This window comes from Nocardia lasii (assembly GCF_042658545.1).
In the GTDB taxonomy this organism is placed as follows: Bacteria; Actinomycetota; Actinomycetes; order Mycobacteriales; family Mycobacteriaceae; genus Nocardia; species Nocardia lasii.
In genome coordinates, this window is the sequence record NZ_JBHSQN010000010.1 from 136,125 (window position 1) to 183,360 (window position 47,236).

Consider the following 47,236-nt stretch of genomic DNA (forward strand, 5'->3'; position numbering starts at 1 on the left):
CGCCGTGCAGGCCAGTGCCGCGATCGACATCGTCCTGCGCCATTGTGTTGTTCCCCAACCCCACACCGTTCTCGGCTGTTCCATATCCCAATGATTTACTCCATCGGTGTGACAACCGCACCCCGGAGGGGGCTTTCACGCCGCCCTCACTTCTCGGGGGTTGCGTCATCCTCGGACGTGACGTCGTCCTCGGCGAGGATCCGATACAGCGCCCGCCGGGTCTCGGCGAGCACCTCGGCCGCCTTCGCCGCCTGCTGCGGGGTACCGACCTGGGCGACCTGGCCGACCGCGCCCATCACCTGACCGACCAGTCCGCGCAGGTCCAGCGCCTGCGCGCCGACATCCTGGCGCACCTCGGCCCACGGATCGCCGAGCTCGTCGCGCTGGGTCTCGACGTAGGCCTTGCCCTCGCCGGTCAGCTGCGCGGTCTTGCGTCCGGCCACCTTCTCGATGAGCACCAGCCCCTCGTCCTCGAGCTGGGCGAGCGCCGGGTAGATCGACCCCGGGCTGGGACGCCAGATGTCGTCGCTGCGATCGCGGATCTGCTGGATCAGCTCGTAGCCGTGCATCGGCCGCTCCGCGAGCAACAGCAGCACCGCCGCCCGCACGTCGCCGCGCCGACCACGGCCACCGCGGCCACGCCCCCGCCCGAATCCCGGTCCGAACCCTGGCCCGAAACCGGGACCGAATCCCGGTCCGAACTCCGGCCCGTGCCCGTGTCGACCACCGTGCCGGAACTGCGGACGCCCCGGCGCGAACTCCTGCGGACCGGGCCCGCGCCCGCGCCGAAAGTGCCCGAATTCTCTCTGTTCTCGGTTATGCATAACAGCCTCCTACGGCTCTCGCGTTGTTGCTTACGTTATCGACGATATATCGGCAATGTATCTAGCGCAAGGTTTGGTGCGATGTTCCCTGAACCACACACCCCCGACCCCGAGGGAGTGGCGGCCACGCAGTGGCGGTCGCGGCCGGGTCGCCGGTCAGCGCTCGAAGCGCATGCGCCGCAGGCGCGAGTCTCGAGCGCTGACCGGTGGCCCCCTCGGGGCCGCGACTCGAGCGCGCCGGCGCTCCACAAACACAGCCTGCCCAACCTCCTGGGCCTACCGAACCTGGGTCACCAGGACCATCCCCACTCACCCCGAACCACTGCCGCTCAGGCCCACTGATCCTGAGTCACCACAGCAGTGTCATATTGGTGCAACCGACCACCCGAACCCCCGAAAACCACCCGCATCAACGCTTCTCCGCACGTTTATGCCACCCAGGAAACCCGGGCCCCCGACAAATCAGCCGATGTCGACCGGGTCGATCTGCACCCGCAACGGCGCATCCGACCGGTGCGAACTCCGAACCCCCTGCGCGGCCCCCAGCGCCCGAGCAAGCGGGGCTCCCTGCGACCGCGGCACCCGCAACAGCATCCGCTCGACCTCGGCCGGAGAATCCCCGCCGGAGAACGGTTTACGCGCGGTGGGCGGCAACGGAACAGGACCCAGGATCTCGGTGTCTTCGGGAAGTGTTGCCGCGTCGAGCAATTCGGCGATCGACGCGGTGGTCCCGTCTACCGCGGCCAGGCGAACCGCAGGCGGGAACCCCACCTCGGCCCGCGCTGCCAACTCGGCCGCAGCGTGGTTGACCGGATCCCACCGCACCAGCGCCTGCACCGTGGGCAACCCGGGCTCGGCCATCACGATCACCTGCCCGCGCGGGCGAACGAGCGCGGCGGCCCCCATCCACCTGCGCAGGGTGTCCTCGCCGGCCCGCAGATCGGCCCGTCCGAGCAGGGCCCACCCGTCGAGCAGCAGCGCGACACCGTAGCCACCGGGCACCAGCGGTTCGGCTCCGACGGTGGCGACGACGACCTGGGCGCCGGGTTCGACGGTGTCGAGCATGTCCCCGCCGCCCGAGGTCCGCACCGGGACGCCGGCGAACGCGCGGCCCAACTCCTCGGCGGTGCGGGTGGCGCCGACGACCGTCGCTCGCAGGGTCCGCGCTCCGCATGCCTGACAGCGGAACGCGGCCTCGGTGATGCCGCACCACTTGCACTGCGGGCTGGCGGCTTCGCCGTGGGTGGCGTGCGGTAATGCCAAGGGGCCGTTGCAGTGTCGGCAGCGCGCGGGGTGGCGGCACTTCGCGCAGGCCAGCGAGGGGACGTACCCGCGGCGGGGCACCTGGACGAGCACCGCCGCGTTCTCCTTGAGCGCCGAACGGGCGGCCGCGAACGCCACGCCCGGCATGCGCACCGACCGGGCCAGCGCGTCGCGTTCCAGGGCGTAGTCGCTGTCGCCGGGGGCGCTGATCCGCGGTGTCACCGCACGCAACACGTGACGTTCCGCGAGCAGGTCACGCGCCCACCCGGATTCGACGACGGCCTGGATCTCGGCGGTCCGGGCGAAGCCGGCGGCCACGAACGCGGCGCCGGTCTCGTGCGCGCGCAGCATCGCCACTTCGCGCGCGTGCGGGTACGGGGAACGCGGTTCGGCGTAGGTGTCGTCGCCGTCGTCCCAGATCGCGATGAGTCCGAGGTCCTGCACCGGCGCGAATACCGCCGCCCGCGTCCCCACCACGATCCGCGCCTGCCCCCGCAGCACCGCCAACCACCGCCGATACCGCGCCGCGGGCCCCAACCCCGCCGACAACCCGACCGCCGAATCCCCCACCAGCGCGACACAGGCGGCCAGTAGCCGATCCAGATCCCGCTGATCCGGCACCATCAGCACCGCACTACGCCCCCCGGCCACCACCGTCGCCGCCAACTCCGCCCACCGCGCGGCCCAATCCTCCCCCGGCAACGCCTGCCACGCCGCCCGCGCCCCCTTCCCCTTCGCGAGCGCACCGACGAACGCCGCCCCGTGCACGTACCGCCCCCACCCCGAAACATCCACCTCCCCCGAGTAACCCCCCGCCGCGACCACGCCGGAACCGGACGAAACTCCGTCGCCACCAACACTGCCCGTCGGCTGACGCACCGCATCCGCTGAACGGCCTACCACCACCGACCCACCCGGACCTCGCGAAACTTCGTCGCCACCAACACTGCCAGTCGGCTGACGCACCGCATCCGCTGAGCGGCCAACCTCCTCCGACTCACCCGGACCTCGCGAAGCATCGTCGCCACCAACACGCGCGGTCGGCCGACGCACAGCGTCCGCCGAGCGGCCCACCTCCACTGATGCACCCGGACCCGACAAAACATCGTCGCCTGAGTGGCCCCTTGCCACCGGCGCATCAGGGTCCGGTAAACCATCGTCGGAGGCAGCAGAGATACTCGGCTGGCTCACCTCGCGCGCGAGGGGCTCGCCCTCCGATCGACCGGAGAGGCGCGAAACATCTTCGGCCCCAACGCCTTCGTCGGCGAGGCGGTGGTCGAGGCTCGCAGACTCGGGGACGTCACCCGTCGGGGTCTCGGTAGCGGCACCGCGCGCATCGACAGCGAGGGGACCACCCCCACGCTTCACCGCCTTGGTCGCGGCGGAATTCTTGGCGACACCGCCGGTTTCCGTTCGGGCGTGGCGGGGTGGGATGGCCAGGCGGAGGACGTCGGCTCTGGTTCCGGCGTAGCGGGCGGCGACGGCGGTGATCAGGTGCAGGATGTCGGGGGTGAGGACGCGTTCGGGAGAGACCACGCGGTCCAGCGGCATCAGTTTGCCGTTGTGGTCGCTGTGTGGGAGGCGTTCGAGCAGATACCCGTCGACGAGGCGACCGGCGAAGCGCACCCGCACCCGCACCCCGGGTTGGGCGATCTCGTCGAACTCGGCGGGGACGAGGTAGTCGAAATCGCGGTCGAGGTGGGCAGGCGAGAGCAGCGGGAGCACCCGTGCGATCGGGTGTCCCGCTGCTGTCGTGTGGTCGTCCGCGCTCACGCGGCGCGAGCGTTTTACAGGCCGACGGCCGCGCGCAGCTTGTCGGCGCGGTCCGTGTGCTCCCAGGGCAGGTCGACATCGGTGCGGCCGAAGTGGCCGTAGGCGGCGGTCGGCGCGTAGATCGGGCGCAGCAGGTCCAGATCGCGGATGATCGCGCCGGGACGCAGGTCGAAGACCTCGGAGATGGCGGTGGAGATGCGCGCCGGGTCGACCTTCTCGGTGCCGAAGGTCTCGACGAACAGACCCACGGGGGCGGCCTTGCCGATGGCGTAGGCGACCTGCACCTCGACCCGATCCGCCAGCCCGGCGGCCACGACGTTCTTGGCGACCCAGCGCATGGCGTAGGCGGCCGAGCGGTCGACCTTGGACGGATCCTTGCCCGAGAACGCGCCGCCACCGTGGCGGGCCATGCCGCCGTAGGTGTCGACGATGATCTTGCGGCCGGTCAGACCGGCGTCGCCCATCGGACCACCGAGCACGAACTTGCCGGTCGGGTTGACCAGCAGGCGGATGTCGGAGGTGTCGAGGCTGGGCAGGTTCAGATCACCCAGGACCGCGTCGACGACCTTCTCGCGGATATCCGGCGCCAGGAGGTTGTCCAGGTCGATATCGGCGGCGTGCTGGGTGGAGATGACCACGGTGTCGAGGCGGACCGGACGGTCGCCGTCGTACTCGATGGTGACCTGGGTCTTGCCGTCGGGACGCAGGTAGGGCAGCACGCCCGACTTGCGGACCTCGGTGAGCTTGCGCGAGAGGCGATGCGCGAGCGCGATCGGCAACGGCATCAGCTCGGGGGTGTCGGTGGTGGCGTAGCCGAACATCAGGCCCTGGTCACCGGCGCCCTGGCGCTCGATCGCGTCGTCGGAACCGCCGACGCGCGCCTCGTGCGAGGTGTCGACACCCTGGGCGATATCGGGCGACTGAGCACCGATCGCGATGTTGACACCGCAGGAATTACCGTCGAATCCCTTTGCGGAGGAGTCGTATCCGATCTCGAGGACCTTCTCGCGCACGATGCGCGGGATGTCGGCGTAGGCGGAGGTGGTGACCTCGCCCGCGACATGGACCTGCCCGGTGGTGACCATGGTCTCCACCGCGACGCGGCTGCCCGGATCCTCCGAGAGCAAGGCGTCGAGGATGGAATCGCTGATCGCGTCACAGATCTTGTCCGGATGCCCCTCGGTCACGGACTCACTGGTGAATAGCCGACTACCTGTCGTACGCACAGTTATTCCCTCTCCCTCAACGGGTTACTCGTTCTCATCAAGACTATTCCAAACCACCGACATGGTGGCCAGTAAGCGACAAGCCGCGTCGCGAACACCCACCTCGGCGGTACACTGCGCGACCGTTGTTGCCGCACAACAGTTTTCACATGGCGCGTCGTCAGCGCAACAGTGGGACCAGCGCGTCGAGGACGCGACTGGCCAGCAGCGCCTTGGAACCGTGGTCGAGCGCCGCCTCGGTGCCGTCGGCGCCGAGCAGCCACCCGTCGTTGGTGTCGACCTCGAACGCCTTGCCCTCACCGACCGCGTTGACCACGAGCAGATCGCAGCCCTTGCGGGCCAGTTTCGCGCGCGCGTGGGTGAGCACATCGCCGTTGTCGTCACCGGTCTCGGCGGCGAACCCGACGATCGCGGTACCGGCGAGCCGTCCCTCGGTGCGGGCGTCGACCAGACCGGCGAGGATGTCGTCGTTCTTGGTCAGCGGGATCACGTCGGGTTCGTCGGCGCCCTTCTTGATCTTCGCGGCGGCCACGTGGGTGGGCCGGAAGTCGGCGACGGCGGCGGCCATGATCACGGCATCGGCGCCGAGCGCGTGCTTGTCGACGGCGGTCTTGAGCTGGTCGGCGGTGGTGATGTGGACCAGTTCGACCGCGGCGGGCGGCGCGAGCTCGATGGTGTTGCCCGCGATCAGCGTGACCTGGGCACCGCGCTGGGCGGCGACCCTGGCCAGGGCGTAGCCCTGCTTACCGGAGCTGCGGTTGCCGAGGAAGCGCACCGGGTCGAGGGGTTCCCTCGTGCCACCGGCGGTGATCACCACGCGGCGACCGGTCAGGTCGCGGGGCAGCGCGTCGGCACGTTCGAGCAGCAGCGAGGCCAGACCGAAGATCTCCTCCGGTTCGGGCAGTCGGCCGGGACCGGTGTCGGTGCCGGTGAGCCGGCCCGCCGCGGGTTCCATGACGTTGGCGCCGTGCGCGCGCAAGGTCGCGACATTGGCCACCGTCGCCGGATGCTCCCACATCTCGGTATGCATCGCGGGCGCGAACAGTACCGGACATCGGGCCGTCAGCAAGGTGGCGGTGAGCAGATCGTCGGCGCGCCCCTGCGCGGCGCGCGCCATCAGATCCGCGGTGGCGGGGGCGATGACGACGAGGTCGGCCTCCTGGCCGATCCGCACATGCGGCACCTCGGGCACGTCGGCGAACACCGTGGTGTGCACCGGCTGCCCGGACAGTGCCTCGAAGGTCGCCTTGCCGATGAACTGCAGAGCCGATTCGGTGGGGATGACCCGCACCTGGTGTCCGGTCTCGGTGAAACGGCGAACGAGGGCACACGCCTTGTACGCGGCGATGCCCCCGCCGACCCCGACGACGATCCGCATGGTCTTTACGCCTCCGGACTAGAGATTGTCACTCGCCCTCGGTGTGTTCGAGCAGGTCGGAGTGGATTTCGCGCATGGCGACCGACAGCGGCTTCTCCTGCAGACCCGGCTCCACGAGCGGGCCGACGTACTCGAGGATGCCGTCGCCGAGCTGGTTGTAGTAATCGTTGATCTGACGGGCGCGCTTGGCCGCGTAGATCACCAGGGCGTACTTGGACGAGGTGCGCTCGAGCAGCTCGTCGATCGGCGGGTTGGTGAGGCCGATCGGGGTGTCGTACGCGGGTACTGCGGTGATGTCCGTACTCACTAGGGGTGACTCCTGCGGGTTAGTGGGTCAAGAACTCGAATTTGTGCTAACGAACAACGATACCAACTGCTCACACGCGGTCGTTACCTCGCTGTTCACGATGACCGTGTCGAACTCGTCACGGGCCGCCAATTCGACCCGGGCGGTCTCGAGCCTGCGCTCGATCACCTCGGGGGTCTCGGTACCGCGCGAGCGCAGTCGCGAGACCAGTTCTTCCCAGCTCGGCGGCGCGAGAAACACCAGAAGTGCCTCCGGCATCGCGTGGCGGACCGACCGGGCTCCGGCCAGGTCGACTTCGATCAGTACCGACAGTCCGCTCGCCAGTGCGTCCCGCACCGGGGCGGCGGGGGTGCCCGATCGCTGCAACCCCCCGTGGATGTCTGCCCATTCGAGCAGTTCGTCCGCCTCGATCATGGCGTCGAACTCGGCTCGGGAAACGAAGCGGTAGTCGCGGCCGTCGACTTCACCGGGACGGGGGTCCCTGGTCGTGGCCGACACACTGAAAACCAATTCGGGCAGGCGTTCCCGCACGCACCGCACGACCGTGGACTTGCCCACGGCCGAGGGGCCGACCAGTACTACCAGTCGGCCCTTCCGCGTGTGTGTATCCACCAGTTCTTAGGACGCGTCGAAGTCGAAGCGGGTGAGCAGCGCGGCGCGCTGCCGGGCACCGAGTCCACGAAGACGGCGCGTAGGCGCGATCTCGAGCTCGGTCATGATCTCGGCCGCCTTGACCTTGCCAACCTTCGGCAGAGCCTCGAGCAGCGCGGAAACCTTCATCTTGCCGAGAATCTCATCGGACTCGGCGTCGGTGAGAACCTGCTTCAGGTTCGTGCCACCGCGCTTCAGGCGCTCCTTGAGCTCTGCCCGAGCGCGGCGAGCGGCAGCCGCCTTCTCCAGAGCAGCGGCGCGCTGCTCATCAGTCAGCTGGGGAAGGGCCACGGGTTCCTCCGTCTCATCGTTCATTGCCAGATCTACCGCCGGTTACCCGGACGGTCTGTGCGACCGTACCCACGGGGCGCGCCGATTGCGAACCCGACCCCCAGGTCAGGGCCGGATTACGGATGCCGTATGGCGCGCGCGGGCTCGATGCGGTGACGGTCGATTCCGGTGCCTCGATCGTACCGTCGAATTCATAAAATGCACCCCCACCTGCGGTTTTACCGAAATGGGCGATGATAGCCACCCGATAGCGCGACCGGTGTGGACGGCCCTGGTTAACACCGCGCTTCGCGACCAGGGTGTTTCCCGAAAATGCCCGCGTGTCGCGTGATTTCGGACCGCGTGTCGCGGCAGGTAGCCGTCGAACACGGACGTGACGAGGTCGATGATCATCGCCGGTGGGCGGTTCGTCACGTGAGGCGAAGCGCACAGCGGTGCGCCGTGGCGCGGACACGACAAGGCCGGGGCTGTGGTGTCCAGCCCCGGCCTTGTCATGGGTCCGGTATTCAGCGCTGCAGGAAGGCGAATTCCTCCTGCAGCTGCGCGGTGCGACCGATCAGCGCGGTCGTGGACGGTCCGACGGCGAGGACCTCGCGCGAGACGCTGGGCAGCACGGCCGCCAGGCTCGCCGCGGGGACCAGGGCGCGAATGGAGTCCACTCCCCCGCCCTGCGCGCCCACACCGGGCATCAGGATGGGTCCGTTGAGCCCCGAGAGGTCCGGCGCCTCGGTGAGGGTGGCGCCGACGACCACGCCGACCGAGCCGAGGCCAGGACCGGCGTTGCGGGCGGCGGCCTCGTCGACCATCGTCTGCGCGATCGTGCGACCGTCGGGGGCGGTGATCCGTTGCAGTTGCGCCCCTTCGGGATTGGAGGTCGCCGCGAGGACGAACACCCCGCGACCGTTGGTCCGCGCCAGCTCCAGCGCCGGGTCCAGTGACCCGAAACCGAGGTAGGGCGAGACCGTGACCGCGTCGGCGCCGAGGGGTCCGGCGCCGAGCCAGGCGTTGGCGTAGGCGTCCATGGTGGAGCCGATGTCGCCGCGTTTGGCGTCGGCCAGCACCAGGGTGCCCGAGGCCCGCAGCACCGAGATGGTGCGTTCCAGGACCGCGAGACCGCCCGAGCCGTAGGTCTCGAAGAACGCGACCTGCGGCTTGACCACGGCGACGCGCCCGTCGAAGGCCTCCACGCAGATCTCGGCGAAGGCCTCCAGCCCGTCGACGTCCTCGGTGAGCCCCCACGCCCGCAACAGGGCGGGGTGGGGGTCGATGCCGACGCAGACGGGTCCGAACTGCCGCATGGCGTGCTGCAAGCGGTGGCCGAAGGTCATCTCAGCCACGCAGCTTCGAGTGCAGTTCCTGCAGCGAGCGCACCCCGATGCCGCCGTTGATGCTCGCCTCGATGCCCTGGACCGCCGCGGCGGCGCCCTGCACGGTGGTGATGCACGGGATGTTGGCGCCCACGGCGGCGGTGCGGATCTCGTAGCCGTCCACGCGGGGGCCCGAGTTGCCGTAGGGGGTGTTGAACACGATGTCGATCTCGCCGTCGCGGATCTGTTCCACGATCGAGGCCTCCGGCATGCCGGTAGCCGGATCGGTGGTCTCCGGGTCAGAGTGCTTGCGCACCTGTTCGCACGGAATGCCGTTGCGGCGCAGGGTTTCCGCGGTGCCGTCGGTGGCGAGGATGCGGAAGCCGAGGTCGTGCAGGCGCTTGATCGGGAAGACCATGGCGCGCTTGTCGCGGTTGGCGACCGAGACGAACACGGTGCCCTCGGTCGGCAGCGAGCCGTAGGCGGCGGCCTGGCTCTTGGCGAAGGCGGTGCCGAAGTCGGCGTCGATGCCCATGACCTCGCCGGTGGACTTCATCTCCGGGGAGAGCAGCGAGTCGATGCCGGAGCCGTCGGCGCGACGGAACCGGTGGAAGGGCAGCACGGCTTCCTTGACCGCGACCGGCGCGTCCAGGGGCACGTGGCCGCCGTCGCCCTCGGGCGGCAGCATGCCTTCCTTGCGCAGGTCGGCGATGGTGGCGCCGAGCATGACGCGCGCGCACGCCTTGGCCAGCGGCACCGCGGTGGCCTTGGAGACGAACGGAACCGTCCGGCTGGCCCGTGGATTGGCTTCCAGGACGTAGAGCACGTCGTCCTTGAGGGCGTACTGCACATTGAGCAGGCCCTTGACGCCGATGCCCTTGGCCAGCGCGATGGTCGAGCGGCGCACGGCCTCGATGTCGCTGCGGCCCAGGGTGATCGGGGGCAGCGCGCAGGCGGAGTCACCGGAGTGGATGCCGGCTTCCTCGATGTGTTCCATCACGCCGCCGAGGTAGACCTCCTCGCCGTCGCACAGGGCGTCGACGTCGATCTCGATGGCGTCTTCGAGGAACCGGTCGACCAGCACCGGGTGATCGGGGCTGAGCTCGGTCGCGCGGGAGATGTAGCCCTCGAGCGAGGTCTCGTCGTAGACGATCTCCATGCCGCGCCCGCCCAGCACGTAGGACGGACGGACCAGCACGGGGTAGCCGATCTCGTTGGCGATCTTCTTGGCCTGGGCCACATTCGTGGCGGTGCCGTACTTGGGGGCGGGCAGGCCTGCGGCGATCAGCACGTCACCGAACTCGCCGCGGTCCTCGGCCAGGTCGATCGCGGCCGCGGAGGTGCCGACCACGGGCACGCCCGCGTCGGTGAGCCGCTGCGCCAGGCCCAGCGGGGTCTGGCCGCCGAGCTGCACGATCACCCCGGCGACGGTGCCCGACTCGGCTTCGGCGTTGTACACCTCGAGGACGTCCTCGAAGGTGAGCGGCTCGAAGTAGAGGCGATCGGCGGTGTCGTAGTCAGTGGAGACGGTCTCGGGGTTGCAGTTGACCATGACGGTCTCGTAGCCCGCGGCCGACAGAGTCTGGGCCGCGTGCACACACGAGTAGTCGAACTCGATGCCCTGACCGATGCGGTTGGGGCCCGAGCCCAGGATGATGACCTTGTCGCGCTCACGCTGCGGCGCGACCTCGGACTCCGCGCCGGGATCGAGCTCGTAGGTGCTGTAGTGGTACGGGGTCTTGGCCTCGAACTCCGCGGCGCAGGTGTCGACGGTCTTGTAGACCGGGCGCACCTGGAGACGGTGCCGCAGCGAGCGCACGCCCGCCTCACCGGCCAGCTCGGGCCGCAGGGCGGCGAGCTGACGGTCCGACAGGCCGTAGTGCTTGGCGCGACGCAGCAGGTCCTCGTCGAGCACGGGCGCGTCGAGGACTTCCTGGCGCAGCTCGACCAGGCCGAGCACCTCGGCGACGAACCACGGGTCCACACCGGAGGCCAGCGCGACCTCCTCGACGCTGGCGCCGTAGCGCAGCGCGCGCTCGACCTGGTAGATGCGGCCTTCGGTCGGCACGCGCAGGTCGGCCAGGATGGCCTCGATCGCCTCGCGCACCGACGCCGGATCGCTCGGGTCCTTCGGGGCCCACTGGCCGTCGTCGAGGGTCCAGAAGCTGGCGGCCTTGGTCTCGAGCGAGCGCAGCACCTTGCCGAGGGCCTCGGAGAAGTTGCGGCCCATCGACATGGCCTCGCCCACCGACTTCATGGTGGTGGTCAGGGTGGCGTCGGCGCCGGGGAACTTCTCGAACGCGAACCGGGGCGCCTTGACGACGACGTAGTCCAGGGTCGGCTCGAAGCTCGCGGGAGTTTCGCCGGTGATGTCGTTGACGATCTCGTCGAGGGTGTAGCCGATGGCCAGCTTGGCGGCGATCTTGGCGATCGGGAAGCCGGTGGCCTTCGACGCCAGCGCCGAGGACCGCGACACACGCGGGTTCATCTCGATGACGATCAGACGACCGTCCTTCGGATCCACCGCGAACTGGATGTTGCAGCCGCCGGTGTCGACGCCGACCTCGCGCAGGATCGCGATGCCGAGATCGCGCATCTTCTGGTACTCGCGGTCGGTGAGGGTCATCGCGGGGGCGACGGTCACCGAGTCGCCGGTGTGCACGCCCATCGGGTCGACGTTCTCGATCGAGCAGACGATGACCACATTGTCGTTGCGGTCGCGCATGAGCTCGAGTTCGAACTCCTTCCACCCGAGGATGGACTCCTCGATCAGGACGTTGGCCGTCGGCGAGGCGGCCAGACCGCCACCGGCGATGCGGTTGAGGTCTTCCTCGTTGTAGGCCATGCCCGAACCGAGGCCACCCATGGTGAACGACGGGCGGACCACGACCGGGTAGCCGAGCTCGGCGACCGTCGCGCGGACCTCGTCCATGGTGTAACAGACAGCGCTGCGGGCACTCTCGCCGCCGACCTTGGCGACGATGTCCTTGAACTTCTGCCGGTCCTCACCGCGCTGGATGGCGTCGAAGTCGGCGCCGATCAGCTCGACGTTGTACTTGGCCAGCACCCCGTTCTCGTGCAGGGCGACCGCGGTGTTGAGCGCGGTCTGCCCGCCGAGGGTGGCCAGGATCGCGTCGGGGCGCTCCTTCTCGATGACCTTCTCGACGAACTCCGGGGTGATCGGCTCGACGTAGGTGGCGTCGGCGAACTCCGGGTCGGTCATGATGGTCGCGGGGTTGGAGTTGACCAGCGAAACCCGCAGGCCCTCCGAGCGCAGCACCCGACAGGCCTGGGTACCGGAGTAGTCGAATTCGCACGCCTGGCCGATCACGATCGGGCCAGAGCCGATCACCAGAATGTGCTTCAGATCCTCGCGGCGAGGCATCAGGCTCCTTCCATGAGACCGGCGAAACGGTCGAACAGGTATGCGGCGTCGTGCGGGCCTGCGGCGGCCTCGGGGTGGTACTGCACCGAGAAGGCGCGGCCGTCGAGCAGCCGGACCCCTTCCACGGTGCCGTCGTTGGCGCAGATGTGGGAGACCTCGGCCTTGCCGAACGGGGTGTCGAACACCTCGCCGCGCTCGCCCTCGAGGGCGAAGCCGTGGTTCTGGGCGGTGATCGACACGCGACCGGTGCCCTCTTCGATCACCGGGATGTTGATGCCGCGGTGGCCGAACTTCATCTTGTAGGTGTCGCGGCCCAGCGCCCGGCCCAGGATCTGGTTGCCGAAGCAGATGCCGAACAGCGGGATCCCGCGTTCCAGGACACCCTGGGTGAGCGCGATCGCGCCGGTCTGGGTGGCCGGGTCGCCGGGGCCGTTCGACAGGAACACGCCGTTGGGGTTCAGGGCGAGGATGTCGTCGATCGAGGTGTTCGACGGCACCACGTGCGTGCGCACGCCGCGCTCGGCGAACATGCGCGGGGTGTTGGTCTTGATGCCCAGATCGACCGCGACGACGGTGAAGTTGTGCGCACCGACCGGTTCGATCGTGTACATCGCGTCGGTGCTGACCTCCTCGGCCAGGTCGGCGCCCAGCATCGAGGACTGGCCGTTGACGCGGGCGAGCAGTTCCTCGTCGGTGGCCAGCGCGGCCCCGGAGAAGATGCCCGCCTTCATCGACCCGCGGCTGCGCAGGTGGCGGACCACCGCGCGGGTGTCGATCCCGGCGATGCCGACGACACTCTGCTTGTCGAGCTCGTCCTGCAGCGTGGTGGTCGCGCGCCAGTTGGAGCTGACCCGCGAGGGGTCGCGCACGGCGTACCCGGCGACCCAGATCTTGGCGGACTCGTCGTCCTCGTCGTTCCAGCCGGTGTTGCCGATCTGAGGGGCGGTGGCCACCACGATCTGGCGGGCGTAGCTGGGGTCGGTCAGGGTTTCCTGGTACCCGGTCATCGCCGTGCAGAACACGGCCTCACCGAGCGTCTGTCCCTCGGCGCCGAAGGCGGTCCCGCGGAATACGCGGCCGTCCTCGAGCACCAAGGCTGCCTTCACTGAGCTCATTCGTCATCTCCCGTCGTCACCCTGGTCGCATCCGCAGTCCATGCCGGGTACACCGTCTTGTCGTCGCCCCGGAAACCGGTATCGATCTCGGTTCCGGTCGGCAGTGTCCAGCGAATTACCAGCACACCATCTTGTGTCATCACTTTGCCCGCGTGTCCGCGCTCGGTGCGCACGGCCGACACGGATTCCTGCGGAATCCAGATCACCGTGGCGCCGTCGCGTTCGAGCAGAATTCCGCGTTCGAACCGCGTCAGTTCGGCGGTCGCCCGGAATCCCAGGTCACCGACCGCGATCCGGTCCTGCCAGCTGGGCGCGATCGTGCTGCCCAGGTAGACCCCGGTGGTCGGTTCCAGTAGTTGCGCGCCCAGTTCGGCCGGCACCGTCGGCAGTTCGCCGATGCGGTCGCGCTGCCGCGTGGCCTTCTTCTGCCAAGCCCGGTACATCAACCACAGGCACAGAATGAAAAATGCCAGCAGCCCGAGTACCCACAGCGTTCTTTCCACTTCCTGGCCTCCCTAGATCCCGACCGCCTTGCCCTCGCGGGCAGTTACCCGGCCGCGCAGCACGGTGGCTGACACCTGCGCCGGGAACGTCATGTCCTCGAACGGTGTGTTGTTCGAGATACTCGCCAGTTCGGCGCCGTGCACCGTCCACTCGGCGTCGGGGTCGATCAGCGTGAGGTTGGCCGGTTCACCGACCGCGATCGGACGGCCGTGGTCATCGAGGCCGACGATCGCGGCCGGCTTCTCGCTCATCACCCGCGCCACACCGCGCCAGTCGAGCAGGCCCGGCCGCACCATGGTCTGCACGATGATCGACAGCGCGGTCTCGAGCCCGAGCATGCCGGGGCGGGCGGCCGCGAACTCGCAGCACTTGTCCTGCTCGGCGTGCGGGGCGTGGTCGGTGGCGACACAGTCGATGACGCCCTCGGCCAGGGCCTGGCGCAGGGCGGCCACGTCGGCGGATTCGCGCAGCGGCGGGTTCACCTTGTTGACCGCGTCGTAGGTTTCCAGGCGCGAGTCGTCGAGCAGCAGGTGGTGCGGGGTGACCTCGGCGGTGATCGAGATGCCCTGGGACTTGGCCCATTTCACCAGCTCGACGGTGCCGGCGGTGGAGGCGTGGCAGATGTGCACGCGGGCGCCGGCGTCGCGGGCGAGCAGGGCGTCGCGGGCGACGATCGACTCCTCGGCGGCACGCGGCCACCCCTGCAGGCCCAGGCGCGCGGCGTTGGGGCCCTCGTGCGCGATGGCGCCCTTGGTCAGGCGCGGCTCCTCCGCGTGCTGGGCGATGAGCACGCCGAGCGAGTTCGCGTATTCGAGGGCGCGGCGCATGATCAGCGGGTCGTCGACGCAGTGGCCGTCGTCGGAGAACATCCTGACCTGGCCGATTCCGGCGGCCATGGTGCCCATCTCGGCGAGTTGCTTGCCCTGCAGGCCGACGGTGACCGCGCCGACCGGGAACACGTCGACGAGGCCGACCTCCTGGCCGCGCCGCCACACGTGGTCGGTGATGACGACCGAGTCGGCGACCGGGCTGGTGTTGGCCATCGCGAACACCGCGGTGTAACCGCCCAGTGCGGCGGCGGCGGAACCGGTTTCGATGGTCTCGGTGTCCTCGCGGCCGGGTTCGCGCAGGTGCGTATGCAGGTCGACGAAGCCGGGCAGCAGGATCTGGCCGTTGCCCTCGATCACCTGGGCGTCATCGGACACCGTGAGGCCCGAACCGATCTCGGCGATGATCGTGTCGCGCACCAGGACGTCGACGGGTTCGCCTTCGCCGTAGGGCTTGACGTTCTTGATCAGCAGCTCACTCATACCGTTTCCTCCTGACCGACGAGCAGCCGGAACAGCACGGCCATCCGCATGTGCACACCGTTCGACACCTGCTGCAGCACCGCCGATTTCGGCGAATCGGCGACCGCGGAGGCGATTTCCATGCCGCGCAGCATCGGACCGGGGTGCAGCACCACGGCGTCGTCGTCGAGCAGTCCGAGCCTGCGCTCGGACAGTCCGTAGTTGATCGAATACTCGCGGGCCGACGGGAAGAACCCGCCGTTCATCCGCTCGGCCTGCACGCGCAGCATCATGACCGCGTCGGCCCCGGGCAGCTCGGCATCGAGGGAGGTCGAGACCCGGCACGGCCACGCCTCCACCCCGATCGGCAGCAGCGTGCGCGGCGCCACCAGGACCACTTCGGCGCCGAGGGTGCTGAGCAGGGAGACATTGGAGCGGGCGACCCGGCTGTGCAGGATGTCGCCGACCAGCACGATCCGCTTGCCCTCGATGTCACCGAGACGCTGACGCAGCGTGAGCGCGTCGAGCAGGGCCTGGGTGGGGTGCTGGTGGGTGCCGTCCCCGGCGTTGATGATCGACGGGGCGACGCGGCTCTCCTCGCGCGCCCACTGCTCCATCCAGCGCGCGATCTGGTGTGCCGCGCCCGAGGCCGGGTGCCGCACGATCAGCGCGTCGGCACCGGCCGCGTGCAGGGTCAGCGCGGTGTCACGCAGCGATTCACCTTTGGAGACAGACGAACTCGACGCGCTCACGTTGATCACGTCGGCGCTCATCCACTTGCCCGCGACCTCGAAGGACACGCGTGTGCGGGTGGAGTTCTCGTAGAACACCGTCATCACGGTGCGACCGCGCAGGGTCGGCAGCTTCTTCACCTCGCGGCCCAGCAGGGCCTGTTCGAAGCGTTCGGCTTCGTCGAGGAGTTCGGTGGCGGTCCCGCGATCAAGATCAGCGACCGTCAGCAGATGCTTCACTCTTGACCTTCCTGATGCAGGTAGACACCGTCACGACCGTCGTGCTCGCTCATGAGCACGGAGATGTCCTCGGCACGCGAAGTCGGCACGTTCTTGCCCACGTAGTCGGCGCGGATCGGCAGTTCGCGGTGGCCGCGGTCGATCAGGACCGCGAGCTGCACGGCGCGGGGGCGACCCAGATCGCGCAGACCGTCGAGCGCGGAGCGGACCGTGCGACCGGAGAACAGCACGTCGTCGACCAGCACGACCAGGGAGTTCTCGATCCCGCCGTCGGGCACCGAGGTGCGCTCGAGCGGGCGGTGCGGACGCGACCGCAGGTCGTCGCGGTACAGGGTGATGTCGAGGGAGCCGAGCGCGGGACGCACGCCGGAGAATTCCTCGATCTTGTCCGCCAGCCGGTTCGCCAGGGTGGTGCCGCGCGTCGGGATACCCATGAGAACCACCCGGGGCGCGTCGGCGTCGCCGGAATCCAGGGCGGTCTTCTCGATGATCTGGTGCGCGATCCGCGCGACGGTGCGTTGCACATCCGACGGCGACAACAGCTCGCGACCGGCCGCCACCCACTCCGGGGTGTGCCGTTGCGATGTTTCACTCGCGCCGGTTCTGGCCGCCCGTTCGGGCACAGCCATGCCGACCTCCTTCCCCGCCTCACCGGACGGTCCGTTAAAGGATGTCTCACTCGCCCGACAGCTTATCAGCGCCGCCGGAGGCGTTTGACCAGGCAGGTCACCCCTCGCACGCGACCACGGGGTATGCGGTGGGGGTCGCGGGTGCGTCATCGATCACACGGGAGCCGAAAGTGCTGTGAGCGCGCAGGTTTCGCTTCGATGCGACGAGTTTTCGGTGGGTGATGGTGTTCACGTGTGAGGTGGGCTGTGCCACGACGCGGTGTCCGGGTCGATTCCCTCGGCGCGAGCGAGCGCGTCGATGATGTCGCGCAACCAGGCGGCCAGGCCGGGTTCGATCCCGTTGTAGTAGGCGGCGTAGCCGGGATCCTCGACGTAGCGCCTGGCCAGGCAGACGTGCATCGCGTGGGTGCAGTCGAAGTAGACCGCCAGGGACGCGCGGTGTCGCTCGGCGAGGGCGTTGGCCCGCTCGCTGCCCGCGCGCACGCCCATGCGACAGGCCGCGGCCAGGTCGACGTGCAGGGATTCGGTGTCGGCGGTGATCCGGCGCCACTGTTCGGGGGATCGCGCGGCCGCGCGCTCGGCGGATTCGGCCCACTGCGCGGTGTCGCCCCAGGTGGCGCGGGCCTGGTCGACCCACGATGGTTGCCAGTGTTCACCGAAGATCGCGACCTGCTCGTCGGCTGGGAGCAGGGTTCCCGAGTCCCTGGCCTCGATCAGGCGGTCCACGGCGTCGGCCATCTGTCCGAGGCGCCGAATCCTGGCGTGCAGTTCGTCGCGTTGGGCGCGCAGCGTGGTGAGCGCCTCGGCGGCGGGCGCGGCCAACAGCGCGGGGATCTCGTCGAGCGGCACGCCCAGTTCCCGGTAGACGAGGACGCGCCGGGCACGGGCGAGGTCCGGGGCGGTGTAGCGGCGGTAGCCGGCAGGGCTGCGTTCGGACGGGCGCACGAGACCGATGGCGTCCCAGTGGTGCAGGGCGCGGGTGGTGACGCCGAGCAGTGTCGCGGCGGCGCCCACCGTGAGGGGTTCGGTCACGGCGTCCAGTCTGCCGCGCGCCCGGCTCGTCGTCACCGAGGTGCCTCGATGCCGATCGCGCGCAGGTAGGCGGCTTCGGGGCTGTCGGGGTCGTAGGGACGGGCGGCGGTCATCACGACCTGCGCGTTCTCCGGGGTGCGCACGCGCAGCTCGACCGAATTCCACGGCATCGGGGTGGGTCCGGTGGTGCATCCGGGTGCGGCCTGTTCGCAGGCGGCGGCGATCGTGTCGAGTTCGCCGAGGACACAGGAGAAGCTGACGCTGAGCGCGGGCGCGTCGACGGGTCGGTCACCCGGGACCAGCAGCACGTCCTGAAAAGCCCAGCGGCGCAGGTGAATCAGGTGATCCGGCACGGAGAACAGCTCGAAGAAGCCGAGTCCGCGGATCCAGAAATCCAGCGAGGCCGCCAGGTCCGGGGTCGGGACGGTGACGAACATCGGCATGCCGTAGAGGCCGTGGAAAGGCTCTGGCGCCACGGCGTCGGGGCCGGGGATCGGGACGGGGCTGATGTCGAAGGCGGGGTAGGTCATGGGGCCATCGTCGACCCTGACGCGACGTGAGGGTCAAGTGATCGCGGGGGCACTCGGGTGGGCAGGGCGCTCACGGTCAGGGCGAGCATGACCAGGGCGATGCCGGTGAGTTCGAGTGTTGTCGGGCGTTGGGCCAGGGCGATCGCGCCGACGACCGTGGCGGTGGCGGGCAGCAGGGCGAGCAGCAAGGCGAACCGCGCGCGGCCGACGGCGGTCAGGACGACCTGGTCCAGGGCATACGGCACCGCACTGGACAGCACGCCGACGCCGAGACCGAGCAGCCAGGTGCGTGGGTCGGCGAAGACGCCCGCGTCGATGGTGAGCTGCGGGATGAGCACGAACGGGGCCAGGACGACGGCCGCGGCGGCCATGCCGACGGCGAGCGAGTCCTGTCCGTCGCCGGTGTCGGCGACCCGCTTGCCGACCATGATGTAGGCCGCCCACAGCACCGCCGAGGCCAGCGCGAAGGCGACACCGACCGGCTCGACATCGAGCTGCACCCCGGCCAGCAGCACCACGCCGAGGGCGACCAACGCGACCGCGAGCAGGTCGCGCGCCCGCCGCGAGCCGAGCGTCGCCACCGCGACCGGCCCGAGGAACTCGATGGCGACCGCCGTGCCGAGCGGAATGCGCGCGATCGCCTCGTAGAACACGATGTTCATCCCCACCGTGACGACCCCGAATCCCGCCGCCATCGCCACGCCCTGCCGCGTCCACCGGGTCCGCCACGGCCGCCGCCAGGCCACCAGCGCGACCCCCGCCGCGGCCGCCCGCAACCAGGCGACCGTGGCGGGCTCGGTGGTGTCGAACAGGAACACCCCCAGCGCCGCACCCACATACTGCGAGGTCGCGGCCACGATGAACACCATCGGCACCGACCACCCCGGCAGCGAGCCCTTTGTCGGCTGCTCAGCGACCACAATCGAATTCATCCCAGGATTAATCCACAGGGGTGAGAAGTTTTCAACGCGAACATGTTCGCGGCCGAATGCTCGTGGCGCGGTGGGTGATTCGGTTTTCGTTTCGTCACGTGGCAGCACAGGGGTCGACTGTCTTCCGTCCGACCGCGTGCCCGCGTCCGATCAAGGCGATAGCTTTGCTCGTGCTGACGGTGACGATGAACGATCGAGCGACGAGATTACTGAATGTGCGGGACGGCTTCGGCGGCCTCGATCCCGAAGAGGGTTTGGCACCCGCCCTCCGGTCGCGGTTCGAGAACGGAATCGAATGCCGCGGCGAGGTGGTGTCCTGGACCCCGCTCTCCGAAACCGCCGACAACGCACCAGGACGTCTCCACGACCTCACCGGATGGGAATGCTTCCACACCAGCTTCCACCTCGAAGATTTCGTGCCCGTGGACAAGACGTACGCCGACGGACCGATCATCGGCCTCGACGGCCAGCGAACCCTCCTCCGCCAAGGAATCGCCCTGGCCAGAGAGCTCGGCCACATGGCCACCGCCCTGAGCACCCCGATCCCGCTGCGCTGCATCATCGCGACCAACGAAACCAACGGCACCTTCCGGTTTCATCGAATCCGCCCCGACGAGAGCTGGCTCAATGACGACCTCGACCGCTACGAAGCCGACCACCTCGTCGTCATCGATCTGCTTTCCGCCTCCTAGTGAACGAATCCGAGCGATTCCCACTTCGCAGCGACGGCAAGGATCTGCGATCTTCCCCGGTCCGGTCGATATGGCCGAGCGCCGCTGAACCCCTTCTGCGCCAACGGCAACCACTACAGTCGGTGATGTGGATCAACTTCGGGAAGTACCGACTCCGCCGACGGTCTTTCGGGCTTCGTGGGTTCGTTGGGTGGAGATGGTGGTGTTGGGGCTGGTTGGACTCGGGGTCGGGTGGTTGTTTCTCGTGACCGGCGCCGGCGAACCCGCGCTGACGTTCCCTGTGTTCGGCGCTCTCGTTTCGGGAACCCTTGCGCTGCTTCTGGGGCTGCACCACTTCGTCCGCCCCGCACCCGATGTGGCGGTCGATGATCATGGAGTGACGCTGGGCCCGTTCGGTCGAATCCCGTGGGGCGGGATATCGCGCATTCATCTGCGGACCGGGCGGCATCTTTCCATCGAGTTGGTCGAGCCGAAACCGACACTCACCGACAAGCGCTGGCCCCGGTGGATCTACGGCCCGGTCGGCAGACTTTTCGTCGGGTATCCGCTCACCATCTCGGAGCGTTGGCTACGTCCGATATCAGTGGACGACGTCGCCGCTGAACTCCAACGGCGAAACCCCGACCTGGTGATCACCCGATCAGAACAGCGAGGAATCCGTCGGCGGTAAGGTCGGCCCGCTATCGAACATACATTCGAACATGGGCTAGAATGCCTGCATGTCGATTCCCCTGCAAGGTTCACTGTTCGACGGTGAGGCGATTGCCCTGGGGTCTGTCGGGGCGGTTCGGCGTACGGTGCTCGACGCGACTGCCTGGGTGGATGTGTTGCCGGGGTGGTTGCGGGGGGCGAGTGAGGTGTTCGATCGGTTGGCCGAGCGGGTGCCGTGGCATGCGGAGCGGCGGCCGATGTATGACCGGGTGGTGGATGTGCCTCGGTTGGTGTCGTTCTTCGGGGAGAACGATCCGTTGCCGGATCGGATTCTGGTCGAGGCGCGGGAGGTGTTGAGTTCGCATTACGCGGCCGAGTTGGGTGAGCCTTTTCGGACGGCCGGGCTGTGTTTCTACCGGGACGGGCGTGACAGTGTCGCGTGGCATGGGGACACGATCGGGCGGGGGGCCACGCACGACACGATGGTCGCGATCATTTCGGTGGGTGCGCCGAGGTCGCTGCTGTTGCGGCCGCGCGGTGGGGGTGCGAGTGTGCGGTTCACGGCGGGACACGGGGATCTGGTGGTGATGGGTGGGGCGTGTCAGCGGACCTGGGAGCACGCGGTGCCGAAGACCGCCCGACCGGTCGGTCCGCGTATCAGCGTCCAGTTCCGGCCGCGCGGGGTGCGTTGATCGCGATTGCCGCCGATGCACATGGCCTGGCCGATCAGGGGCGAGCGCAGCAGCGGGGTGGTCCGGTCGAGTTCAGTGAACGGGGGGCGCCGTGACTGCGAAATCGCCTTCGATCGTGCTCGCGGGAAAGGTTCCCGAACCGGGGAAACTTGTCGACTTCACCGAAATAAGTTCTGTTGCTTGATATTTCGCGGATACTCGTAAGGACGGAGTAACGCGGACCACGCGGGGGCGGTCGAGATGGCATCCAGCAATGATCACGAATTCTCGCGGCTGAGAGCGGAAGAGGCGCTGGTCGACAGCGTCGGTGAGCTGCCGGGGCGGGTGCGGGGTGTCTATACCGCCCTGTTGCTGGCCGGTCGGCAGCGGTGGCGGCTGTTGGTGCGTGGGCGAAGTGACGCGTTGCTCATCGGGCCCGGTGGGGTGTTCGCGCTGAACGTGGTCGAGGAACTGCCGAGTGCGGAGCGGATTCGGCGGCTGCGCGCGCGGGCCGAGCAGCTGTTCACGGGCGTGGTCATCGGGCCGAATCGCAACGAATTCATCGCGCAGACCGTCGAAGTGGTGTTCGTGCTGCCGCCGGGCGTTCGCGCGCAAGGTGACGGGCGGTTCGTGGTCGTCACCGATGCCACGGTTCGGGCGCTGCTGAGCCGACGGTCGGTGATGCCCGCGCGATTGGCCGGGGAACTCGCCGCACACACGGCCCGCCGCCATCCCGACTTCCGCGCGATTTCCCAGATCGAACCGCCGCCCGCACCGGCCGAGACGGACGGCCTACTCGAGGTGGAGTCGCTGCACACCGATCACCTCACCGCGGCCCTGGCCAAGCCGTTTCCGACCTGGTTGGCGTTCCTCGATCCCGCCCAACTCGCCCTGGTGACCCGCCATTACAACGGTCCGGCGCGGATCATGGGTCCTGCGGGTTCGGGCAAGACGGTGCTGGCGCTGCATCGGATGGCGAATCGGGCCCGGCACAGCACGGGGCGGTTGTTGTTCACGACGTTGGTGAAGAACCTGCCGCCGTGTCAGGAGTCGGCGTTCGCGCGATTGCTGCCGGATGCGGTGGGGCGGGCGGAGTTCACGAATTTGCACTCGTGGGCGCAGGGGTTTCTCGCCGAACGGGGAATCCAGCGCAAGATGGAACTCACACGCACGGACACCGCGTTCAATCGGGCGTGGGCGAGAGTCGGGCGTCCGAGTCGACTGGCAGAGATCGGCGAACGCCCCTACTGGCGTGAGGAAATCGATCGGGTCATCAAGGGTCGAGGACTGCCCGCGACCGCGGCGGGCTTCGCCGAGTACGCGGAGGTGGACCGACGCGGCCGACGAGTCGCGTTGCGCACCAGCCAACGCCGCTACGTCTGGGATCTCTACGAGGCGTACGAGGCGATCCGGACCGAACGAGAGTGCTTCGACGGCAACGATGTCATCACCGCCGCACTCGACGAACTGCGCGCACGCCCGCTGGACAAGCCCTACGCGATGGTCGTCGTCGACGAAATGCAGGACATGACCGTGCAGAGCGTGCGCCTGGTCCACGCGATGACCGGCGACGAACCCAATTCCCTGCTGTTCGTCGGCGATCGCCAGCAGCAGATCTACGCCGGTGGTTGGCGGTTCGTCGACGCCGAGATCACCATCGTGGGCCGCAGCGAGAAACTCACCAAGAACTACCGCAATCGGCACGCGATCCTGAAACTCGCGGCCACCCTGCCCGGCGCCCAGCCGGTGGACGACCCCGACACGCGTGACCGCCAGACCCTCGATGTCGCCGACGCCGCACTGCCGGGCGGCATCGCCGAACAGTGGACCTGCACGCGAGCGGAACTGCCCGACCACATCCGTCGCCAACTCGATCGCCTTGTCGCCGAGGGCATCTCACTGTCGGATACGGCGATCATCACGATCACCAACGCGGAAGCCGACGCCGTGCTGCGCCGACTGCGCCGCTGGGGCATCGCCGCCCAGGAACTCGTCGACTACCGCTGCGCCGACACCGACAGCGGCGTCAAAGTGGGCACCGTCTACCGGGCCAAGGGCCTGGACTTCCGGGCCGTGATCCACCCGTTCGTCGAACCCCCACCGCCGCGCACCGATGCCGAGCGAGAACGGCTGGATCTGATCCTGCGCCAGCAGTATGTCGCCGTCACCAGGGCCAGGGATTTCGTGTGGGTCGGGGTGGTGCGGGACTGAGGGCGCGCGGTGGCGTGGCGGATTGTCGGTGGCTGGTCGTAGGATTCCGGGCATGGGGAGTTCATCGGTTTCGCCTGTGCGGGCGTCGAATGCGTTGACGGGGCGGTGGTGCGCGTCGTTCGGGGATTCGGACGCGGTGGTGTCGGGGGCGGGGTTGTGGCCGTTGCTGGCCGTGTTGGCCGGTGCCGCGTCGGGGCAGGCGCGAGCCGAACTCGCTGAGGCGATCGGGATTCCGGCCGAAGACGCGCACGCGGCGGGGCTGGAGCTCTTGGCGGCGTTGGATGCCTCGAAGGAAGTGTCGACAGCGCTCGGGGTGTGGGTGCGGGCAGATCTGACGCTGCGCGCGGAGTGGGTGCGCAGTATGCCCGCGGGCACGGTGGGAGTACTGGCGGCAACGGCCGAGCTCGACGCGTGGGCCCGCGCGCGGACCGGCGGGTTGATCGAGAAGTTCCCGGTATCGGTCAGACCGGAGACCCTGTTGGTGCTCGCGACCGCGCTGACGGCCCGCACCCGGTGGGCCGAGGAGTTCAGGCCGGTGCGCTACGCACCGGAAACCGGTCCGTGGCAGGGACATCAGGGGCCGGGACTGCTCCGGTCGAGCTACCCCGACGGCAGTGTGTCGGTGCTCGACGGCGCGGTGACGCGGGTGATCGTGCGGGGCACCGGCGAACTCGACGTGCACCTGCTGATCGGCGCGAATCCACGCGACGCGGTGGCGACCGGGTTGGCGGCACTGGACGGAACCGTCGAGGTGGCTACCGAACTCCCGATCGGCACCACCGCGCCGTGCCTGTCGGTGAGCCGAGAGGAAACCTACGGCGGTGGTGATTCCGTGGTGCTCGAACTTCCGCCGTTCGAGCTCGAGAACCGACACGACCTCGTCGAACGGGCAGCCCTGTTCGGACTGACCACCGCGATGGACCGGCCCGGATCCCACTTCGACGGGTTCGCCGAAGATCCGCTCGCGCTCGGTGCCGCCGCCCAGAACGTCATGGCGCGCTTCGACGCCGCCGGATTCGAGGCCGCCGCCGTGACGGCCGTGGCGATGCGCGCGGGCGGCGTTCCGCAGCTGACCTGGTCGACGATCACCGCGGTGACAATCGACCGACCGTTCGGATTCCTCGCCGTCGACCGGCGCAGCGGCCTGGTGCTGGTCGCGGGTCAGGTCACGAAGCCGCCGCTGACCTGGGACCCGGAACCCGAGAACCCGTGGTCAGAGGCGATTCTGGAGCCGCCGTGGTGAGACCGGAAATCACTATTGCCGAAGCTGTTGCTCAGCAACAGGATTCAGTTTCGATACGGCTCACCGAGGCCGTATCCTGGTAGTCGTCCGCAGTCTGGTGCACAGGGGGTCGTGGTGATCGTCGTCGTCGCGGACGAGAGCGAACTCGAAGGCGCGGAGCAGATCGTCGGCGCCGCCCTGCGTGACCAGGCTTTTCAGGCCGGTGGGGTGGTCGCGTTCCGGTGCCATGTGCCCGAGAGTCGCGGTGGGTCGGTCGAGGTCGACGCACTGGTGTGCACGCCGCAGAGCGTGACCATCGTGGAGGTCAAGGGATTCACCGCGCGCCAGGAGGGCACGCTCGCCACCCCGCCGAACGGGCCGTGGACCATCGACGGCGAACCGGCCGCGCTCTACCACGCCGTGCGGGTGCCGAATCCGTTCGTGCAGGTGCGCAGGCAGGTGTTCGCCGCGAAGAGCCTGCTGCAACAGACCGGGATCTTCGGCTGGGTGAACGCGGTGATCGCCCTGGTCCCCCAGCCCGGCGCGGAGATCACCATCGAGGAGACCCGGATCGCCGACGGGTACCGAGCGGTGCTGGTCGATCGCGACGACGCCTCGCCCCTGCACGACTATTTCCAGGCCGAGAGCGGGCGGACGGTCCGACTCAGTGTCGACGACGTGACGCGGGTGTTCGGCGCGCTGAATCTGGGCCACCTGCTGCCGAGTGCCGATGAGCTGATGGCGCAGGGTTTTCCGGCCACCTTGGATCCGGCCGCCACCACCCGACCCGCCGCACCCACCGCCGTCGAACTCGGTTCGGGCGCCGCCGAGTCGTCGGACCCCGCTGCCGGGCAAGCGGATTCGTCGCGTGCCGCCCAGGCCGCCACACCCGCCTTCCTGGCGGCGATCGATCGACTCGCCCCGCGCACTCCCCCGACGGAGCGGATGGCGACACCGAGCACTTCCACGGAAACAGTGGAAACACCCGCTGCGAGTGGAGAATTCATGGGGACACGATCCGACGATTCGGGAATCGATGGTGCTACCGAGCCTATCGACACTGCGGAAGTCGACCCGGCTATACCGGAACCTGATGCGGTTGAAGAGGATTCAGTAGGCGACATCGCGGCCGAAGGTCAGGCCGGCATTGCCGACGAAAGTGATGCGGCGAACATCGCCGGTGCCGAAGCTGATTCAGCTGGGACCGACGAGAAGGGTTCGGGGACGGCCGAGAGTGCTGAACCCGAGCGACCCGTCGAGTCATCGACGCTCGTGTCCGCTTCGCTGGCGCTCGCGGAGGGCGACACCGACCTGGTGGCGCGGTCCGCCGATACCGATGTGCTGTCAGATGACGACCGGGCCGAGCTCTCGGGCACAGAACCGACAGACACCGAACCCCTCGATGTTCGGACAGCCGAAGCGACGCCGAGCGAGGCCGATTCGCACAGTGCCGACGCAGATGGCGATGGCGATGGCGATGGCGATGGCGATGGCGATGGCGAGCATGCCGAAAGCACTGTCTCGCTGAGCAAATCACCTTCCGGGGCCGAACCGAACCCGAGAGAACCGGGAGACGTTCCCGCTCCGGACCCCGCCGGTGCGGAATACGGGCGCGACCCACGCACCGACCAGGGCACATCGACCGACGCGGACCACACCGCCGACCCACGCACCTCATCCGGCCAACGCATCCCAGCGGCAACCGCCACCGTGCTCGGCGCGGCGGCAGGGATCGGCGCGGCGGCGGCCTTCGGCTCCTCGAGGTCGGCTGACGCCACCGGTGCCGAACCCGATGCGGCACCAGTCGGCTCCGCGGGCACGGCCGCCGACACCAGGGCCGCGACCAGTTCGGCGCCACTCGGCGCCGCGAGGTCGGCCGACGACATCACCGCGTCACCTGATGCGGCGAACACCACGACGGAATCCGGTGCGGCGCCCCCCGGCACCGCGAGGGCCGAGGCCACCGGCGCGTGGCACGGCTCGCCCGCGCCCAGCGGCACCGCCACTCTCGCGCCCCCGCACAGCCCACCCGAACCCGAAGTCCCCCAGCAGGATCCGGCGCACTGGAGCGACTGGGTCGAGGGTGATCGCACCCTGCGCCGGACGACGCTGACCGAGCGGCTGCGGGGGTTGCGTGGCGGGGACGGGCCGTCGCTGCGCGAGCGGTGGCACAACCGTCCCGTGGCGGAGCGCAGCGGGCCGCGTCGGAGTCTGCGGATCGGGCCGGGGGTGGCGTTGGTGCTGTTCATCGCCCTGTTCGGGTTCGGGTTCTTCGCGATCACCGCCGTGCAGGCCAGTCGGTTCGAGATGTCGGACTACGACCGGATGTGCGGTGCGGACAAGAAGCCGTTCCCCAACGCCGCGGCCTACGAGCGCCACGGTGCGAGCCCGATCTACCTGTCCGGCCATCTCACCTCGATGGTCCGCCCGGACGACCCGACCGCGTGGAACCCGACCGACACCTCCTCGGTGCAGCTCATCGCCTGCATGAAGCAGCTGGAACTGCGCGAACTCGTCGAGACGTGCCAGTACGATCCCGTCCCCGGGGCCGCGATCGGACGCACCGTCAACCTGTTCCGGGCGACCTACGAGATCGCGGTCTACGAACTGCGCACCGGGCGCGAAGTCGCCAAGGCCACCATGCTCGGCGAACGCTATTCCGACGACCCGTCCAATACCGACCCCGTGCGCTGCCGCGCCGCCGCCGACGCCGACGACTACCTCGGTCGACGCCTCGGCCAGCCCTCGGCCGACCAACTCACCGGATTCCTGTCCCCGCTGGTCCACACCCCGCGCTGAATCCCTTGACCTCGAGCGCACTCGAGGTAGCAGGATCGCTGGCGTGCCCCGCGCACACCCGACACCGCGCCCACCCAGCGACGGTCGAGCCCCCGCCGGTTTCCTCGTACACCCACCGGCCGGGGGCCGTCGGGACATCGACGACAACAGCCGCGCATCCGAATCGGATACGCGGCTGTCGGACAACGGGATTCAGGCCGAGACGGCGATTTCCCATTCGTAGATCGTCAATTCCGAGGAACCGGTGGTGTGCACCGGGTCGGAGTGCGCGAGAGCGGTGGCGGCGGACAGGCTTTCGGCCAGGATGACGTAGGCGCCACCGGTGCCGTCGGTGAACCGGCCGCTCTCCTGCAACTGGCCCTTGGCGAGCAGTTCGCGCAGGAAGTCGCGGTGCGGTTCGATCACCGAGGCGTCGAAGCGCGGCGTGCGCATCACCATCACCAGGTACTTATTCGCCACTGTCGGCCTCGGGACGCACGGCCCTGGTCGCGGCCGCGGCGGCCCGGACCTGGGGCGCCACCTGCACGACCTGGCCGAGCACACCGTTCACGAACGACGGCGAGTCGTCGGTGGACAGCTCCTTGGCCAGCTCGACGGCCTCGTCGACCGCGACGACCGGGGGCACGTCGGTGGCGTGGAACAGCTCCCACACCGCGATCCGCAGGATGGCCCGGTCCACGGCCGGCAGCCGCTGCAGAGTCCAGTCCTGCAGGTAGCCCTCGATGGTGCCGTCGACCCGGTCGAGGTCGTCGGCGACACCTTCGACCAGGGTGTTGGTGTAGGCGTGCACGGGGGCCACGCTCTGATCGCGAGTCGCCAGATCGGCGCGATCGGCGAGCAGCACGGAGACGTCGACATCACGCGCCTCCGCCTCGAACAGCAGGTCCACGGCCCGACGACGGGCCTTGTGGCGCGCGCCGAGCTTCTTGAACGAGCCCTTCTTGTCTGCCGAGGAGTCCGTCACGATCAGCCGTTGACGCGGCCGAGGTAGCTGCCGTCGCGCGAGTCGATCTTGAGCTTGTCGCCGGTGTTGATGAACAGCGGGACAGCGACCTCGGCGCCGGTTTCCAGGGTGGCGGGCTTGGTGCCGCCGGTGGAGCGATCGCCCTGCAGACCGATGTCGGTGTGCTGCACGACCAGCTCGATGGTGACGGGGAGCTCCACGAACAGCGGCGCGTCCTCGTGCACGGCGACCTGCACGCCCATGTTCTCCAGCAGGAAGCGCGCACCGTCACCGATGGTGGCCTCCGGGATGGAGATCTGGTCGTAGGTGTCACCGTCCATGAAGATGTAGTCGGTGCCGTCGTGGTACAGGTAGGTCATGTCGCGACGGTCGACGGTCGCGGTCTCGACCTTGACGCCGGCGTTGAAGGTCTTGTCGACGACCTTGCCGGACACGACGTTCTTCAGCTTGGTCCGCACGAAGGCGGGGCCCTTACCCGGCTTCACGTGCTGGAATTCGACGATCTGCTGAAGCTGACCGTCGATCTTCAGCACAAGGCCGTTCTTGAAGTCGCTGGTGTCCGCCACTGTCTTCGGATCTCCTCGTTCGGTGTACTACGTACTGGGGTCTACTGCGTTTTCTCGCTCGCCGATCACTCGACGACGATCAAGTCCTTGCTGGTGCGGGTGAGCAGTTCCGGGCCCGCTTCGCGCACCACGAGCGTGTCCTCGATCCGGACCCCGCCGCGGCCGGGAAGGTATACACCAGGTTCGACGGTCACCGCCACACCAGCGAGAAGTGTACCGGTACTCGTTTTCGCCACTCCGGGTGCTTCATGGATCTGCAGGCCGACGCCGTGGCCGAGACCGTGCACGAACTGCGGTCCGTACCCGGCGTCTTCGATGATCGAGCGGGCCGCGGCATCGACTGCACTGGTCTCGATCCCGGGCGCGAGCGCCTCGGTGCCCGCGCGTTGCGAGCGCGCGACCAGCTCGTAGATCTCGCGCTGCCACTCGGCGGGCGCGCCGAGCACCAGGGTACGGGTCATATCGGAGTGGTAGCCGTTGACGACGGCGCCGAAGTCGAACTTCACGAAGTCGCCCGCGGCCAGGATCGCGCCGGTGGGGCGGTGATGCGGGATCGCGGAATGGGCGCCCGCGGCCACGATCGTCTCGAAGGAGATCGCCTCGGCGCCGTGTTCGAACATCGCCCACTCGAGCTCGCGGGCCACCTGGCGTTCGGTGCGACCGGGACGCAACCCGCCGCGCTCGAGCAGGGTGGCCAGCGCGGCGTCGGCGGCGTCGCAGGCCGCGGCGAGCTGGGCGACCTCGTAGTCGTCCTTGACCATGCGCAACTGTTCGACCAGGCCGGAGGTGGGGACCAGTTGCAGGCCGGTGCGCAGTTCCTGCAGGTGCGCGTGCTGCTCGACGGTGACCACGTGGCTCTCGAAACCGACGCGGCCCAGTTGCCATTCGCCGGCCAGTTCGAGGATGCGGCGCGCGGTGGCCCGGCTGATCTCGGCCTGCAGGTCGGGAACCTGTTCGGCGACCTGGGCCGAATAGCGGCCGTCGGTGCCGATGACGGTGCGGTCCTCGGCGCCGCGCATATCCCACGAGTGCACCAGCACAACGGCATTGGACCCGGTGAAGCCGGTGAGGTAGCGGATGTTGACCAGGTCGGTCACCAGCAGCGCGTCGACACCGTTTTCCACCAGCAGGCTCCGCAGGGCACCGCGGCGGGCCGCGTAATCGGGAGCCGTGTAGTCAGCGCACATGTGTCAACGCTACCGCCCGCACCGCGACACGTCGGCACGAGTCACCGCGATTTCGGCGGCCGTGGCCGACTGGATACGGAGTTGTTCACATGCGACGAAGTTATCCACATTCTTCGATACGGGCCGTTTTCGCGGGGGCGGGCGCAGCACGATCGATCCATGACCACTGCCGCGTTCTGTTGCCTCGTCGCCTGGTGCTTGCTCCTGGGCGTGATCGATGTCCATGCCCGTCGGCTGCCCAATGCCCTGACCGGGATCGGTGCCGTCGCGGTGTTCGCCTTCGCCGTCTCGATCGGGGAATTGGAGGCCGCGCTGATCGGCGCGGCCCTGCTCACGATGCCCTATCTGGTCACCCATCTCATCTCGCCCGCCGCGCTCGGCGCCGGGGACGTGAAACTCGCGGTCGCGCTCGGGGCGGCCGCGGCCATCGCGGGGCCGCCCGCGTGGGCGTGGGCCGCCGTCGCCGCGCCGGTGCTCACGGCCACGGCGGCGGCGGTGCTGCTCGGGCGTGATCGGGTGCGGGCCATGCTCGGGTCGCCGCCGGAGCGGGCGGCACCAGGGCCACGGTTGATTCCGCACGGTCCGGCGATGTGCCTGGCCACGGTGAGCGCGATGGTGCTGGCATGACGGCCGCGGCGACACGCCACGAACGAGACAGCACGGGGGCCGGAAACTGGCCGATTCGGGTGGATGACGGCGGTGGGCGACACCGCGCGGCCGCGCGCACCGGCGACGTGCCGCTCATCACGTCGGCCCGCGTTCCCGACCGTGGGCGCCGACATGGGAAGATGGTCGGCGTGTTGCGCTGGATAACCGCCGGAGAATCCCATGGTCCCGCTCTCGTCGCCCTCCTGGAAGGGATGGTCGCCGGAGTCGAGGTGACATCGGACGATGTCTCCGCACAGCTCGCCCGCCGCCGCCTCGGCTACGGGCGCGGCGCCCGGATGAAGTTCGAGGCCGACAAGGTCACCCTGGTCGGTGGCGTGCGCCACGGCCGCACCATGGGCGGACCGGTCGCGATCGAGATCGCCAATTCCGAGTGGCCCAAGTGGACCGAGGTGATGTCGGCCGATCCGATCGACGAGACCGAGCTGGCAGGCATGGCGCGCAACGCGCCGCTGACCCGTCCGCGTCCCGGTCACGCCGACTACTCGGGCATGCTCAAGTACGGCTTCGACGACGCCCGCCCGGTGCTCGAGCGGGCCAGTGCCCGCGAGACCGCGGCCCGCGTCGCCGCGGGCACCGTCGCGCGCAACTTCCTGCGTCAGGCGTTCGGCGTCGAGGTGATCTCGCACGTGGTGTCGATCGGCACCGCGGCCAACACCACCGGTGTCACGCCCGGCCCGACCGATCTCGACGCGATCGACGCCAGCCCGGTGCGCGCGTTCGACGCCGACGCCGAAGCCGCCATGATCGCCGAGATCGAGGCCGCGAAGAAGGACGGTGACACCCTCGGTGGTGTCGTCGAGGTGATCGTCGACGGCCTGCCGATCGGGCTCGGCTCGTTCACCAGCGGTGAGCAGCGGCTGGATTCGCGACTCGCCGCCGCGCTCATGGGCATTCAGGCCATCAAGGGTGTCGAGGTGGGCGACGGTTTCGAGACCGCGCGTCGGCGCGGCAGCCTGGCCCACGACGAGATGCGTCCCGGCCCCGACGGCGTGCTGCGCTCGACCAACCGCGCAGGCGGTCTGGAAGGCGGCATGACCAACGGTGAGGCGCTGCGCGTGCGCGCGGCGATGAAGCCGATCTCCACGGTGCCGCGCGCGTTGGCGACCGTGGACATGTCCAGCGGCGAGGAAGCCGTGGCCATCCACCAGCGCTCCGATGTGTGCGCGGTGCCCGCCGCGGCCGTCGTGGCCGAATCGATGGTGGCGCTGGTGCTGGCGCAGGCCGCGTTGGAGAAGTTCGGCGGCGACTCGCTGGCCGAGACCGTCGACAACATCACCAGTTACGTCAAGCGGATCGGCAGCCGCCCGCACGTGCCCGCGGACAGCCGTATCCCGTGACCGAGCAGGGGCAGCAGGGGTCCGCAGCGCACGGCGACGCGGACCCCGCACCGGCGACCGTCGAGGGCGCGAGCTCCGAGGGTGCGGACCGGGGCTCCCCGCTGGCCAGGGTCGTGCTGGTCGGGCTGCCCGGTTCGGGTAAGTCCACGATCGGGCGCAAGCTGGCCAGGGAACTGGGCCTGCAGCTCTACGACACCGACGCCGGCATCGAGGCCGATACCGGGCGCACCATCCCCGACATCTTCGCCACCGACGGTGAGCCGGAATTCCGCCGGATCGAGGAGCAGGTGGTGCGCCGCGCGGTGCTCACCCACGACGGCGTGGTGTCGCTCGGCGGCGGTTCGGTGCTGTCGGCGCGGACCAGGGAACTGCTACGCGACGCGACGGTCGTGTACCTGGAAATCAGTGTGTCCGAAGGGGTTCGGCGCACCGGCGGGGGCAATTCCCGGCCGCTGCTCAACGGTGTCGACCCGGGGGCGAAATACCGGGATCTGATGCGTGAGCGTCGCCCGCTGTACCGGGAGATCGCCACCGTGCGCGTGCGGACCGACGGGCGAAGTCCCGGTCGGGTGGTGCGGATGATCCTGACCAAGCTCGGGCTGGAATCGGTCCGCACCGATGTCGAGCTCGCGCGTCCGGCCAGCGGAAGTGCCGCCGCCCCTTCGGGTTCGGTGGGCGCCAAAGCGGGCACGGGCAGCAACCGGTCCAAGAATCGTCGACGCGCCAGGGCTCGGGCGGCCGCGCGGCGCGACGGGGTCGAACAGGCGAGCACGTCACCACTCGAACGCCGTGCTGCCGGTGGCATTCGGCATCGTTCGGCCGCAGCGTCATCCGGCCAGAACGAGACCGCCACGCCCCAGGACAGCGGCGCGCGAACCGGTGCCACGCCCGGCACCGAGCCGCGCGGGACTCGCCGGTCGCGACGGTCGCGGTCGCGGCGCGGTGGTTCGCGCCTCCGTTCCACGGGCGCGGCCGCCCCGAACGCGGACGCGACGCGTGGCCAGGGCGAGCGGGGCGGCGGTCCTCGGGCCGACGTCGAGAATCAGCCGGGAACGCGCGGCGCGGGCCAGAGCGCCCGGGTCGGCGACCGTGGGGTCGGCGGGGCGGGCCCGCGCCGCGTTCGCGTCGCCAAGCGGTCGGACAGGCACGGGGCCGAACGGCAGGCCGATCCCCGTGGCACGGGCCGGGCCGGAGCCACCGGCGCGGCCGTACCGGACACCGCGTCGGGCACTCGGGACGGCGCACAGCCGTCCGGTGAGCGGCCCGGACAGGGTGGGGACACAGATCGCACCACCACCAGCGAACGCCGTCGCCGCGGGCAGCCGCGGCGGCGCGGCGGACGACGCATCAGCAACGACCAGAAAGAATCGGAGCAGCGCACGTGAATGAGCCGTCCATCATCGAGGTTCGCACCGCCGACCCGTACCCCGTGATCATCGGCCGGGGGCTGCTCGGCGATCTCGTCGACTCGGTCACCGCGGGCAACGCGGTGCGGACCGTGGCGATCTTCCATCAGCCGCCGCTGGCCGAGACCGCCGAGGCGGTGCGGACCGCGCTGGCCGACAAGGGCATCGACGCGCATCGCATCGAGATCCCCGACGCCGAGGACGGCAAGGAGCTGGCCGTGGCCGGCTTCTGCTGGGAGGTGCTGGGCCGGATCGGGCTCACCCGCAACGACGCCATCGTGAGCCTGGGCGGCGGCGCGGCCACCGACCTGGCCGGTTTCGTGGCCGCCACCTGGATGCGCGGGGTGCGCATCGTGCACGTGCCGACCACGCTGCTGGCGATGGTCGACGCGGCCGTCGGCGGCAAGACCGGCATCAACACCGAGGCGGGCAAGAACCTCGTGGGCAGCTTCCACGAGCCCAGCGCCGTGCTGGTCGACCTGGCGACGCTGGAAACGGTGCCGCGCAACGAGATCGTGGCGGGCATGGCCGAGATCATCAAGGCCGGTTTCATCGCCGACCCGGTGATCCTCGACCTCATCGAAGCCGACCCCGAGGCCGCCCTCGACCCCACCGGCGACGTGCTACCCGAACTGATCCGCCGCGCCATCCAGGTCAAGGCCGACGTGGTCGCCGCCGACCTCAAGGAATCGAGCCTGCGCGAGATCCTCAACTACGGCCACACCCTCGGTCACGCCGTGGAGCGGCGCGAGCGCTACCGCTGGCGGCACGGCGCCGCCGTCGCCGTCGGCCTGGTCTTCGCCGCCGAACTCGGCCGCCTGGCCGGGCGCCTCGACGACGCCACCGCCGATCGTCACCGCGCCATCCTCGAATCGGTCGGCCTGCCGGTGAGCTACGACGCCGACGCGCTGCCCCACCTCATGGACGCCATGCAGACCGACAAGAAGACCCGTTCGGGCGTGCTGCGCTTCGTGGTCCTCGACGGTCTGGCCAAGCCGGGTCGCCTCGAGGGACCGGACCCGTCACTGCTGGCCGCCGCCTACTCCGCGATCGCCCGCGAGGCCACGCCGGGCGGTCCGATTCTGCTCTGATCGACGACCGTGCGTGCCCGCTCCGCGAGCGCGGCACGCACGGTCGAGCTGCCCCGATGTGCCCCTGGGCGACCCCCGGCCGCGGTTGTTCGCCCGCACAACGGAACTCGCGGTGCTTCACCGCACACCGGTTGGTACAGTCCGCGCTATGAGGGACGTTCGTTTCACACGTAGGACAATGCTGCGCGCGACCGGAGCAGGCATCGCGGTCGGCGCGGCGGGGATGGGGATGGGGTCCGCCACCGCGGATCAGGGGAAGACCGCGGTCGTGATCGGCAGCGGATTCGGCGGCGCGATCGCCGCGTACCGCCTGGGTACGGCGGGTATCAAGACGGTGGTGCTCGAGCGCGGACAGCGCTGGCCGATCACCGACGCGGGCGACACGTTCTGCTCCAGCGCCACGCCCGATCGTCGCGCCGCCTGGTTCAGCGATTCGCCGGTGCTCTCGCCGGTGCAGCAGATCACCAAGATCGAGCGCTACGCCGGTGTCCTCGACGCGGTCCGCGGCAACGGCCTGGTGGCGCTCTACGGCGCCGGTGTGGGCGGCGGCTCCCTGGTGTTCGGCGGGTTCCTCGCCCAGCCGCGCCGCCGCGATTTCGAAGCGAGCTTCCCCCGCGACCTCGACTACACCGAGCTCGCCGAGATCTACTACCCGCGAGCCCGCAAGAACCTCGGCGGCAGTCCCCTGCCCGCCGACATCCTCGCGCATCCGTCCTACGTGGGCGCGCGCTCCTGGCTCGCCGATATCGCCGACTCGGGTCTGGAACCGCACTTCTTCGACTTCGCCATCGACTGGGACATCGTGCGGGCCGAACTCGCGGGCGAGCGCGTGCCCTCGATCATGATCGCCGAGATGAACAACGGCACGAACTCCGGCGCCAAGAACAGCGTCGACCGCAACTACCTGGCCTGGGCCGAGCAGACCGGCAACGTCACCGTCAAGGCGCTGCACGAGGTCACCGAGATCAAGGAATCCGGGCGGCAGTTCACGATCGCGATCCGCCAGATCGACGAGTTCGGCGCCACGGTCGGCACCTCCCAGGTCGTCGCCGACTACCTGTTCATGGCGGCGGGCTCGTACTACACCCCGGCGCTGCTGGTCTCGGCCAAGGCCAAGGGGCACCTGCGCAACCTCAACGAGCATGTCGGCCAGGGCTACGGCACCAACGGCGACTTCCTGTTCAACCGGCTCAACAACCGGCGCCCGTACGGCACGACCCACGGCGGTCCCGGTGTGGCGCTGGTCTACGACGACGCCCACGAGGGTGGTTCGGTCTCGATGGCGTGGCAGGCGGTGCCCCCGGTCGGCGGGGTCGACCTGAACAGTCTCACCACCCACCTGATCATCACCGACCCGCACCACCGCGGTTCCATCGACTACAACGCCGACCTCGGACGCGCCGAACTGAACTACCGCTGGCCCGAGGGCAACGAGGCCGACCTGCGTTCGCAGTGGATGGCGGGCCGGTTCAAGCAGTTCGCCGACGACCGACACGGGTTCACCGCCAACGGTGTGCCGGTGTGGCCGCGCCAGATCGGCATGGGCAGCTACTCGAGCTACCACGGCCTCGGCGGCATGGTGATGGGCAAGGCCTGCGCCACCGACGGCACCGTGCACGGCTACGACAACCTGTTCGTGGTCGACGGTTCGCTGCTGCCCGGTTCCGCCGCGCTGGTCAACCCGTCGCTGACGGTGGCCGCGGTCGCCGAACGGTGCATGGACAAGTTCTTCGCGGCAGGCCGCTGAGACGACGGGGTGCCGGGCGAGCCCGCCCGGCACCCCGTGTCGTCAGGCCCCGCGTCGGCTCAGGACGCGGTGGCGAGTTCTGCCGCGGGCGAAGCGGATTCGTCCGGTCGCCGGGCGTGGCCGAGGGCGACGCCGGCCAGCGCGGGCAGGAACACGAGCAGGAAGATGAACGACGCCGCGGAGCTCAGCTCGTAGAGCAGCCCGGCGTCGCCGAGTTCGATGCCGGGAGCCTGGTCGAGCAACCAGCACACCGCGCAGCTGGTGAGGCCGGTGAGGGCGGCGGCGGCGAGCCAGCCGACGGTGCGGGCCTCGGCGTGCGCGCGACCGTCGCGCATCCCCCAGGCCACCACGACCGCGAGGATCGTGACGAGACAGGCTGCGCGCCACAGGGTTCCGTAGGTGGGCAGGGAGCCCATCGCGAAGCCGAGCAAAACGCGCAGGGCGACCACCAGGGCGCTGAGGACTACGGCGCGGAACACCCATGCGGTCATGGTCAACACCTTAGCGAGAGAAAACTAGAACCGGTATCAATTCCGTGGATCGGCGATGGCCGCCGCCATCGCCTCGCGCGGCGCCGGCCGCCCGGTGAACTGCTCGACCTGACCGTAGGCCTGGTTCACCAGCATCTGCAGCCCACTGACCACCGTGTGCCCGGCGTCGGCCACCGCGCGGGCCAGCGGCGTCGGCCACGGGTTGTAGATGGCGTCGAGCACGACCGGCGCGGCCGCGACCGACGCGGCGATCACCGCGGCCGCCTCGGCGGGCACCGTACTGACCACCGCCCCGGCCGACGCGCACGCCACCCGGACCCGCTCGGCGTCGAGCGCGACGACCGTGGCCACCATGCCGAGCTGATCGGCCAATTCCAGCGCGCCACGCGCCCGTCCGGCATCGCGGGCGACCACGGTGACCGTCTTCGCGCCGAGTTCGGACAGCGCCAGCAACGCGGGCCGCGCCGTACCACCGGCGCCGAGCACCACGGCCTCGTCGATGGTCGAGACCCCGCCACCGCGCAGCGCGCCGAACACGCCGTCGACATCGGTGCAGTCCGCACGCCACCCGGACTCGGTGCGCACCAGCGTATTCGCGGAACCGACCAGCACGGCACGCTCGGTGCGTTCGTCGGCGACCGCCAGCGCCGCCTCCTTGCCCGGCATCGTCACCGACAACCCGACCCATTCCGGGCCGAGTTCGCCGACGAGTCCGGGCAGGCGCGCGGCATCGCAGTCGATCCGCTCGTAGGTCCAGTCCAGGCCGAGCGCGCGGTAGGCGGCCAGGTGCAGCTGGGGCGAGCGGGAATGCGAGATCGGTGAGCCGAGCACGGCGGCCTTGCGCACGCTCATCAGCGCCCGCTGTCGAGGATGCCGCTGTTCTGGGCCTGGGTGACCAGCCGCAGGTGCTCCTGATAGGAGTCGGCGAACTTCGTGGTGCCCTGCTTGTCGACGGTGACGAAGTACAGCCAGGCGCCGGGCTCCGGGTTCTCCATGGCGCTGAGCGCGGCCACCGACGGCGCGGAGATCGGCGTCCGCGGCAGACCTTCCATCGCGTAGGTGTTCCAGGCGGTCTTGCGGGCCCGGTCGGCGTCGGTGGTCGCCACCTCGGTGGTGTCGAGGGTGTAGTTCACCGTCGAGTCGAACTGCAGCATCTGACCGATCTCGAGGCGGTTCAGGATCACCCGCGCCACCTTGCCCATGTCCTCGGGCTTGGCCTCGCGTTCGACCAGCGAGGCGGCGACGAGGGTCTCGTAGGGGGTCAGCTCGGTCCTGGCGCCGGACTGCAACAGCCCGGTCGCCTCATAGGCCCGCACGCTCGAGGTGATCAGTTGGCGCAGGATCTGCGTCGGGGTGGCGCTGGGGTCGAAATCCCAGGTGCCCGCCGCGATGAGCCCTTCGAGCTGACGGGCCCGCTCCGGGCAGTCCCGCACGCCCTGCGTCGCCCATTCGGGCACGCCCAGCGCGGCCAGGTCCAGGCTCGCGCCCGCGGCGTCGAGGTCCTCGTAGCGCACGCACTTGCGTTCGGGGCCCAGGCAACTGGCCTCTTCGATCTTGCGGTAGATGCCGTCGTAGCGGCCACCGGTGCCCACGTCGTGCTTGTCGTGCAGCAGGCGACCCTCGGACACGACCACCTTGCCGACCCGGGACTGACCACCGACGAGCGCGGCGACCGCGTCGGCGGCCGGACTGCGCTCCCCGATCGCGTAGAACCCGGGCTGCACGCCGCTCATGGCCGAATTGCGCACGGCCGCTTCGTAGAACGCCGCCGAGCTGGCGACGATGCCCTTGTCCTTCATCGACACCGCGATCTCGGTGGCGGTGTCGCCGGAGTGCACCTGGACCACCGCGAGCGGTCCGGGCGGGCCCGCGAAATCCTCGGCGGGGGTGAAACCGCTCATCAGTTTGTACCCGGCGAAACCGCCGGCGGAGACGACCAGCACGGCGAACACCGCCGCGATCACCCACATGTTGCGGCGACGCTTCTTACGTTCGGCCGCCTTGCGCGAGGCGATCCGCGATTTGGCGCGGCTCGACGCCTTGGTTCGACCCGACGACGCCCCGCGTCCACGCTCGGGCGCGGGCCGTCGGCCGATGCGCTGCGGTGGCGCGACCGGTTCGGACTCGGGCTCGGGTGCGGTCGTCTCGTCGACGACCTCGTCCTCGTAGCGGGGGATGACGTCGGTGCCGTCCTCGTCCCACTCGCCGCGGTCGGGCGCCTCACGGTCGTCGGGGCGGACCGCGCGGGCATCGAGGCCCCAGTCATCGCGACGGGGGTAGCGCCGATCGGCCTCGCGCGCTCGATAGCGCTCCTCGGCCCTGGCCCATCGGTCGGTCATAGATCATCTCCGACCGCGTTCGCCGTCTCTGTTGCGTCCTTCACCATCGAACTCCGCTCGTCCAACCATCCTTGCAGGATCGACACGGCTGCCGCCTGGTCGATCATCTGCCGCTGGCCACGTGCGCGAACTCCACTGTCGCGCAGCGCACGTGCAGCAGACACCGTAGTCAAACGTTCGTCGGAAAGACGTATCGGAATCGGGTCGATCACCCGGCGCAACTGCTTGGCAAACTTGCGAGCGATCCCCGCCGCGGTGCCGTTTTCGCCGCGCAATGTCCGTGGCAGGCCGATGATCACCTCGACCGCCTCGTACTCCCGCACAATCTCGGCAATTCTCGCGATATCGGCGGGTGGGCCGCCCGCGCGTCCCGATTTGGCGCGCGCGACGGTTTCCACCGGGGTGGCGAGGATGCCGTCGGGGTCGCTCGAGGCGACCCCGACGCGCACGCTACCGACGTCGATCGCGATCCGCCGACCCCGACCCGGATCGGTGGCCGGGTCGGGGCGGTCGGCGGATTCGGCGTCGGGTGAACCAGAAGTGGTCATCAGCCGGCGAGTTCGGCCACCCGGGCGCGGACCGCGGCCAGACCGGCCGGGATGCCCGACGGATCCGAACCGGCGCCCTGCGCCATCTCCGGCTTGCCGCCACCGCGCCCGGCGATGCTGGGGCCGAAGGCGCCGACCAGATCGCCGGACTTGAAGCCCAGGTCCTGCGCGGCCTTGTTGACGGTCACCACGAACGGCGCCTTGCCGTCGACATTGCCCAGCAGCACCACCACGGCGGGATCGGTGCCGAGGCGGCCACGGATGTCGGTGGCCAGGGTGCGCAGGTCACCGGCCGACACGCCCTCGGGCGCGGCGGCGGCCACCAGGCGCACCGAACCGACCCGCTCGGCCTGCTCGGCGAACGTGCCCGCCGAGGACAGCACCGCGGCGATCTTGGTGCGCTCCAGCTCCTTCTCGGCCACCTTGAGCCGCTCCACGAGCTGCTCCACGCGCCCGGGTACCTCGTCGGAGGGCACCTTCAGCGAGGACGCCACACCGGCCAGCAGCGCGCGCTCCTTGGCCAGGTACTTGTAGGAATCCAGGCCGACGAAGGCCTCCACGCGCCGCACGCCGGAACCGACCGAGGACTCACCCAGCAGGGTGATCGGGCCGATCTGCGAGGAGTGCTCCACGTGGGTGCCGCCGCACAGTTCCATCGAGAACGGGCCGCCGATCTCCACGACGCGCACCTCGTCGCCGTAGTTCTCGCCGAACAGGGCCATCGCGCCCATTTCCTTGGCCTTGGGCAGGTCGGTGACGAAGGTGTTCACCGGGAAGTCCGCGCCCACCGCGTCATTGGAGACGGCCTCGATATCGGCCTTCTGCTGCTCGGACAGCGAACCCTGCCAGTTGAAGTCGAAGCGCAGATAGCCGGGCTTGTTCAACGAACCGGCCTGCACGGCGTTGGGGCCCAGGATCTGACGCAGCGCGGCGTGCACCATGTGCGTGCCGGAGTGGCCCTGGGTGGCGCCGCGACGCCACGCCGGATCGGCCTGGGCGAGTACGACATCGCCCTCGGTGATCTGGCCCTGCTCGACGGTGGCCTTGTGCACCCACAGCTTCTTGGCGATCTTCTGCACATCGTTGATCTGCAACTTCACGCCGTTGGCGGTGATGGTGCCGCGATCGGCGATCTGGCCGCCGGACTCGGCGTACATGGGGCTGCGATCGAGGATGACCTCGACGTTCTGCCCGGCCGTGGCGACCGGCACCCGCACGCCGTCGGCGATCAGGGCCAGCACGTTGGCCTCGGAGGTGAGCTCGTCGAAACCGGTGAACTCGGTGGCGCCGCGATCGACCAGTTCCTTGTAGACGGTGAGGTCGGCGTGGGCGTGCTTGCGGGCCTGGGCGTCGTCCTTGGCGCGCTTGCGTTGCTCGGCCATCAGCGAACGGAAACCGTCCTCGTCCACCGAAAGGCCCGCCTCGGCGGCCATTTCGAGGGTCAGGTCGATCGGGAAGCCGTAGGTGTCGTGCAGGGCGAAGGCGTCGTCGCCGGTGATCTGCTTGCCGCCCTTGGACTTCACCGCGGAGGCGGCGTTGTCGAACAGGGTCTCCCCGGTGTTGAGGGTCTTGAGGAAGGCCATCTCCTCGCCGACCGACACGGTCTCGATACGGGAGAAATCGGTGGCCAGTTCCGGGTAGGACGGGGCCATCAGGTCGGTGACGACCTTGATCAGCTCGGCCATCACCGGCTTCTCGGCGCCCAGCAGGCGCGCCGAACGCACGATGCGACGCAGCAGGCGGCGCAGCACGTAACCGCGACCGTCGTTGCCGGGGTTCACGCCGTCGGCGATGAGCATGGCGGCGGTGCGGGCGTGGTCGGCGATCACGCGGAAGCGCACGTCGTCGGTGTGATCGGTGCCGTAGGAGCGGCCGGTGAGCTGCTCGGCCTTGTCGATGATCGGGCGCATGAGGTCGGTCTCGTAGACGTTGTCCACACCCTGGAGCAGGAACGCCACCCGCTCGACGCCCATGCCGGTGTCGATGTTCTGCTTGGGCAGCGGGCCCAGGATCTCGAAGTTGTCCTTGCCGATGCCGGCGCCGCGCTCGTTCTGCATGAACACGAGATTCCAGATCTCGATGTAGCGGTCCTCGTCGGCCTCCGGGCCGCCCTCGACACCGTATTCGGGGCCGCGGTCGAAGTAGATCTCCGAGCACGGGCCACACGGGCCGGGAATGCCCATCGACCAGTAGTTGTCGGCCATGCCGCGACGCTGGATGCGGTCGGCGGGCACGCCCATCTCGAGCCACATGCGCTCGGCCTCGTCGTCGTCGAGGTAGACGGTGACCCACAGTCGTTCGGGGTCGAAACCGTAGCCGCCGTCCTCGACGCTGTCGGTGAGCAGCGTCCAGGCCAGGGTGATGGCCTCGCGCTTGAAGTAGTCACCGAAGCTGAAGTTGCCCGCCATCTGGAAGAAGGTGTTGTGGCGGGTGGTGATGCCGACGTTCTCGATGTCGAGGGTGCGCACGCACTTCTGCACGCTGGTCGCCCTCGCCCACGGCGGGGTCTGCTGACCGAGGAAATACGGAACGAACTGCACCATGCCCGCATTGACGAACAGCAGGTTCGGGTCGGCCAGGATCAGCGAGGCACTGGGGACCTCGGTGTGTCCGGCACGGACGAAATGGTCCAGGAACCGTCGTCGAATCTCGTGGGTCTGCACGAATACCCAGCCTACCGGTGCCCCGCACGTGGTTTTTCATCGACCGGGGTGGTTTACGCCACCCCGGCCTCACTCGCCGCGCACGATGCGGCGCAGTTTCTCCACGCGGGGACCGATGGCGCGTTCGTTGCCGTGCTCGGTGGGCAGGTAGTAGTCGGTGCCGACGAGTTCGTCGGGCGGGTACTGCTGGGTGACCACGCCCTCGCGGTACTTGTGCGGGAACTTGTAGCCCTGCGCGTTGCCGAGCAGGGCGGCGCCGGCGTAGTGGCCGTCGCGCAGGTAGGGCGGGACGGCACCGGCCTTGCCACGGCTGACGTCGTCCATGGCCTTGCCGATGGCGGTGGTCACCGCGCCGGACTTGGGGGCGGTGGCGAGATGGATGGTGGCCTGGGCCAGCGCGAGTTTGCATTCGGGCAGGCCGACCTGCGCGACCACCTGGGCGGCGGCGGTGGCGGTCTGCAGGGCCATCGGATCGGCCATGCCGATGTCCTCGCTGGCGTGGATCATCAGGCGCCGCGCGATGAAGCGCGGGTCCTCCCCCGCGGCGAGCATGCGGGCCAGGTAGTGCACGGCGGCATCGACATCGGATCCGCGAATGGACTTGATGAAGGCGCTGATCACGTCGTAGTGCTGATCGCCCGCCCGGTCGTAGCGCACGGCGGCCTTGTCGACGGTCGCCTCGACCAGTGCCAGATCGACGGTCCCCTCGGTGGCGGATTCGGCCGAGGCCTCCAGGGCGGTCAGCGCGCGGCGCGCGTCGCCACCGGCGATCCTGACGATGTGTTCGATCGCGTCGTCGGTGACGGTGAGGGCGTCGGCCAGGCCGCGCGGATCGTGGATCGCGCGGGCGAGCACGGCCCGCACATCGTCGGGGGTGAGCGGTTGCAGTTGCAGCACCAGCGAGCGCGACAGCAGCGGCGACACCACCGAGAAGGACGGGTTCTCCGTCGTCGCGCCGACCAGCAGCACGATCCGGTTCTCCACCGCGGCCAGCAGGGCGTCCTGCTGGGTCTTGGAGAACCGGTGGATCTCGTCGATGAACAGCACGGTCTGCTCGCCGGCGGTGAGCCTGCGCCGGGCCAGGTCGATGACCGCCCGCACGTCCTTCACGCCGGCCGAGAGCGCCGAGAGCGCCTCGAATCGACGCCCGGTGGCCTGCGACAGCAGCGAGGCCAGGGTGGTCTTACCGGTTCCGGGCGGACCGTAGAGCAGTACCGACGCCGCGCCGGAGCCCTCCACGAGTCGGCGCAGCGGCGAGCCCGGCCCCAGCAGATGTCCCTGCCCGATCACCTCGTCGAGGTTCGCGGGACGCATCCGCACGGCGAGCGGCGCACCCGAATCGCGACGGAACACCGCGTCGGCGCCGGATTCGGCGGAGGCGTGTTCGCCGGGCACGTCGAAAAGGCTGTCGCTCACGTGTGCAGGGTACCGAGACCCTCGGACAGGTTGCCGACACGCTCGGCGGGACTTCGCGGTCGACCAGCACGTTTCCTAAAAGTGGACAATTGACCAACTCTTGCGTGTACGACTTGCGCGGACGGCCCCGATGGGATGTGATCGCTGATCGTGGTCGAAAACAACAGCGCCGTCACCTCCCCGCCGTCCGGACACTTCGCCCGCCGCACCCTGTTCGCCGGGACGACGGCAGCGGCGGCGGGCGCGGTGCTGGGCACCGCCGCCCCCGCGCACGCGAGCGGTTCGACCTTCCGACACGGTGTCGCCTCCGGCGATCCGCTGCCCACCGCCGTCATCCTGTGGACCAGGGTCACCGTCGCCGAGGACGCCACACCCGGTTCCGGGATCGGCGCGGCCACGCCGGTGCGCTGGGAGATCAGCACCGACCCCGACTTCGACGCCACGGCGGCCTCGGGCACCGTGACCGCCTCGACCGACACCGACCACACCGTCAAGGTCGACGCGACCGGCCTGGCCCCCGGCCGGGACTACTTCTACCGCTTCACCGCGCGCGGGGAGACCTCCCCCGTGGGCCGCACCCGCACCGCGCCCGCCCTCGACGCCGAGCTCGACCGTCTGCGGCTGGGCCTGGTGTCGTGCTCGAACTGGGAAGCCGGCTGGTTCGGTTCCTACCGGCACCTGGCCGCACGCACCGACCTCGACGCGATCGTGCACCTCGGCGACTACATCTACGAGTACGCGCGCGGTGCCTACACCGGCCGCAACGGCGCGGTGCGCGCCCACGATCCGGTCAACGAGATCGTCACCCTCGCCGACTACCGCACCCGCCACGGCCAGTACAAGACCGACCCCGACCTGCTGGCCCTGCACGCGAAGCTGCCGTTCATCTGCACCTGGGACGACCACGAGTCGGCCGACAACTCCTGGCGCGACGGCGCGGAGAACCACGACCCCGCCACCCAGGGCGACTGGGGCGACCGCAAGGCCGCCTCGGCACGCGCCTACCTCGAGTGGATGCCGGTGCGCGCCACCCGCTCCGACGGCCAGGTGCAGATCTACCGACGCCTGCGCTTCGGCATGCTGGCCGAACTGTCGATGCTGGATCTGCGCAGCTACCGCGACGAGGAGGCCGGACCGCTCGCGGGCTGGCGCCACGCCGACGACCCGAGCCGCACCCTGACCGGTCGCGCCCAGATGGACTGGCTCACCGCCGGACTCACCTCCGCGCCCACCCACTGGAAGCTGATCGGCAACTCGGTGATGGTGGCCCCGCTGGTGTTCCCGCCGCTGGAATCCGCCACCACCCAGGCGATCACGACCGCGCTGGGCCTGCCGCAGGGCGGCATCACCGTCAACGGCGACCAGTGGGACGGCTACACCGCCGACCGGCGCACCCTGTTCGACGCCATCGCCGCCAACCAGGTCAGCGACGTCGTGTTCCTCACCGGCGACATCCACACCTCCTGGGCCGCCGACCTGCCGCTGAACACCGCGAACTACCCGGCGGGGCCCACCGTGGGCGCGGAGTTCGTCATCCCCTCGGTCACCTCCTCGAGCGTCGGCGACCTGTTGAAGGTGCCGCCGCGCACCGCCTCGGTCCCCGCCGAGGAAGCGATCAAACTCGCCAACCACCACCTGCGCTATGTGGAGCTCGACTCGCACGGTTTCGGTGTGCTCGAGGTGACCCCGACCCAGACCCAGATGGACTGGTTCTACGTCGCCGATGTCACCGACCCGGTCTCGGGTGTGCGACACGGGATCTCGTTCGCCGTCCCCAGCGGCGGCCGGATCGAGCAGCGCCCCACGCCACTGACCTGACCGCGCGCGCCACCCCGGCCGGATCAGGCGCCTTCGGCGGCCAACTCCCGCTTCCATTCCCGGAAGCCCTCCTCGGTGCGGCCGCGCCGCCAGTAGCCCGAGATCGACAACCACTTGGGCGCGATCGCGCGTTCCTTGCGCAGGTAGGGCCGCAGCTGCCGCATCACCGCGTCGGCCTCGCCGTGCACGAACGCCTGCACCTGGCCCGGCAGCCACTCGGCCGCCCGCACGGCCGCGACCAGCGGGGAGTGCGCGCCGGCCAGCTCGTCGGGAATCCGGTCCGAACTCATCCCGCGATGCACCCAGTGCACTCGCGCGTCCGCTGCCGAATCGAGCGCGATCTCGTCCTCGGGACCACCGACCTCGACGAACACCAGCGCGGGCACACCCGCGGGCAGTGCCTCGAGGGTGGCCGCGATCGCGGGCAGCGCGGACTCGTCACCGGCGAGCAGGAACCACTCGGCCGCCGGATCGGGCGCGAACGCGCCGCCGGGCCCGAACAGCCGGAACCGCTCGCCGGGTTCGACCGCGCGCGCCCACGGACCCGCGATCCCCTCGTCGCCGTGCACCACGAGATCGATACTGATCGCGCGTGTTTCGGGGTCGAAGGACCGCACGGTGTAGGTCCGCAGCACCGGCTGACTCTCGGGGCCGAGCGTCGCGCGGATCGTGTCGAGATCGAACGGCTCGGGGTACTCGACACCGGGCACCGGGAAGATCACCTTCACGTACGCGTCGGAGAACTCGTTGGGCGTGAATGCCGCAGGCTCGACGGTGCCGACCACCCGCACCAGGTGCGCGCCCAACCACTGCTTGTCCACGACGGTCACGACGATCGACTTCGGCACGGGCACTCCCCACTCCACGGTTCTCGAACGTTCACCGACGCTACCCGCGTCGAGTCGAAAAGTGGGGAGCTCCCTGCGCGGCTACTCCGACCAGCGTTCCTCGAGCATCGCCGAGACCTGTTCGGCGAAGTCGCCGACCGCGTCGTCACCGGTCATCCTGGCGTCCTCGGCCAGCGCCGACCAACGGTTGATCAGCGCCTCCGAACGCGGCACCGACAGTCCGTGTTCGCGGGCGGTGGCGATGCGGGTGTGATCGGCGGGCAGGAACCAGTAGGTGGACAGCCACACCCAGATCAGTCGGGCCTCGAGGATGCGTTCGGCCAGCACGTCGTCGTCAGCCAGCGAGGGCCAGACCCCCACCACCGCCGAACGCCACGCCTCGACCATCTCCCTGGCCCGCCCGCGCGAGAGTTCGAAATCGCACAGGCAGCCGGGGAACGAGACCAGCGCGTAGGCGATGTCGAGGGTGGCGTCGCGGAAACCGCCCCACTCG

Annotated in this window: 39 protein-coding genes and 2 pseudogenes; 12 read left to right on the plus strand and 29 right to left on the minus strand. The window is 69.5% G+C overall.

Translation table 11 applies throughout. The annotated features are described in order from the left end of the window. Positions 1-146: 146 nt before the first annotated feature. The 17 genes from ACFP3H_RS15200 to ACFP3H_RS15280 all read right to left on the minus strand — a co-directional run bounded on the left by ACFP3H_RS15200 (position 147) and on the right by ACFP3H_RS15280 (position 19,407). A complete protein-coding gene (locus tag ACFP3H_RS15200) occupies positions 147-824 on the minus strand; it encodes a PadR family transcriptional regulator (protein WP_378605901.1) in 678 nt (225 codons plus the stop codon). Between the two features lie 462 nt (positions 825-1,286). Continuing rightward, positions 1,287-3,860 (minus strand): primosomal protein N', encoded by a 2,574-nt coding sequence (locus ACFP3H_RS15205; protein WP_378605904.1) that lies wholly within the window; start codon positions 3,858-3,860, stop codon positions 1,287-1,289. 14 nt (positions 3,861-3,874) lie between these two features. Beyond that, entirely contained in the window at positions 3,875-5,086 is a 1,212-nt protein-coding gene (gene metK / locus ACFP3H_RS15210) for a methionine adenosyltransferase (protein ID WP_378605907.1), read from the minus strand. A 160-nt stretch (positions 5,087-5,246) separates the two neighbouring features. Next, positions 5,247-6,464 (minus strand): bifunctional phosphopantothenoylcysteine decarboxylase/phosphopantothenate--cysteine ligase CoaBC, encoded by a 1,218-nt coding sequence (gene coaBC / locus ACFP3H_RS15215; protein ID WP_378605910.1) that lies wholly within the window; start codon positions 6,462-6,464, stop codon positions 5,247-5,249. 28 nt (positions 6,465-6,492) lie between these two features. Beyond that, the gene (gene rpoZ, locus ACFP3H_RS15220; protein WP_056810542.1) at positions 6,493-6,771 is read right to left on the minus strand and encodes a DNA-directed RNA polymerase subunit omega; all 279 of its coding nucleotides are present in this window, start codon (positions 6,769-6,771) and stop codon (positions 6,493-6,495) included. 27 nt (positions 6,772-6,798) lie between these two features. After that, positions 6,799-7,383 carry a guanylate kinase gene (gene gmk / locus ACFP3H_RS15225; protein ID WP_378605914.1) on the minus strand — a complete coding sequence of 195 codons (585 nt, stop codon included), beginning with the start codon at positions 7,381-7,383 and terminating at the stop codon, positions 6,799-6,801. A gap of 6 nt (positions 7,384-7,389) precedes the next feature. Then, positions 7,390-7,713 carry an integration host factor, actinobacterial type gene (mihF, locus tag ACFP3H_RS15230; RefSeq protein WP_378605917.1) on the minus strand — a complete coding sequence of 108 codons (324 nt, stop codon included), beginning with the start codon at positions 7,711-7,713 and terminating at the stop codon, positions 7,390-7,392. 506 nt (positions 7,714-8,219) lie between these two features. Continuing rightward, positions 8,220-9,041 (minus strand): orotidine-5'-phosphate decarboxylase, encoded by an 822-nt coding sequence (gene pyrF, locus ACFP3H_RS15235; protein ID WP_378606421.1) that lies wholly within the window; start codon positions 9,039-9,041, stop codon positions 8,220-8,222. Between the two features lies 1 nt (position 9,042). Next, positions 9,043-12,405 carry a carbamoyl-phosphate synthase large subunit gene (gene carB / locus ACFP3H_RS15240; RefSeq protein WP_378605921.1) on the minus strand — a complete coding sequence of 1,121 codons (3,363 nt, stop codon included), beginning with the start codon at positions 12,403-12,405 and terminating at the stop codon, positions 9,043-9,045. Continuing rightward, positions 12,405-13,520: a glutamine-hydrolyzing carbamoyl-phosphate synthase small subunit gene (carA, locus tag ACFP3H_RS15245; RefSeq protein WP_378605924.1), complete on the minus strand. Its 1,116-nt coding sequence runs from the start codon at positions 13,518-13,520 to the stop codon at positions 12,405-12,407. The genes carB and carA overlap by 1 nt, the downstream gene beginning before the upstream one ends. Then, the gene (locus ACFP3H_RS15250) at positions 13,517-14,023 is read right to left on the minus strand and encodes a PH-like domain-containing protein (protein WP_378605927.1); all 507 of its coding nucleotides are present in this window, start codon (positions 14,021-14,023) and stop codon (positions 13,517-13,519) included. Before ACFP3H_RS15250 ends, carA begins: the two co-directional genes overlap by 4 nt. A 12-nt stretch (positions 14,024-14,035) precedes the next feature. Then, the gene (locus tag ACFP3H_RS15255; protein WP_378605930.1) at positions 14,036-15,334 is read right to left on the minus strand and encodes a dihydroorotase; all 1,299 of its coding nucleotides are present in this window, start codon (positions 15,332-15,334) and stop codon (positions 14,036-14,038) included. Next, on the minus strand, positions 15,331-16,284 hold the full coding sequence (locus tag ACFP3H_RS15260; RefSeq protein WP_378605933.1) for an aspartate carbamoyltransferase catalytic subunit: 954 nt from the start codon (positions 16,282-16,284) through the stop codon (positions 15,331-15,333). Before ACFP3H_RS15260 ends, ACFP3H_RS15255 begins: the two co-directional genes overlap by 4 nt. Next, a complete protein-coding gene (gene pyrR / locus ACFP3H_RS15265; RefSeq protein WP_378605936.1) occupies positions 16,281-16,913 on the minus strand; it encodes a bifunctional pyr operon transcriptional regulator/uracil phosphoribosyltransferase PyrR in 633 nt (210 codons plus the stop codon). The genes ACFP3H_RS15260 and pyrR overlap by 4 nt, the downstream gene beginning before the upstream one ends. 228 nt (positions 16,914-17,141) lie before the next feature. Next, a complete protein-coding gene (locus ACFP3H_RS15270) occupies positions 17,142-17,945 on the minus strand; it encodes a MerR family transcriptional regulator (protein WP_378605939.1) in 804 nt (267 codons plus the stop codon). Between the two features lie 32 nt (positions 17,946-17,977). Continuing rightward, entirely contained in the window at positions 17,978-18,475 is a 498-nt protein-coding gene (locus ACFP3H_RS15275) for a VOC family protein (RefSeq protein ID WP_378605942.1), read from the minus strand. Continuing rightward, a complete protein-coding gene (locus ACFP3H_RS15280) occupies positions 18,472-19,407 on the minus strand; it encodes an EamA family transporter (protein WP_378605945.1) in 936 nt (311 codons plus the stop codon). Before ACFP3H_RS15280 ends, ACFP3H_RS15275 begins: the two co-directional genes overlap by 4 nt. 56 nt (positions 19,408-19,463) lie before the next feature. On the opposite strand from ACFP3H_RS15280, the gene ACFP3H_RS15285 reads away from it, so the two are divergent. The 6 genes from ACFP3H_RS15285 (at position 19,464) to ACFP3H_RS15310 (ending at position 27,653) form a co-directional block, all read left to right on the plus strand. Further along, entirely contained in the window at positions 19,464-20,099 is a 636-nt protein-coding gene (locus tag ACFP3H_RS15285; protein ID WP_378605948.1) for a hypothetical protein, read from the plus strand. Between the two features lie 190 nt (positions 20,100-20,289). Next, a complete protein-coding gene (locus tag ACFP3H_RS15290) occupies positions 20,290-20,769 on the plus strand; it encodes a hypothetical protein (RefSeq protein ID WP_378605951.1) in 480 nt (159 codons plus the stop codon). A 49-nt stretch (positions 20,770-20,818) separates the two neighbouring features. After that, the gene (locus ACFP3H_RS15295) at positions 20,819-21,442 is read left to right on the plus strand and encodes an alpha-ketoglutarate-dependent dioxygenase AlkB (RefSeq protein WP_378605954.1); all 624 of its coding nucleotides are present in this window, start codon (positions 20,819-20,821) and stop codon (positions 21,440-21,442) included. A 240-nt stretch (positions 21,443-21,682) separates the two neighbouring features. Continuing rightward, a complete protein-coding gene (locus ACFP3H_RS15300; RefSeq protein ID WP_378605957.1) occupies positions 21,683-23,632 on the plus strand; it encodes a UvrD-helicase domain-containing protein in 1,950 nt (649 codons plus the stop codon). A 52-nt stretch (positions 23,633-23,684) separates the two neighbouring features. Then, positions 23,685-24,875: a serpin family protein gene (locus ACFP3H_RS15305; RefSeq protein WP_378605960.1), complete on the plus strand. Its 1,191-nt coding sequence runs from the start codon at positions 23,685-23,687 to the stop codon at positions 24,873-24,875. Between the two features lie 111 nt (positions 24,876-24,986). Then, on the plus strand, positions 24,987-27,653 hold the full coding sequence (locus tag ACFP3H_RS15310; protein WP_378605963.1) for an NERD domain-containing protein: 2,667 nt from the start codon (positions 24,987-24,989) through the stop codon (positions 27,651-27,653). A 192-nt stretch (positions 27,654-27,845) separates the two neighbouring features. Here the strand turns inward: ACFP3H_RS15310 and ACFP3H_RS15315 are convergent, their stop codons facing one another. From ACFP3H_RS15315 to ACFP3H_RS15330, 4 genes are all read right to left on the minus strand, one after another. After that, a complete protein-coding gene (locus tag ACFP3H_RS15315; protein WP_378605966.1) occupies positions 27,846-28,112 on the minus strand; it encodes a YciI family protein in 267 nt (88 codons plus the stop codon). Continuing rightward, positions 28,102-28,617: a transcription antitermination factor NusB gene (nusB, locus tag ACFP3H_RS15320; protein ID WP_378605969.1), complete on the minus strand. Its 516-nt coding sequence runs from the start codon at positions 28,615-28,617 to the stop codon at positions 28,102-28,104. The genes ACFP3H_RS15315 and nusB overlap by 11 nt, the downstream gene beginning before the upstream one ends. 2 nt (positions 28,618-28,619) lie before the next feature. Then, the gene (efp, locus tag ACFP3H_RS15325) at positions 28,620-29,183 is read right to left on the minus strand and encodes an elongation factor P (protein ID WP_378605972.1); all 564 of its coding nucleotides are present in this window, start codon (positions 29,181-29,183) and stop codon (positions 28,620-28,622) included. A gap of 65 nt (positions 29,184-29,248) precedes the next feature. Beyond that, complete coding sequence (locus tag ACFP3H_RS15330) at positions 29,249-30,370, minus strand: M24 family metallopeptidase (RefSeq protein WP_378605975.1); 1,122 nt, start codon at positions 30,368-30,370, stop codon at positions 29,249-29,251. Positions 30,371-30,529: 159 nt separating this feature from the next. Here ACFP3H_RS15330 and ACFP3H_RS15335 point away from each other — a divergent pair, with 159 nt between their 5' ends. The 5 genes and pseudogenes from ACFP3H_RS15335 to ACFP3H_RS15355 all read left to right on the plus strand — a co-directional run bounded on the left by ACFP3H_RS15335 (position 30,530) and on the right by ACFP3H_RS15355 (position 36,620). Next, positions 30,530-30,997 carry a prepilin peptidase gene (locus ACFP3H_RS15335; RefSeq protein ID WP_378605978.1) on the plus strand — a complete coding sequence of 156 codons (468 nt, stop codon included), beginning with the start codon at positions 30,530-30,532 and terminating at the stop codon, positions 30,995-30,997. Between the two features lie 170 nt (positions 30,998-31,167). Further along, complete coding sequence (gene aroC, locus ACFP3H_RS15340; protein WP_378606424.1) at positions 31,168-32,376, plus strand: chorismate synthase; 1,209 nt, start codon at positions 31,168-31,170, stop codon at positions 32,374-32,376. A 101-nt stretch (positions 32,377-32,477) separates the two neighbouring features. Then, positions 32,478-33,107 (plus strand): annotated as a pseudogene (locus ACFP3H_RS15345) (shikimate kinase); the annotation flags it as partial. 650 nt (positions 33,108-33,757) lie between these two features. Beyond that, the gene (gene aroB / locus ACFP3H_RS15350) at positions 33,758-34,873 is read left to right on the plus strand and encodes a 3-dehydroquinate synthase (RefSeq protein ID WP_378605981.1); all 1,116 of its coding nucleotides are present in this window, start codon (positions 33,758-33,760) and stop codon (positions 34,871-34,873) included. Between the two features lie 148 nt (positions 34,874-35,021). After that, positions 35,022-36,620 carry a GMC oxidoreductase gene (locus tag ACFP3H_RS15355; protein WP_378605984.1) on the plus strand — a complete coding sequence of 533 codons (1,599 nt, stop codon included), beginning with the start codon at positions 35,022-35,024 and terminating at the stop codon, positions 36,618-36,620. Positions 36,621-36,679: 59 nt separating this feature from the next. Here the strand turns inward: ACFP3H_RS15355 and ACFP3H_RS15360 are convergent, their stop codons facing one another. The 6 genes from ACFP3H_RS15360 to ACFP3H_RS15385 all read right to left on the minus strand — a co-directional run bounded on the left by ACFP3H_RS15360 (position 36,680) and on the right by ACFP3H_RS15385 (position 44,077). Then, on the minus strand, positions 36,680-37,111 hold the full coding sequence (locus tag ACFP3H_RS15360) for a B-4DMT family transporter (protein WP_378605987.1): 432 nt from the start codon (positions 37,109-37,111) through the stop codon (positions 36,680-36,682). A gap of 36 nt (positions 37,112-37,147) precedes the next feature. Continuing rightward, the gene (locus ACFP3H_RS15365; protein ID WP_378605990.1) at positions 37,148-37,963 is read right to left on the minus strand and encodes a shikimate dehydrogenase; all 816 of its coding nucleotides are present in this window, start codon (positions 37,961-37,963) and stop codon (positions 37,148-37,150) included. After that, positions 37,963-39,450 carry an endolytic transglycosylase MltG gene (mltG, locus tag ACFP3H_RS15370; protein WP_378605993.1) on the minus strand — a complete coding sequence of 496 codons (1,488 nt, stop codon included), beginning with the start codon at positions 39,448-39,450 and terminating at the stop codon, positions 37,963-37,965. Before mltG ends, ACFP3H_RS15365 begins: the two co-directional genes overlap by 1 nt. Then, on the minus strand, positions 39,447-39,998 hold the full coding sequence (gene ruvX / locus ACFP3H_RS15375) for a Holliday junction resolvase RuvX (RefSeq protein WP_378605996.1): 552 nt from the start codon (positions 39,996-39,998) through the stop codon (positions 39,447-39,449). Before ruvX ends, mltG begins: the two co-directional genes overlap by 4 nt. Continuing rightward, on the minus strand, positions 39,998-42,661 hold the full coding sequence (gene alaS, locus ACFP3H_RS15380; RefSeq protein WP_378605999.1) for an alanine--tRNA ligase: 2,664 nt from the start codon (positions 42,659-42,661) through the stop codon (positions 39,998-40,000). The genes ruvX and alaS overlap by 1 nt, the downstream gene beginning before the upstream one ends. Positions 42,662-42,730: 69 nt before the next feature. Then, complete coding sequence (locus ACFP3H_RS15385; RefSeq protein ID WP_378606002.1) at positions 42,731-44,077, minus strand: replication-associated recombination protein A; 1,347 nt, start codon at positions 44,075-44,077, stop codon at positions 42,731-42,733. A 150-nt stretch (positions 44,078-44,227) separates the two neighbouring features. Here ACFP3H_RS15385 and ACFP3H_RS15390 point away from each other — a divergent pair, with 150 nt between their 5' ends. Continuing rightward, a complete protein-coding gene (locus tag ACFP3H_RS15390; RefSeq protein ID WP_378606005.1) occupies positions 44,228-45,895 on the plus strand; it encodes an alkaline phosphatase D family protein in 1,668 nt (555 codons plus the stop codon). A gap of 23 nt (positions 45,896-45,918) precedes the next feature. On the opposite strand, the gene ACFP3H_RS15395 is transcribed toward ACFP3H_RS15390, so the two are convergent. Continuing rightward, positions 45,919-46,743 (minus strand): siderophore-interacting protein, encoded by an 825-nt coding sequence (locus ACFP3H_RS15395; protein ID WP_378606008.1) that lies wholly within the window; start codon positions 46,741-46,743, stop codon positions 45,919-45,921. Between the two features lie 81 nt (positions 46,744-46,824). After that, a pseudogene (locus ACFP3H_RS15400) lies at positions 46,825-47,236 on the minus strand (kinase); the annotation flags it as partial.

Excerpts from the sequence above, each read along its gene's own strand:
- ACFP3H_RS15335 (WP_378605978.1), top strand. The coding sequence starts at position 30,530 with ATGACCACTGCCGCGTTCTGTTGCCTCGTCGCCTGGTGCTTGCTCCTG.
- pyrR (WP_378605936.1), bottom strand. The coding sequence starts at position 16,913 with ATGGCTGTGCCCGAACGGGCGGCCAGAACCGGCGCGAGTGAAACATCG.
- ACFP3H_RS15300 (WP_378605957.1), top strand. The coding sequence starts at position 21,683 with ATGGCATCCAGCAATGATCACGAATTCTCGCGGCTGAGAGCGGAAGAG.
- ruvX (WP_378605996.1), bottom strand. The coding sequence starts at position 39,998 with ATGACCACTTCTGGTTCACCCGACGCCGAATCCGCCGACCGCCCCGAC.
- carB (WP_378605921.1), bottom strand. The coding sequence starts at position 12,405 with ATGCCTCGCCGCGAGGATCTGAAGCACATTCTGGTGATCGGCTCTGGC.
- ACFP3H_RS15255 (WP_378605930.1), bottom strand. The coding sequence starts at position 15,334 with ATGAGTGAGCTGCTGATCAAGAACGTCAAGCCCTACGGCGAAGGCGAA.
- ACFP3H_RS15285 (WP_378605948.1), top strand. The coding sequence starts at position 19,464 with ATGCTCGTGGCGCGGTGGGTGATTCGGTTTTCGTTTCGTCACGTGGCA.
- ACFP3H_RS15365 (WP_378605990.1), bottom strand. The coding sequence starts at position 37,963 with ATGAGCGTGCGCAAGGCCGCCGTGCTCGGCTCACCGATCTCGCATTCC.
- ACFP3H_RS15305 (WP_378605960.1), top strand. The coding sequence starts at position 23,685 with ATGGGGAGTTCATCGGTTTCGCCTGTGCGGGCGTCGAATGCGTTGACG.
- coaBC (WP_378605910.1), bottom strand. The coding sequence starts at position 6,464 with ATGCGGATCGTCGTCGGGGTCGGCGGGGGCATCGCCGCGTACAAGGCG.
- carA (WP_378605924.1), bottom strand. The coding sequence starts at position 13,520 with ATGAGCTCAGTGAAGGCAGCCTTGGTGCTCGAGGACGGCCGCGTATTC.
- mltG (WP_378605993.1), bottom strand. The coding sequence starts at position 39,450 with ATGACCGACCGATGGGCCAGGGCCGAGGAGCGCTATCGAGCGCGCGAG.
- pyrF (WP_378606421.1), bottom strand. The coding sequence starts at position 9,041 with ATGACCTTCGGCCACCGCTTGCAGCACGCCATGCGGCAGTTCGGACCC.
- ACFP3H_RS15280 (WP_378605945.1), bottom strand. The coding sequence starts at position 19,407 with ATGAATTCGATTGTGGTCGCTGAGCAGCCGACAAAGGGCTCGCTGCCG.
- ACFP3H_RS15295 (WP_378605954.1), top strand. The coding sequence starts at position 20,819 with ATGTCGATTCCCCTGCAAGGTTCACTGTTCGACGGTGAGGCGATTGCC.
- ACFP3H_RS15355 (WP_378605984.1), top strand. The coding sequence starts at position 35,022 with ATGAGGGACGTTCGTTTCACACGTAGGACAATGCTGCGCGCGACCGGA.
- ACFP3H_RS15275 (WP_378605942.1), bottom strand. The coding sequence starts at position 18,475 with ATGACCTACCCCGCCTTCGACATCAGCCCCGTCCCGATCCCCGGCCCC.
- ACFP3H_RS15200 (WP_378605901.1), bottom strand. The coding sequence starts at position 824 with ATGCATAACCGAGAACAGAGAGAATTCGGGCACTTTCGGCGCGGGCGC.
- ACFP3H_RS15360 (WP_378605987.1), bottom strand. The coding sequence starts at position 37,111 with ATGACCGCATGGGTGTTCCGCGCCGTAGTCCTCAGCGCCCTGGTGGTC.
- ACFP3H_RS15330 (WP_378605975.1), bottom strand. The coding sequence starts at position 30,370 with ATGTGCGCTGACTACACGGCTCCCGATTACGCGGCCCGCCGCGGTGCC.